Source organism: Burkholderia sp. 8Y (assembly GCF_902506145.1).
GTDB lineage: Bacteria > Pseudomonadota > Gammaproteobacteria > Burkholderiales > Burkholderiaceae > Caballeronia.
Window position 1 is genome coordinate 978885 of record NZ_LR733519.1, and the last position, 55511, is coordinate 1034395.

Here is a 55511-nt window from a genome sequence, read left to right on the forward strand (position 1 = left end):
GCGATGCGCTGCGCGAACGCTTCGGCATCTTCACCGTGACGCGGCCCGGTCCCGACGCAGGCGATGTGGTGCGCGCGACGCCCGCGCTCTTCTCGCGGATGTCGGATGTCGGGCGGCTGGGCGAGGCGCTCGGCGTGTTGTCGCGGGAAAGGAAGTAGGCGGCTGGGGTCTAGCTGCCGATCGATGGAGCGTCCAGCCGTGCCGTCAGGACGTCCGGCGCATTGAAGGCTGGCGCCCCGACCTCCACCGCGAGCAACAAGCTAGGCCGACTCACCTTCGCTCCCCCCACACCGCGCATCCAGCCGCGCGACCAACTCCCCCAGCGCCTCCGAGCAAGGCGCTTCCACCTTTAGCGCGAGCAGCGAATCGGCGCGCGTCTTGCCGATGTTAATCGCCGCGATCGGCTTGCCGCTTTTCGCGGCCCACTCGCAGAAGCGGTAGCCGGAATACACCATCAGCGAGGAGCCGATCACGAGCATCGCGTCCGCGCCGTCGAGCGCGCTTGCCGCATCCTGCACGAGCTCGCGCGGCACGCCCTCGCCGAAGAACACCACGTCCGGCTTGAGCAGCCCGCCGCAATGCGTGCAGCCTGGCACCTCGAACGCGCCGAAATCCAGGTCTTCGATCAGCGCGTCGCCGTCCGGCACCGCAGGCGCGGTGTAATCGACAAATTCGGGATTGGCGGCTTCCAGCAAGCGTTGCACGTCGGCCCGCTCGTGCCGCGCGCCGCAGTCCATGCAGCGCACGCGGCCGATGTTCCCGTGCAATTCGATCACGTCCGCGTTGCCGGCGCGCGTGTGCAGTCCATCGACGTTCTGCGTTACCAGCCGATGCACGCGCGAGCGCGCAGCCAGCGCCCGCACCGCGTGATGCGCCGCGTTGGGCCGCGCGCCCGCCACCACGGGCCAGCCGATCAGACTGCGCGCCCAGTAGCGCCGCCGCGCGTAGTCGGAGCCGAGAAAGTCCTTCAGCAGAATGGGCGCGCGGCCGGTGCGCTGGCCCTCGCGATCGCGATAACAGGGAATGCCCGACTCGGTGCTGATACCCGCGCCGGAAAGTACGAAGAGCCGCGGATGCCGCTCGACAAAGTCATGAAGTGAAAGCACGTGCCGTCCTCGGGCGCCTGACGCGCGGTGGTTGCCGGTGCGATATCTTCGAAATATAAGGCGAAACGCCGGCCGATGCACCGGCCTTACCACTTCGCTGTTTTTGGAATTGGCTTGACCAAAAGGCGGCGCGCCGATAGATTGACATGCTGCCCGATTTCACCTCATTCGAACGAGAGACACGATGCTGACCGTCATCTGCGAGACACCCGGAACCCTCAAGGCCGAAGAACGCGCCAAGCCGCAGCGCGCCGAGAACGAAGTGCTGCTGCGCGTGAAGCGCGTCGGCGTGTGCGGCACGGATTTGCACATCTTCACCGGGAATCAGCCGTATCTGTCGTATCCGCGCGTGATGGGCCACGAGTTGTCCGGCGTGATCGAGGAAGCCGACGCAGCCAGCGGTCTCAAATCCGGCGATACGGTCTACGTGATGCCGTACCTGTCGTGCGGCAAGTGCATTGCGTGCCGTCAGGGCAAGACCAACTGCTGCGTGAACATTCAGGTGCTGGGCGTGCATCGCGACGGCGCGTTCACGGAATATCTGAACCTGCCCGCGCAATTCGTCCATAAGGCCGAAGGCGTCACGCTCGATCAGGCGGCGATGGTCGAATTCCTCGCGATCGGCGCGCACGCCGTGCGTCGCGCGGACGTCCAGCCGGGCCAGCGCGTGCTGGTGGTCGGCACCGGGCCGATTGGCATGGCGGCGCTCACGTTTGCGCGGCTGCGCGGCGCGAAAGTCACGGCGCTCGATACGCGCGAAGACCGCCTCGCCTTCTGCAAGCGCGAACTGAAAGTGGATGCGACCGTGCAGATCGGCGAGCGCGACAAGGAAGAACTGTCGCAACTGACGGACGGCGAGTTCTTCGACGTGGTGTTCGACGCGACCGGCAATTCGCGTGCGATGGAGCGCGGCTTCGAGTTCATCGCGCATGGCGGCAAGTACGTGCTCGTGTCGATCGTGCCGGATCGCATCTCGTTTGCCGACCCCGAGTTTCACAAGCGCGAAGCGACGCTGCTCGCGAGCCGCAACGCGACGCCCGAAGACTTCGAGACGGTGTTGGCCGCGATGCGCCGCGGCGACGTGCCGACCGACGCGCTCAACACGCATCGCATGGCGCTCAACGACGTGCCCGCGCGGTTTTCGTCGCTGTTGGATCCGAAGGCGGGCGTCGTGAAGGCGATCGTGGAGTGCTGAGGCGCTGCTGACGCACTACTGAGGCACTACTGACGCACTACTGCGGCCGGCTGCGCACGTAACGCGGCCGGCCCTGATCGTCGTGCCACGGCTCGGCGGTCCTGCACCAGATTTCATAGGCGGGCGGATACAGCCCGATCTCGTCGAAGATGCCGGTCGGCACTTCGATTTCCGCGACGCCATCGAACGCGAGATAGACCGGCGAACCGCACGCCGGACAGTGATGACGGCGGCCCGTCGGCGAGCTTTGCCACGCGATGGTGTCGCCCGAAACGTCCACTGCATCGCGCTCGAAAATCGCGTACACGCCGAACGGCGCGCCGTGGATGCGGCGGCATGTCATGCAGTGGCAGAGATTCACGTCCTTCGGCTCGGCGAAGACACGCACGCGAACTGCGCCGCAGGCGCAGTGGCCTTCGTGGATGGCATCGCGGTTCATGTGTCGCTCCCGGTTTTTGGCGGCTTGTCGCGTTCAACGTACGACGTATCCGCGATTCTGCATGCACTCGCTGTAGGCGCGACAGTAGCGGACCATCGGCGGCGTAAGCCCGGGCGCTGACAAGCTCGACGTACGAAGTATCCGCAATTCCGCATGCCTTCGCTGTAGGCCCGCCAGCAGCGGACCATCGGCGGCGTAAGCCCGGGCGCACTCATGCACTCAGACGCTCAACGCACGAAGTATCCGCGGTTCTGCATGCACTCGCTGTATGCGCGCCAGTAGCGGGCCATCGGCGGCTCGGGCGGCGGAAGCGGCGGCATCTTCATGTCGCCGCCATAGAGCGCGTCGGATGCGCCGCTCGCCATTCCGGGCATGGCCGGCATGCCCGCCATCCCACCCATTCCGCCCGCGCCGGACGCCGGCATCGCCGCCGACGCGCCGCGCGGCGCCGACGCGCCCGCGACCCTCGCCGCCGATGCCCCCGACGCGGCAACAGCGCCCGACGCGCCCGAAGCCGGCGACGCAGCCGATGCCGCCAGCGCGCCCGATGCGGTCGGCGGCAGCGGCGGCTCGACGGGACGCGGCGGGCTCATCGTGCGCGTGTCGGCCGTGCTCTGCTTCGGCGCGCTCTGCGACTCGCGCGCCATGTTGACCTTCGTCGTCTGATTGGCGTACGCATAGCAGGCGGCGTTATCGACGGCCTGTTGTCCGGCGCTCTGGCTGCGGCCGGGCAAGCTCAGCGGTTGCTGCGCGAGCGCGGCGCAGGAGCCGGCGAGCAAGGCGATTCCCGCGAGATGTGAAGGTTTCATTGACGTGCGTTCCCCGATGCGGTGTTTTTAGTCGTTGCAGTTCGCGCGCCGCCGCACGTCGCCGCGCGAATGGCCGCGAGTCTGCGCCGGGCCTGCTGTCAAGGATACCGTCATCCCGAACCGCGCCACGCCAGAAGCACCGGCATCTTCCGCCAAAATCCGCGCGGGCAAAGCCGCCGCCGCGTCAGGACCCGCGGTGCGATGCCGATCGCGCGCAGCCGCGCGAGCACGTCATCGGCGTAGATCCTGTCATCGTTGCGTTGTCCGCGAGCGCCACACCCGCGAAGGAAGCTGGGCTCGCTCGCTAGCAGCATCGCGGCAAGTCTCGATTCTCGCTTTCCCCGTTGAAAGCCCGATTGTTCCGGCGCGCGGCGCGCATACGTGTGACCGTGGACGACGCGACACCTTGCGCATCGACAGCAAAAGCGCGGGCAGGTCCGCTGCTTGCTTTGAAGAACGCAAAGCACAGAACATTGGGAGAACGAGATGAGACCCACTATTGGGGCAGCGGCACGACTGGCGGCGATGCTGGCCGGTGCCACGTTTGCGTTGGCGGCAAGCGCGCAGAATCCGACGGCGAAACCGGAAGGACACCCGAACGGTCAGCAGAACGTTCAGCCCAACCAGACAAAACCCAGCAGGCTCGACAACGACAGCACGCCTGCCTATCAGGAACAGAACGCCACGGCGCCGGCGGTTGCAGCCGCGCAGGCAAGCGGCGCGCTGCGGACCACTCCGGGCAAGACATCGTCAGGTAAAGGGCCTGCGCCTAAGCGCCCGAACGGCCTCGGCTTCGACAGCGACGCGGGCAGCATGGGCAAGAAGCCCTGATCGTTTGAACGATGCAAGCGGCGTGACGCCGCTTGCATGCCCCGTTCACTTCGACTTGTCCGGCCACGGCCAGGTCATGTAGCGCGACGGCTTTTGCTTCTCGCCCGTTTCTTCGCTCTTCTCCGCCCCCGGCGCGTCCTCGCGTGCAGCATGCGCGGGCGCCGCGCTTTCGGCAACGTCAGGCAAGTCTTCGCCGAACCACGGAACTTCGCCGCGCCGCTCCTCCACGTACGCGCGCCAGCCCGCCAGATTATCTTCGAAGAGATCGTGCTTCACGGTGTTCGCGAGCATCGGATGATTCAGCGACGCGTCGAGCAGCGCCTTCGGCCATACGAAGAACGCCCCCGATGCGCGCCGAATGAAATCGCGCGGCGACATGTCCGCATCGACGAAACCGAGCAGCGTGAAGCCCGCGAGTGCGTCGTTGCCGCGCACCGCGTCGCCGATGCTCGCGTACTCGTCGGCGCATTGGCTCAGGCAAAACACCGTCTCCAGCACATCGCCGAGATGCAGCAGCAAGGCGCGTCGTTCGTAGGGGTCTGGTATCGAAGGCGCTTGATTCGTCATTCGCTCGTTCCTTCCGGTAGAAGATGAAATGCGGGCGGCGCGCGTCGTCTGACGCACACCGCGTTCATCCCGATTCTAGCGAACCTCGCGTCCGAATCCGACCCGTGCGTGCGTCGGCGTTAGCGGCACATGCGGTACGGGCCCATGTCGACGTGAAAGTGCGTCTTGTGAAGCGCGTTGTAGTCCGGGCCGAGCGTGGCGTCGAACGAACGGCACGCGCCGTCGTGGACGCGGCGCAGGAACGCGGCATCCGGCGAGCCGGCGTCGTCCCAGCGCGCAAGCGTGATGCGTCGTCCGTTCGCGAGCACGAAGCCCGTCAGGTCGATGGCGTTCGCGCTCGCATGCTGACTCAACGCCGCGTCCTTTTGGTGATTCACGTTGCGGCACGCGTAGCTGCCGACGTGCTCGATGCGCGTCACGGGTTCGCCGAATATGTCGAGAGCGGCGGGCTGAAGATACTGATGCTCGAAGAGCGCCATGCCGAGCGCGAGCGGACACGTGGCGAGAAACGGCGCGCTGAAGCGCACGTCGCCGGATTGCGTGACGCGCACGACGTCCTTCAGTTCGCAGCCGCCCGGCCCGGACGTATCCGCGATCGGTCGATACTTAAGGCCCGACTGGGCGAGCGCGGCATCGCAGAGTTGCGGGTCGCGTGTCGTGCGCCAAAGCTTGAATGCGGTCAGCGGGCCGGGCGGCGCGCGCACGTCGAGCGGGGCGAAGGGATCGTAGCGTTCCGGCACGGCGATGCGCCGCGTGTACACGCCGTAGCCGAAAACGAGCGCCGCGATGAACGCGAGCAGCATCAGCCATCGGATGAGTCGCCCGATCACCCCGCTCTCCGCACGTCTGCGCGCTGCACGTCAACCGGCGGGATGCGAGGCGTCCGTCGCGCTCGCCTGCACGCGCTCTGCGAGCTTCGCGTCGTAGCTCGAATGGATGTGCGTGCGCTTCTTGTCCGGATACGCGTATGCATACGCCTTACGCAACGCGAGCGACGCTTCGTGAAAGCCCGAGAGAATCAGCTTCTGCTTGTTCGGATAGTTCGCGATATCGCCGACCGCGAAGATGCCGAGCCGCGACGATTCGTAGTTCGACGTATCGACTTCGATGCGCCCGCCGCGAACGTCCAGATTCCAGCCGGCGATCGGCCCGAGATCCGCGACGAGCCCATACAGGACGACAAGCTTGTCCGCTGCGATATCCGTCGTGCCTTCGACGTGCTTAATACGGACCGCGCGCAATGCGCCATCGGGCGCGTCGAGCGAATCGATCATGCCGACGACGAAGTTCATCTCGCCCGCCTCGACCTTCGCCTTCATCGCCGCGACGGACGCCGCCGCCGCCGAAAAGCCATTGCGCCGATGCACGAGCGTCAGCTTGCGCGCGACGCCGGCGAGTGCGTTGGCCCAATCCAGCGCCGAATCGCCGCCACCCGCAATCACGACGTCGCGGTCCTGAAAATCCGCGATGCGCGCGACGCTATAGAGCACGTCGCGCCCTTCGAGCGACACCGCTTCCGGCACGAGCAGACGCTGCGGCACGAACGCGCCGTTGCCCGCCGCGATCAGGATGGCGGCGACATCGAAGGTCATGCCTTGTTCGGTACGCACCGTCCAGCGGTGATCGTCGCGCTGCTCGACGGACTGCACGCGCTGGTCTAGATGGATCGGCACGTCGAACGGGCGAATCTGCGTGAGCAGCCGGTCCACCAGTTCTCGCGCGGTGCATGACGGAATGGCGGGAATGTCGTAGATCGGCTTGTCCGGATACAGCTCGATGCATTGCCCGCCGATGCGCCCGAGCGCATCCACGATACGGCACGAGAGCCCGAGGACGCCGGCCTCGAACGCGGCGAAGAGGCCCACGGGGCCCGCGCCTATGATCAATACGTCGGTTTGAATGGTGCTGCTCGATGCGTTCATGTAATCGCCTTCCGTTGTGCCAACCAACATGCGCTGCCAGCATTCAACAGTCCACGATACAGAAAGCGTCTGGGCGCGGCAACGAAGTCCCTGCGCCCAGGGCGGCGATTTGGAGCCGCGTTTTACGGCTTGTTCAGCTCCCGTGCGTAGTAGGCGGAGGCCGCATCGATTTCTTCGGGCGTCATGTTGCGCGCGACGTTGCGCATGACTTCGTTGATATCGTTCGTGCGCGTGCCTTGGGCGAACGCGATGAGTTGCGCCTTCGTGTACGACGCCGGCAGGCCGTCGATCCACGGACTGCCCGCCTTGTTGTCGATCCCGCCGTGACACGCCGCGCACGGCGCGATGTTGCGCATCGGCGCGCCGTGCGAGACGATGCCCGGCGCGAGCGCGTCGCTCACCTTGCGCTGCGCCGGCGGCCTCGGCAGGCTCGCGTAGTAGGCGGCGAGATCGCGCATGTCCTGATCGCTCAGATTCGCGGCCATCGGCGACATCACGGCGTTGGTGCGCGCGCCCGCCTGAAAATCCATCAACTGCTTGTAGATGACCGACGCATACTGCCCCGCGAGATTCGGCGAATTCGCTTCGCTCATGCCGCGTTCGCCGTGACACATCGTGCACCGCAAGGCGAGCGTCGCGCCGCGCCCGATGGCGTTCGCGCTCGGGTGGACGAGCAATTGCGGCGTGACTTCGACGGCGGACAGCGTGATCTTCGGCACGACGGCCGTATCCCCGCTGTACCACGTGCGCGGCACGCCCGCCGCGCTGCAGATGGCGTTCCACACGCCCGTGAACGAGGCATCGCGCTGCGCGGACGGCAGCCACACGAAGCCGATCAGCGCCGAGACTGCCGCGATGCCGACCGTGCCCAATACGCTCGTCGCGAACCAGCGGTTGCGGAAGGTGAAGAGGCGTTCTTCGCTCATCGCTGCGCTCCGATGGGAACCGCCGGCACCGAGGTATCGGAGCGCGCCACGAGTTGCGCAATCGGATAGCCGTAGTTGACGAGCGTGAGGCCGATCATCAGCGCGAGCCACAGCCCGAAGCTGTTCAGCGCGACGGGAATCGTGCGCGGTTCGTGGACCGCGCGGCTAAAGCGGAACTCTTCGACGCTCACGCGCGGCGCGCCGTGTGCGCGTATCAGCACGACGAAGAACAGAATCGCGGACACGACCAGAATGAAGCCGCCGATGGTCGAGATCACCACGGAGGCCGCCTGCGCCGCGATCTGCGGATCGCTGTAATCGTAGAACGCCATGCGCCGCGGCATGCCGAGAATGCCGACGTAATGCCACGGGAACGTCAGCACGATCATGCCGACGAACCACAGCCACAACTGCCAGCGCATCATCTTGATGTCACGCAGCGCGCGCCCCGTGAGATGCGGCCACAGGTCATAGGCAATCGCGAAATACATGATGACGATGGCGCCCGCGAAAATCAGATGGAAATGGCCCGTGACCCATTGCGTGTTGTGGACGGTCGAATCGAGCTGATAACTCATGTTGATGATGCCGCCCGCCCCGCCGAAGCCGAGCATCACGAAGGAGAACGCGACGGCGAGCATCATCGGATTGTCCCACGGCAGCGCGCGAATCCAGCCGAGCGCGCCGCGACCGCCGCGCAGCCGCGCCGCGATTTCCACGGACGCGCAGATGGTGAACACGGTCAAAAGCGTCGGCACGGCGACGAGCGCGGTGAACACCGAATGCAGGAACTTGAAGCCCGAGCCGACTTGCGGATCGGCGAACAGGTGGTGAATGCCGATCGGCATCGACACGACGAGGAACAGAATGAACGAGATGCGCGCCATGGCGTCGCTGTAGAGACGCCCGCCGATGGCGCGCGGGATGATCGTGTAATACGCGATATACGCGGGCATCAGCCAGAAATAGACGATGGCGTGCAGCGTCCACGAGAAGAACACGCGGGCGAGACCGGCGTCGATGGTGCTCTTCCAGCCGATCGCCACCGGCAAGATCATGAACAGCACTTCGATGGCCGCGCCCACCGCCGTCCAGCCCCAGAGATACGCGCCCGCGACCGTCGCGAACATGGGCAGCGGCACCGTCTTGCCGGGATTCGTGCGCTTCCAGGCGTGCAGATTCACCGACATCAGCGCGACCCAGATCCACGATCCGACCACGACCAGCACGACGCCGAGGTAGTAGAACGCGTTGCCGATCATCGGCGGATAGAACGTGTAGAGCACGGAGGCCAGGCCCATCGCGACCGGGATCATCGCCATGACGGAGCCGACCGCGACGAGCCAGAAGCCGAGCCACGCCCAGCGCAGGCCGACGAGTGCGCGCTTGAGCGCAAGCTCCGTCACCGCATAGCCGAAGCCCATCGCGATGAGCGTCGGGAACACGTAGCCCATCGCGGAGCCGTGAGCCGTCACCGAACGGTAGTAGATCTCGGGATTCTGCAACCCGATGAACAACGGGCTGCGCGCGAACATCTGCCAGGCGCCGAGCAACAGCGCGACGCCGAAGGCCACGAACGCGAGCCAGAAGTGCGCGAGAATGAGGCGCTTGCTATTTAACACAGGACAGTCTCCGCGAATTGGCCGGCAGCTTGTCGGCCATCTGCATGAATTCGGCGCGATCGATCACCTTCACGTGCGCCCACATGCCGTGATGCCCGACGCCGCAGAACTCGTGGCACGGCATCAGATGGTCGCCGGGTTCGTCGAACGTGGTCTTGAACGTCGAGACATAGCCCGGCTCCAGCATCGAATTGATGTTGGTCTTGGTGATGAGAAAGCCATGCACGACATCCGAACTCGTCGCGCGGAACGTGACCGGCACGCCCGCCGGCACGAGCAGGCATTGCGGCGTGAACGAATACTGCTGCGCGACGACGCGCACCGTCACGGAGCCGTCGCTTTCGGGCGCGGTGCCGAGATTGCTCTCGACGAATTCGCCCGACACGTGCAGCGTTTCGGGCCGCACGGTCTCGACGCGCGAGGGCGGCATCATCGCCCAGTGCAGGCCGGTGTAGACCACCATCGCGACGAGCACGACGACGATGGCGAGCACGAGCATCGCCCAGCGTTTTTCGACGCGTTCCGCGACTTCGTGTGAACCTGAATTGATGGCCATATCTATGCTGCCTGGTTGAATCGATGAATCACTGCATCACTGGATCACGCCGCGCGGCAGAAACACGGCGAAGTAAAAGACAAACCAGATGCCGATGACGATGGCCGTCGCGATCCCCGCCAGCGCAAGCGCGCCGCCCGGCCCGCTGCGCACGATTTCGTCGATTTTGGCGTCTTCGTTCGGATCGTCGTTCATGGCTGTGTCGAGGCTAGTAAAGAGGCGCGGAGCGCAATTCGTTGACTTCCTTCACGGACACCGGCGCGCCGTGATTGCCCCACGTCGTGCGGATATACGTGACCACGGCCGCCACTTCCACGTCTGACAGCGACTGCGCGAACGGCGGCATGCCGTAGGGCTTCGGATTCTTGAACGTGCCGGGCGGATAGCCGCCGTTGAGCACCATGCGGATCGGGTTGACCGCCGAACTCATCACGATCGACTGATTGTTGGCGAGCGGCGGAAAATCGGGCGGCTTGCCCTGACCCTGCGCGGCGTGACACACGGCGCATTGCGCGTCGTAGATCTTTTTGCCGAGCGGCGAAAGACTCGTGCGCTGTTCGACCACGGCCTGGCTCGGCGGCTCGGGCTTGCCACCGCTGCGCGCGGGCAGCGCCTTCAGGTAGACGGCCATCGCGCGCACGTCGTCTTCATTCAGATATTGCAGGCTGTCGTAGACGACTTCGGCCATCGGGCCGTACACCGCGCCACGATCGGACACGCCCGCATGGAGCAAGCCGACGATGTCGTCCATGCCCCAGTCGCCCAGGCCCGCTTCCTTGTTCGACGTGAGCGACGGCGCGTACCAGTTCTGTATCGGAATCAGGCCGCCCTCGAACGCCTTGGAACTGACGTTGCCACCGAGCGCGTTGATCGCCGTATGGCACATGGAGCAATGTCCGAGACCTTCGACGAGATACGCGCCGCGATTCCATTCGACGGACTGCTTCGGATCGGGCTGATACTCGCCCTGCCGGAAGAAAAGCGAGCGCCAGCCGATCAGCAGTTCGCGCCGGTTGAACGGGAAACGCAGCTCATGCTGACGGTTCGGCTGATGCACCGGCGGCGTGGACATCAGGAATGCGTAGATGGCATCGGAGTCGGCGCGCGTGACTTTCGTATAGGACGCGAAGGGCATCGCCGGATAGAGCAGCGAGCCATCGCGCGAACGGCCGGTGTGCATCATGTTGTAGAAGTCGTCGGCGGTCCAGACGCCGAGTCCGGTCTCCTTGTCCGACGAGATATTGGGCGTGTAGAGCGTGCCGAAAGGCGTCTCCATCGGGCGGCCGCCGCCGAAGGTCTTGCCCGCGGGCAACGTGTGACACGCGATGCAGTCGCCCGCGCGCGCCAGATACTCGCCGCGCTTGACGGTGGCGTCATCGAAGGTCTTCGCCTGCGCGACGGCGTAGCCGGCCGGCACGGCGCACGCCGCGAAGAAGACCGCCACGGCAAGCGCCCCAAGTTGTCTGAAACGAAGCACGTCGGCCCTCTCTAGTGTTGGACGCTGCCGCACGCGAGCGGCATCTTCAGTGAGCCGGCGGCGACAGGCGTCGGATTGGCCGGCGCGGGCAGCGAAGCCAGATAGGCGGAAATCGCGGTGATGTCCCGCTCGCTCAGAAGCTGGGCGACCTGGCGCATGCAGTCCGGCGCGACGGTCGAGCGCGTGCCGTAGCGCCATGCGCCCAGTTGCGCGCTGATGTAGTCCGCATGCAGGCCGAGGAGGCCGGGAATCGCGGGCTCCATGCCGGTCATCGACGCGCCGTGGCAACTGACGCAAGCGGGCACCTTGCCGGAGGCATCGCCCTTGGTGACGAGCGTCTTGCCGAGATCGAGCGTCTTCGCATCGACGGTGGCGGCGGACGGCGGCGGGAACGGCGGGCGCTCGGCGGCGAAGTAATCGGCGATCTGCTTCAGGTACGCGTCCGGCAGGTACGCGAGCAGGTAGTTCATCGGCGGGTACTTGCGCCGGCCGTCGCGAAACGCGAGCAGTTGGTTGTACAGATAGCCGGCGGGCTTGCCCGAGAGGCGCGGGAAGTAGTCGTTGTCGGTGCCCTCGCCGTGCGCGCCGTGGCACGCGGCGCAGCCCATGACGCGCGCCTGCATCGTGTCGGGCGCGCGTTCGAGAGGCGCATCCGCGGCGCATGCCTCGATGCCGCACAACGTGAAGAGCGCCGAAATGAGGAACAAGGCGCTGCGCTGAGCCACGTTTCCCACGTATCCCCCGTTTCAGGTTGTCATTTTGGTTTCGACGCGCGGCCTTGATGCAACGGGCACGCCGACGCTGTTCTTCGAAGCTGCAAGTCTTGCCGGTGGCGGGTTCCGCTTGGCTTTTTTCAGATGGTAGGAGACGCGCTTCGTTTTCTCCAGCCCCGAGATTGTCTCAATACATGCGATCGCTGCGCGTGACAAGACGACACAAAACTTTGCGTTTGGACAAAGAAAGCATTATTTCGAGATGCTCAACTGAGCAGTTGACCGTCTCGGTCCTGCTTACGAATTGGCTTTGCGGGAGATCGCCGCGTATTTCGAGACACGGACGACGTGGCGCGCGGTCTATTTGAGCCCGAGGCGTCGCGCGAGCCGGTTTAGGTTCGCCCGGTCGATGCCCAACTCACGCGCCGTCGACGCCCAGTTCTGCTGATTGCGCGCGAGGGCATCGAGAACCAGCGTGCGCTCGTATGCCGTGACGGCTTCGCGCAGGCCGACGGCGGGCGCATCGACGGCGGGCGCGCTTGGCGGTGCGATGCTGGCCGTATCGCCGATACCGAAGTCGGCGGCGGTCAGCGTCAGAATGCGCGGCCGTTCGCGATGCGCCGAGAGAGCCTTCAACGCGCTTCGCCCGATCAGATGCTCCAGTTCGCGCACGTTGCCCGGCCAGCGATAGGCAAGAAGCGCGGCCTGCGCATCAGCGGAAAGACGCAGGCTCAACAGACCCAGCCGCGAGCGGTTCTCTTCGAGAAAGTAGCCGGCAAGCAGCAAAACATCGCGGCCGCGCTCGCGCAGCGGCGGAACGACGAGCGGATACACCGACAAGCGGTGATACAGGTCCGCGCGAAACCGTCCAGCGCGCACTTCCTCGGCCAGATCGCGGTTCGTCGCGGCGATCAGCCGCACATCCACGCGATGCTCGCTATCCGAACCGATGCGCTGCAATTGGCCGTTCTGCAAGACGCGCAGCAGCTTGGCCTGCACGGCAAGCGGCAGTTCGCCGACTTCATCGAGGAACAGCGTGCCGCCGTCCGCCAGCTCGAACTTGCCGCGCCGATCCGCCGACGCGCCCGAGAACGCCCCGCGCACGTGCCCGAAAAGCTCGCTTTCGACCAGCGTATCGGGCAGCGCCGCGCAGTTGAGGCTCACGAGCGGCTTGTCGGCGCGCGGCGAACGCGCGTGAATCTCCGACGCGACGAGTTCCTTCCCGACGCCCGTCTCGCCGGTGATCAGCACGGTCAGATCGCTCGACGCGACCGTGCCTATCTCTTCGAGCAGATGCTTGTGCTGCGCGCTGCTGCCGATCATCTCGCGGCGGCGCGGGCCGCTTGCCTGCCGGAACACTTCGGCGCGTTGCCGTTCGGCCTCGCTGCTGCGCGCGAGCCGCTCGATGCGTTCGGCGACGCTCACGGTCGCCGCGGTCAGACTCAGGAACGCCTGCAGCGAAGCCATGTCGAGGCCGTCGAAGCGCGCGGGATCGAGCGCATCGAGCGTCAGCACGCCCCAGGGCCGGCCGCCGATGAAAAGCGGGCTGCCGAGGCAATCGTGGACTTCGAGATGCGCGCCCGCGTGCGTGACGAGGCCGTCGTACGGATCGGGAAGACTCGAATGGGCGGGAAAGCGCGTCGGCTCCGGGCGCGCGAGGATGCGAGCGAAGCGCGGATGATCGCGCACGAGAAAGCGCCGGCCGAGCGTATCGCTCGACAAGCCGTCGATGGCGAGCGGCACCAGCGTGTCACCGTCGAGCCGCAGGAGCGCGGCGGCATCGCTCGGGAAGAGCGCGCGCAGCGTGCTCAGCAGCCGGCGGTAACGCTCGGCCTCAGGCATCTCCTGCGACAGGTCTTCGATGAGCGGCACCAAGGCGTCGAGCACGACGCGCGAAGTCATTGCGACCACATTGGCAGTCTTTTGGACTAGGGTCGAATCGACCATGATCTTTCGTAAATGGTTGAATATACGTGTATTCTATACTGGCACGGAATCTGTATATCTGCAGCACATAAACCGCTTGCGGAGCACGTCTGCTCCGCCCTTGTCACGAGGACTACACCATGCTGTCAGCAGAACACCGTGCCATCATCAAAGCCACCGTCCCGCTTCTGGAAAGCGGCGGCGAGGCGCTCACGCGCCACTTCTACGCCACGATGCTGAACGAACACCCCGAAGTGCGTCCGATGTTCAACCAGGCGCATCAGGCGAGCGGCGCCCAGCAGCGCGCGCTCGCCCACGGCGTGCTGATGTACGCGCGTCATATTGACGAACTCGAGAAGCTCGGCGGACTCGTCGGTCAGATCATCAACAAGCACGTCGCGCTGAACATACAGCCGGAGCATTATCCGATCGTCGGAAGCTGCCTGCTCAGGTCGATCCGCGAAGTGCTCGGCGCGGAAATCGCCACCGATGCCGTGATCGAAGCGTGGGCCGCTGCCTATGGTCAGCTTGCCGATCTGCTGATCGGGCTGGAAGAAGGCATCTACAGCGAGCGCGAGCACGCGCCGGGCGGATGGCGTGGCACGCGGCGCTTCGTCGTTGCCCGCAAGGTCGCGGAAAGCGATGAGATCACGTCCTTCTATCTCGTGCCGGAAGACGGCGGCAGCCTGCTCGATTTCCATCCGGGCCAGTACATCGGGCTGCGCCTGTTCATCGACGGCGAGGAACTGCGTCGCAATTATTCGCTGTCGGCGGCGCCCAACGGCCGCGACTATCGCATCAGCGTGAAGCGCGAGAAAGAAGGCAAAGTGTCGAGCTTCCTGCACGACCAGGTTCAGGAACATGACACGCTCGATCTTTATCCGCCCGCGGGCGACTTCAAGCTCGAGCACGGCGATAAGCCGCTCGTTCTGATCAGCGGCGGCGTGGGCATCACGCCGACGCTCGCCATGCTGCACGCCGCGCTCGCCGCGACCAAGCGTCCGATCCACTTCATCCACGCAGCGCGGCACGGCGGCGCGCACGCGTTCCGCGAGACCATCGATGAACTGGCCGCGCGTCATCCGCAACTGAAGCGCTTCTATTGCTACGAGCATCGGCGCGACGGCGATAACGAGGCGCACGGTTTCGGCTTCGTCAATGAGACGCTGCTCAATGCGTGGCTGCCGAAGAACCGCGATGTCGACGCGTATTTTCTCGGACCGAAATCGTTCATGCGGGCGGTGAAGAAGCATCTGAAGGCGCTGGGCGTGCCCGAGGCGCAGAGCCGCTACGAATTCTTCGGGCCGGCTGCGGCGCTCGACTGATTGCTGTTCCGCGTCAAGAAAACGGACCCGCGCTGGCTAACGGCGGGTCCGTTTTCACGTTCCCCGAACCGGTTAAGGCGGAGCGCAGTGGTCACCCAAAATTTCCGAAAAACGGTCATTTGATATCGCCACCCGTACGCCTATTCTGTGTCTGTCGCGCCGCTACTGGCGCACTCTTCAACCGATCAAGGACACCATCATGGAACAGCGTCTCGATTTCTACAAAGCCAGCCCCGCCGCCGTCAAGGCGCTCCTCGGCGTCGAGGAACGCATCGGCAAATCGTCGATTGAAAAGTCGCTGGCCGAACTCGTGCGGCTGCGCGCTTCGCAGATCAACGGCTGCGCGTTCTGCGTCGACATGCACACGTCGGACGCCCGCAAGGGTGGCGAAACGGAACGCCGGCTGGCGACGGTGGTCGTGTGGCGCGAGACGCCGTTCTTCACGGACCGAGAACGCGCCGCGCTGGAATGGACGGAAGCGGTGACGCTCGTCTCGCACGATCACGTTCCCGATGCAGTGTGGAAAGCGGTGAGGCCGCATTTCAGCGATGAAGAGCTTGTCGACCTGACGTTGCTTGTCTCGGCGATCAATAGCTGGAACCGCCTCGCGATCGCGTTTCGCAAAATGCCTGCCTGAGGAGCGCATCGTGACGATACGCCGAATAGCGTGGCTGACGGCGATGGTGCTTTGCAGTGCGAGCGCCTTCGCGCATGACGGCGAGTCCGAAACGGTCACGCCGGTCATGAAACAGGCGGTGCCGGAGGCCGCGGGCAAGAACGTGCTGCTTGCCACCGTCGCATACAAGCCGGGACAGGCTTCGGAGCCGCATCGGCATCCGGGATCGATCTTCGCCTATGTGCTCGAGGGACACGTCGTCTCGCAGCTGGAAGGATCGGCTGCGAAAACGTACGGGCCGGGCGAGTCGTGGTATGAGCCGCCGGGCGCGCGTCATATCGTGTCGAAGAACGCGAGCGACACCGAGCCGGCGAAGCTGCTTGTGTTCGCGATTGCCGGTGAAGGACAGGCGGTTAAGTTGCCGATTGGACACTAAGGGCCACGGCGGGGACGTTGCGGGGGATGCGACGCCTCATTCGGCCGGCGCGCGGACGTTGCCAACGCGGCGCGAAGCATCCGCCGCCACGGTGCTGACTTTCAGACAAACGCACTGTTCCTCGCCCATTGCAGCGTGTAACTATCTCCCCGACTTCGTATCGGGGAGCACGCACAATTGCCTAGCAGGATAAGAGCCGACAAGTGGTCGCTCACGTTGTATCTAAGACGCGACAGACACTTCGTCAACGCGGACGAGAGACTGCGCGCCGCCGAAGGCAGGCGAAGGTTTCTGGCCGATGCGGCCGACTGGATGCACGATCCGGCGTTCATGGCGAAGCTGCAAGCGGTATTAGGCATCGACGACGCCGACGTTTCCAACGCGCGATGGAAGGTTCGGCGCGCCATCGAATCGGGTGAGTTGGTCACGATAGCGGATAGGCCGGGAAGCGGTCTCTGCGGCAGCCACGGCGGCGACATGCCGACGCCGCGTTCGGTGACGTTCACGCCGTCGCAGCTTTTCAGGGGCGCGCCGCGCATAGCGAGCGTTCCCTCGTACGAGCGCCCTGCTCCCATTCGGCTTTTCGCTGACGACTGCATGGCGGCGTGGCTTGCGAAGCCGGGGGATCGGCTGCCGGATGGCAGGATTGCGCGGGCTATCGGCAGCCTACGTGATGAAAGCCGCGGCGATTTAGTGCGAGAGAGCTTCGGTGACGCTGACAATGGCATTTTTGCCGACGCAACGCCGTTCGACTATCAGCCGGGCGATGCCAGCGATGCTATGCAGACGGCTTGGTTACCGAGCACTGGTGGCCCACCGAATAGTTGGCTCGAGAATCCATCAGGGAAAAAGCAATGGCGCTACTACGACGAAAACGGGAATGCGGCGGTGGACATCGACTTCGCCCATGATCACGGATTCGGCGCACCGCATTCGCACAACTGGGATGACGGCGCGCGTGATGCAGGAAATCCCGTATCAATTTTATGAGCCGTTATGGACATTCTGAACAAGTACGTATGCTTTCACGATTGGCAGATCAACTCACTTTCATGTCGCGAAGGCAGTAGGCTCGTCCTGGGCCTGTCTTTCGACGCAAAGCGGGCCGAACTCGCGTTTGTTGGAACTAGCCGGTGTGTAGTCGAGCACTTTGCCATCTTGAATATCGTGTACGAGATTGAAGTGCTTCCGGCAGAGGGGGCCGAATATCAGTCGGCTTTGACGCTGTTAGCCAAGTCCGACCAATTCGGCAAAACGCGCGGAAGCCTGATCGCCCGAGTCTACGCGGCTGCTGGGGCCGAAATGACCGTCGAATGTGAATCGCTGGAAGTGACGGACATGACGGCAACGCATCAACTACGGAACTAGCGCGCGACGAACAGAGCCATCTGCAAGCGGCAGGCTGCGACCCAACGTACCGAATCGGCGAGGCAAAGCCCGGCAGTAACGTACCTGCCGGGCGATGGGCGTGGCGCTTAGGGGAATCCGCTACACGCATTCACGTGACGTCAAACGCTCCACGCCGATCAGACCGCGCCCCGAGCCACCCACATCACTCGTCAAAACACATTAACCGGCACATTCACCATCAGCCGATAAACGTCGCTCGAAGCATCCGAGTAATACGCGCTTCCCACATGGTGCATGTAATAGAACTTCACCGACGTATTCTTGAACTTGCCATCCGGCACCGTGTAACTCGGAATAATGCCGAATTCATGATGCGTGCCGTGCACCGGCTCGCCATTCACGATATAGCTGCTCGCGTTCACGGTGCCGCTATTGGCCATGGCGCTGCCGTCGGCGCCCCAGCCGTACGCGACCCATGTCGTCACCTTGACGCCGGGCACGCCATAGTCTTTCAGGTTCAGTGAATACGACAGGCTCACGGATTTTTCGTGCGGCTGATTATAGTCGACATCCAGCGAATTGGACAGATAATCGCCGCCCGACTCGTGCATGTAATCGAACATCTGGTCGCCGAGAATTTGCTGGAAGGCGAATTGCAGCGTATGCGCGCCGTGCGTGCCGGCGAGCGCCAGGCTATACGCGTTATTGTTGATCGGGCCTTGACGCTTGTCGCCGATCGCGCCCGTGTAGTAATAGTTGAGCGCGCCCGTCCAGCGCACCGACTTCGCGTCGCCAATGCTCTGCGTCGCCGAAAGATAGTACTGCTGCCACACGTTGTTCGCGACGCTGCCGTAGAGCGTGACGGCGGTATCGTCACCGCGCGTCCAGTCGCCGCCAAAGTACGTGAACTGCGATACGTGCTTGCCGCCATATTCAGTCGACAGCCCCGTCACGGTCGTCATGCCGCGCGAGATCACGCCGTCCACCGTGCCGGCCTTCAGCGTGAGATTCTTGAACTCGTCGCTCGCGAGCGAGAAGCCGCGATAAGTCGGCGGCAGCGCGCGGTTGTCGTGCGGCACGAGGAACGGGTTATCGAAGAGTTGCTGGCCATACTTGAGCACCGTATTCGACACGCGCGCCTTCACGTCCCACACGCCGGGATAGGCCCACGCGAGCTGGTTCGCGCCGCCGCCGTCCGTGCCGACGTGAACGCGCGTGCCCGCGCCCTTGCCGCCGTTCAGCTTGAACGCGCCGAACAGAGAGACATCGCCGCCGAGCCCGATCAAGCCGCGCGTGAAGCCGGATTCGAACGCCGCCTGCGCGCCGAGCACCCAAGCGTCCTTCTTTTCTGCGCCCTTCGGTTCGAAATGCTCCGTGAAAGACCGGCCCAGCACGTTGAAATGCGAATCTTCGATAAAGCCCTTCGATTTGGCCTGATTGCTCACCGGCGCATCCGCTTCCGTATTGGGCGGCGAACTTGGGACAGCTTCGGTATGGCGTGAAAGCGGCTCCGTGTCGGCGCCCGCACTGGCTTCCTGACCATACGCGGCCACATTCGCGGCCATGACGCCGCTAAAAAGCAAAATCGAAAGTGCGACTGAAAGTTTTTCTTTTTTCATGATAAGTATCTCCAAACAACTGACTCAACCTGCGGACTGCACAATCCAACAAACAAAATCGACGGCTGCAACGAGCCGCGCCCGGCGACCGAACAGGTCGGGGCAAACGCAACGCGGTTGCGGTCCAAAAAACTAGCGACGCGCGCTTAAGGTTCCTTCGCCCCCGCATGACCTGATAGAGCGCGGGCGTCAGGCGAAGAAGCACGCGGCCGACGCGCCCTCACCCAGCGCGCGCAGCGCGGGCGTTTCCTGCGAGCAGCGCGCCTGTGCCGTCGGGCAACGCGTATGGAACACGCAGCCTGAAGGCGGATCGATGGGGCTCGGAATATCGCCCGACAGAATCTGCACCGTCTTGCCGCGCTCGATGGCCGGATCGGGCACCGGCACCGCCGACAGCAGCGCGCGCGTGTACGGATGACGCGGCGTGTCGTAGAGCGCGTGCTTGTCGGCGAGCTCCATCACGCGGCCGAGGTACATCACCATGACGCGGTCCGAGATATGGCGCACCACCGCCAGATCGTGCGCGATGAAGATCAGCGAGAGCTTCATCTCCGCCTGCAGCGACTTCAGCAGATTGACGATCTGCGCCTGAATGGAGACGTCGAGCGCGGAAACGGGTTCGTCGCAGATGACGAGCTTCGGTTCGACGATCAGCGCCCGCGCAATCCCAATACGCTGACACTGCCCGCCCGAGAACTCGTGCGGATAGCGGTTGATCATCTGTTCGCGCAGGCCCACTTTCGTCATCATCGCGCGCACGCGGGCATCGCTTTCCGGCTTGCCGATGCCCGGCCGATGCTCCGTCAACGGCTCCGCGATGATCTGCCCGACCGTCATGCGCGGATCGAGCGACGCGAGCGGATCCTGAAAGATCATCTGCGCGTCGGCGCGCAACGCATGCCATGCGCGCTGTGACGCGCGCGTGAGGTCCGCGCCCATCCACACGATTTCACCGCTCGTCGCGGGAATCAGGTTCAGGATGGCGCGCGAAAGCGTCGACTTGCCGCAGCCCGATTCGCCGACCACGCCGAGCGTTTCGCCCGCGCGAAGCTCGAAGCTCACGCCGTCGACGGCCTTCAGCGTGCGCGAGGCCGCCCACGGCAGACGGCTCTTGGCCTTCACCTGGAAATGCACGCGCATGTCGCGCACCGAAAGAATGGTCGATGCCGTCACGTCAGACATGGCTTGTCTCCCGATAGCGCGTCTTCAACGCATCGACGGGCCGATGGCACGCGCGCAGCCAGTGCGCGCCGTCCACGGCGGTAAGCGCGGGCGCGCGCTCGGCGCACTCGGCGGCGGCATCGGCGCAACGCTCGTGGAACGGACAGCCCGCCGGCGGATGCGCCATGTTCGGCGGATTGCCCGGAATCCCCGTGAGTTCGCCGCCCTGCTGATCCAGCCGCGGCAACGCGCGCAGCAAGCCGATGGTGTACGGATGCGAGGGCTTCGCGAACAGCGTGGCCGCGTCGCACTGTTCCATCACGCGGCCGCCGTACATGACCATGACCTTCTCGCACAGGCCCGCAACGACGCCGAGATCGTGCGTGATCAGCACGATGGACGTGCCGAAGTCGCGCTGCAAATCACGCAGCAGTTGCAGCACCTGCGCCTGCACGGTGACGTCGAGCGCGGTGGTCGGCTCGTCGGCGAACAGCACTTCGGGCTCGCAGAGCAGCGCCATCGCGATCATCACGCGCTGCCGCATGCCGCCCGACAACTCGTGCGGATACTGTCCGATGCGATGCGCCGCCTCGGGAATACGCACGGCCTCGAGCATGGCGATCGCCCGCTTCTTCGCCTCGCGGCGCGTCATGTTCTTGTGCAGTTCGAGCACTTCGGTCATTTGCCGCTCGATCGTCAGGTACGGATTGAGCGAGCTCATCGGGTCCTGAAAGATCATCGAGAGGCGGTTGCCGCGCAGGCGGTTCAGCGCCTTGGCGGACAGGCCGAGCAGGTTCTCGCCGCGATACAGCGCGCGCCCGCTGGCGCGCCCGTTCGACGCCAGCAGCCCGAGCATCGCGAGCACGGTCTGACTTTTGCCCGACCCCGATTCGCCGACGATGCCGAGCGTTTCGCCCTCTTCCAGCGTGAAGCTCACGCCGTTGACCGCGCGCACGGCGGCGTCATGCGTCGCGAATTCCACTCGCAGATCGTTGATTTCGACTAGCGGCATGGCTCACCTGTCCTTCGGATCGAGCGCATCGCGCAGCCCGTCGCCGACAAAATTGATGCAATAGAGCGTGACCGACAGCAGCGCGGCCGGAAACAGCAAAATCCACGGCGACGCTTCCATCACGCCGACGCCGTCCTGAATCAGCACGCCCCAGCTCGTCATGGGCTCCTGCACGCCGAGGCCGAGGAACGACAGCACCGACTCCGTGAGAATCACGCCGGGCACGGTGACGGTCGTGTAGATGGCGACGATGCCGAGCAGATTCGGCACGACATGCCGCGCGATGATGCGCCGCGTCGGCACGCCGATGGCGCGCGCCGCCTCGACGTACTCCTTCGATCGGATCGCGAGCGTCTGGCCGCGCACCACGCGCGCCATGTCCATCCAAGAGAACACGGTGATGGTCAGCACGACGAGATAGAACGCGCGGCCGAGCAGCGTCACCATCAGAATGGCGATGAGCAGATACGGAATGGCGTACATCATGTCGACGAAGCGCATCATCGCGTTGTCGACGCGTCCGCCGATGAAGCCGGCAATCGCGCCCCAGACGATGCCGAGCGTCACGGACGTGAGCGTGGCGAGCGCGCCGATCACGAGCGAGACGCGGCCGCCCACGAGACAGCGCACGAGCAGGTCGCGCCCGGTTTCGTCGGTGCCGAAAAGATGCCAGTGATCGAAGGTGGGCGGCACGCTCATCGCGTTCCAGTCGGCGGAATCGAACGCGTTCGGCAATACCCACGGCCCGACGATGCACGCGAGCGTGATGGCGACGAGCAGAGCGAGGCTCACGACCGCCGCCTTGTTGCGCAGAAAACGCGCACGCGCGTCCTGCCACGGACTGCGGCCTGCGACCGCCTGTTCGAGCATCGGCGCCAGAGAAGCAGATTTCATCGTGCGCCCTCTCAGTAACGGATCTTCGGATCGAGCCACGCGTAGGCGAGATCGACCAGCAGGTTGAGCAGCACGGCCACGACCGTGACGAGCACGACGAGTCCGAGCACGAGCGTGTAGTCGCGATTGGCCGCGCCGTTCACGATCAGCTTGCCGATGCCCGGCAGCGAGAACACGGATTCAGTGACGACCGCCGCCGTGATCGACGCGATCGCGAGCGGCCCGATCACGGAGACGACGGGAATCAGCGTCGGCTTGAGCGCATGGCGCAGCACGATGGTCCGCATCGGCAGGCCCTTCGCGCGAGCGGTGCGAATGTACGGCGTGTTCATCACTTCGATCAGGCTTGCGCGCGTGACGCGGCCGACCGTCGCGACGTTGATCATCACGAGCAGCGCCACCGGCAAGACCATGTAGCGCACGTCCGACCCGTTCCAGCCGCCCGCCGGCAGCCATTTCAGGCCGATGGCGAACACGAGAATCAGCACCGGCCCGATGACGAACGACGGAAACGCGTTGCCCGCGTTGCTGACGAGCATGAGCGCGTAATCCGCGATGCTGTTACGCCGCAGCGCCGCGCCCGCGCCCAGCAGCACGCCGATGACGATGGCGAGCGCCATCGACACGCCGCCGATCGCCAGCGACACCGGCAGCGCGCGCAGCACGAGTTCGTTCACGCTCCAGTCGGCGTAGCGGAACGACGCGCCGAGATCGCCGTGCAAGAGACCGTCGAGGTACAGCAGATACTGCTTCCACAATGGCTCGCCGAGGTGATATTTCGCCTGCAGGTTCGCAAGCACTTCGGCGGAAACCTTGCGCTCGCCGTCGAACGGACCGCCGGGCGTGGCGTGCAGCAGCAGATAACAGACCGTCACGACGATCAGGAGCGTCGGCAGCGTGAGCAGCACGCGACGCAGGGCATATGACCACATGAGAGCGCGTCCTTGTCGTCAATGCTTGACGATGTAGAGGTCCTTGCTGCTGTAGTGATCCATCGGATTCTTCAGCGAATAGCCGCCGACATAGCTACGGACCAGGCGCGGCAAGCCGTATTGCAGGAGCGGCAGCATCGGATAGTCGTCCATCACGAGCTTCGCTGCTTCGGTCAGCAGTTGCTTGCGCTTGACCGCGTCCGTGGTCTCGCTCGCCTGTTTGACGAGCGCGTCGGCCCTCGGATTGCAGTTGAAGTTGTCGTTCTGCTCCGACTTGCACTGCACGAGCGTGAGGAAGGTGGTCGCGTCGTTGTAGTCCGCTACCCAGCCGTTGCGCGCAATCTGGTAATCGCCGTCATGGCGCTTTTTCAGCAGCACCTTGAATTCCATCGATTCGATATCGGTGACGAGGCCCAGCTTCGTCTTCCATTCGGATGCCGCGAAGATCGCTATTTTCTTGTTGTAGTCGCTCGTGTTCATCGCGAAGCGCAGCGTCGTGCCGGGCTTCACGCCCGCCTGTTCGAGCAGCTTCTTCGCTTCCGCGACGCGCTTTTCCATGGGCCAGCTCGCCCATTCGTAGGCCGACACGTCCGCGCCGCTCACGCCCTTCGGCAGCAGGCCGTAGCTCGGCGTCTGGCCGTCGGCGGTCACGCGCTGCGCGAGCAGATCGCGGTCGATCACCATGGAAAGCGCCTTGCGCACGCGCACGTCCTTCAAGAGCGGATCGCGGTTATTGAAGCTGTAATAGCGCGTGCCGAGAATCAGCGAATTGCGGATGTCGTTCGGGAACTGCTGGCGGTACTTCGCGTATGTGCCGGTGGGCAGTTGATACGTCATGTCGTTCTCGCCGGACTGGAAGAGCTTGACGTCCGTGTTCTCGTCCTCCACCGGCAAGTACGTGACCTTCGTCAACTGAACGTGGTCCTTGTCCCAGTAGTTCGGATTCCTGGTGAGCACGAGCTTGCTGTTGACCTGCCAGTCCTTTAACTGGAAAGGACCGTTGCTCACGAGATTGCCCGGCTTCGTCCACTCCTTGCCAAACTTCTCCAAGGTCGCGCGATGCACCGGCCCGAGATTCGCGTTCGACATCAGTTCGGGCAGAAACGGCACCGGACCTGAAGTCTTGACTTCGAGCGTCGTCGCGTCGATGGCGCGCACGCCGAGCGCGCTCGCCGGCTTCTTGCCCGCGACGATATCCGCGCCGTTCAGCAGAAACGGCCCGAAGACGCTCGCGTACGACGACGCCGTTTTCGGGTCGATGAAACGCTGGCAGCCGTAGACGAAGTCGCTGGCGGCCACGGTGTCGCCGTTGGACCAGCGCGCGTTCTTGCGCAAATGGAAAAGCCACGTCGTCGCGTCCTTCTGCTCCCACTTTTCCGCGACGCCGGGAACGACCGCGCCGTCGCCGTTGGTCGCGGTCAGCCCTTCGAAGAGATCGCGCGCCAGATTCGCCGCGCCGACCGATTCGACGAGCGCCGGATCGAGCGTCTCCACTTCCGAGCCGTTGTTGCGCACCAGTTCCTGCTTTGCGGCAAGCGTCACGCCCGGCGGCACGATGGCCGCGGAAGCGGGTATCGCGGCAAGCAGGCAAGCGGTGCTGGCGGCGGCGACTGCCGCGCGATGGAAGGCGTTGAAAGCGGCGAATGACTTCATCGAACTCCTCTTTGTCTCGTTGTATTGCTTGTTTTTGATGCAGCGCGCGCTCTCACGTTTAGCGTCTTTTGCCTAAACGAATGCGCGAGCGTGCTTAGTACGTCTAATGAGCGACAAGCCGTGCGCCGCGTCCGGAATATTTCCGAGCGGCGCTCGATATGCTTGATGACTGGCGGCGAGTATTTCGCATCGGTCAGGCGGATGCCACCCGCAACAGCACCTGATGACGAAATTTTTCGAAATATCGCTCGGACGAGCGATTGGAATCGGTGTCAGGAAGCGGGGGTCGTTGGCTAGATCGCGCGTCGACCCCCGCTCTGGCGAATCAGGCCCCGCCGAAGAGACGTTCCGCGCGCAAGCGCAACTCCTCGGGCGATACGTCTTCCTTGTGCGTCGCGATCCACCAGACATGACCGAACGGATCGCGCACCTTGCCGCCGCGGTCGCCATAGAACTGGTCTTCGACCGGGCGCAGAATGGTCGCGCCCTCGCCGACGGCGCGCTGCACCACGGCATCGACGTCTTCCACGTACAGATGCAGCATCACCGGCGTGCCACCGACCGCGAGCGGGCCTCTCACGTCCATTTCCGGGAATTCGTCGCTGAGATAGAACGGATTGCCGCCGATCAGCAATTCCGCATGGCCGATGCGCCCGCCCGGCTCCTGCATGCTGAAGACTTCGGTCGCGCCGAACGCCTTCTTGTAGAAGTCGATGGCCGCGACGCCGCCCGCCACCGCGATATACGGAATCACGCCGTGACGGCCCTCGGGGATGGGATCGACTGATGCACTCATGAATGCCTCCTGAAATCCGCAAAAGTTGGCCATTGCCGCGTGTGCCGGATAGGCCGCACGCGGCGCACGTTCCATGGTGCCGCTTTTGGCGGACGCCGCAAAGCGTCCGGCCTCTCGCGCCGCTCATGCTTAACAACTTTTCACTATTCGCTTCATACTCTCGGTCGAAGCACGTTCCACTTTCCTCATCAAACGGAGCAGTCATGCACGATCTGAAAGGCAAGTCGATTCTGATCACCGGCGCCAGCACGGGCATCGGCGCGGCAGCGGCCCGCGCGTTCGGGCGTTACGGCGCGAATGTCGCCGTGCACTACAACAGTTCGAAGGAGAAGGCCGAGGAAGTCGCGAAAGACGTGCGCGCGCTCGGCGTGAGCGCGATCACCGTCGGCGCGGACGTGCGCGATTCAAAGGCGATCGACGCCGCCGTCGCGCAAACGGTCGATGCGTTCGGCAAGATCGACGTGCTCATCAACAACGCGGGCAGCCTCGTCAAGCGCGAGCCGCTCGAAAGCGTCACCGACGAACTCTTCGACGAGATCATGCATATCAACGCGCGCTCGGTCGTCGCGTTCACGCGGGCGGCGCTGCCGTCGCTGCGCTCGGGCGGCGGCGGCTCGATCATCAACGTGACGTCGGTGGCGGCGCGCAACGGCGGCGGGCCGGGCGCGCTGCTCTACGCGGCGTCGAAGGGCTTCGTCAGCACGATCACGAAGGGCATGGCGAAGGAATTCACCGCCGACCGCATTCGCGTGAACGCCGTCGCGCCGGGCGTCATCGGCACGCCGTTCCATGACCGCTTCACGACGCCCGAGCAACTCGACGCCTTCCGCAAGTCGATCCCGATGGGCTTCATCGGCGAGCCGGACGATTGCAGCGGCGCGTTCCTCTATCTCGCTTCGGAGGCGCTGTCGCGCTACGTGACGGGTCAGATCATCGACGTCAACGGCGGCCAGTTGATGCCGTGAAGCTCGCCGACCGTGTTATAAGGCGCTAGGTCATACCAAAAAAGGAGAATGCAGGAGATGCCTTTGAAACAGCCATATCGCTTTCGGTCCCTCGCGCTGACCGCCGCTGCCGCCGCCGCGTTCAGCGTCGCGGGCTTCGTCGAAACGTCGCCCGCCTATGCGAAAACAGCGGACACACAGCAGCGCGTTCTGACGAGCTCGGCCGTCGCCGTCGCGGACAAGTACGCCGCCGACACCGCCGAACAAATCTTCAAGCAAGGCGGCAATGCGGTCGATGCCGCAGTCGCCATCGCGTTCTCGCTCGCGGTCACGTATCCCGAGGCGGGCAACATCGGCGGCGGCGGGTTCATGACGCTCTACGTGGACCATCGGCCGTATTTCCTCGACTATCGCGAGCGCGCGCCCATTTCCGCGACGCGCAACATGTATCTCGACGACAAGGGCGAAGTCATCAAGGGCATGAGCCTGTACGGACCGCGCGCGGTCGGCGTGCCCGGCACAGTCGAAGGCATGTGGGAAGCCCAGAAGCGTTTCGGCAAGCTGAAGTGGAAGCAGGTGCTAGCGCCCGCGATCAAGTACGCGCAGGACGGTTTCGTCGTCGGCGATCAGCTGATCGAGCGGCGCGACCGCGCGTCGAAGGAATTCGCCGGCAAGACCAACTTCGACCTTTATTTCGGCGGCATGAAGGCGGGCGAAGTCTTCAAGCAGCCGGATCTGGCGCAGACGCTGCAGCGCATTTCCGACAAGGGCGCGAAAGGCTTCTATCAGGGCAAGACCGCTGAACTGATCGCCACGTCCATGACGGGGCACGGGCTCATCACCGCACGCGATCTGAAGGAGTACAAGGCGGTTTGGCGGCAGCCCGTGGTGGCGAGCTGGAACGGCTATCGCGTCATCACCGCGCCGCCGCCGAGTTCGGGCGGCGTCGGCCTCGTGCAGTTGCTGAAGATGAAGGCCGATCTGAAGGACAAGTTCGAAGGCGTGCCGCTCGACTCCGCGCAGTACATTCACCTCGTCGCGGAGATCGAGAAGCGCGTGTTCGCCGACCGCGCGCAGTATCTCGGCGATCCCGACTTCTACAAGGTGCCGGTCGCGCAATTGATCGACGACGACTACATTCTCAAGCGCGCGCAGGAAGTCAATCCCGACACGCCGTCCGACACGAAGAGCGTCCAGCCGGGCCTCGGCACGTCGATGCCCGAGAAGGCCGAGACGACGCACTTTTCGGTCGTCGACAAATGGGGCAACGCAGTGTCGAACACGTACACGATCAACGGCTATTTCGGCGCGGGCGTGGTCGCGGAAGGCACGGGCGTCGTGCTGAACGACGAGATGGACGACTTCTCGGCCAAGCCGGGCGTGGCGAACATGTTCGGCGTCGTGGGTAGCGATGCGAACGCCATCGCGCCGCGCAAACGGCCGCTTTCGTCGATGACGCCGACCATTCTCACCAAGGACGATCAGGTCGCGATGGTGATCGGCACGCCGGGCGGATCGCGCATTTTCACGTCGATCTTCCAGGTGTTGTCGAACGTCTACGATTTCCAGATGCCGCTCGCGGAAGCGGTCGGCGCGACGCGCTTCCATCATCAACTGCTGCCGCCGAACACGATCTATCAGGAGCCGTTCCATCAGCTCGATCCGGAGGTCGTGAAGCAACTGGAGGCGAAGGGCTACAACTTTGCGATGCAGGGCTTCAACGGCGACATTCAGGCGATCCGCATCAACGGCGAAACGCCCGAGCCGATGTCAGACCCGCGTGGGCGCGGCGTGTCGCGGGTAATTCAGTAAGGTCCGCGGCGGCGCTTTCAGACTGAAAGCGCCGCGTCCATTCCGGACTAGGCGTTTGCCCTAGTCCGGAGTGTCGTCCTTCCCGCTGTGAAGCCCGTCCCAGGCGGGATTCTTAGAAATATAAGAATGCTGGCATGAGCGGCATGTTTCGCGCGGGATTGGACCGCGCGTTTCGTTCCCCTAGTCTCTGTCCTGACCGAGTGCACCATGCGCCGCTGTGCGCGACGCACCCGGCGCATCCAGAACTACATACGAGACGACCCTGACGACAGACTCGCAGTGCGCAGCGACACGCGCACGGGCACCTGTTTCAGCGTGCTGATAAAGGAGCAGCTCATGTTGGAATCCCCCGCCCAGCAGCTTGGCGATATCGCGCCCGTCAACCGGGAACAGGACCTTCACACAGCCAGCGGCGGCGTGCTCGACCGCTACTTCGGCATCTCTCAATCCGGCAGCACGCCGAAACGCGAAGTCGTGGCCGGCGTCACGACCTTTCTCGCGATGGTCTACTCCGTGTTCGTCGTGCCGGGCATGCTCGGCAAGGCGGGCTTCGATACGAGCGCGGTGTTCGTCGCCGTGTGCCTGACGACCGCGTTCGGCTCGCTGCTGATGGGCGTGTGGGCGCGGCTGCCCATCGCCATCGGCTGCGCCATTTCGCTGACCGCGTTCACCGCGTTCGGGCTCGTACTCGGCAAGGGCCTTTCGCCCGCCATCGCGCTCGGCGCGGTGTTCCTGATGGGCGTCGTGTTCACGGCCATTTCGGTGACCGGCGTGCGCTCGTGGATTCTGCGCAATCTGCCGACAGGCGTCGCGCATGGCACGGGCATCGGCATCGGGCTGTTTCTGCTCCTGATCGCATCGAACGATGTCGGCCTCATCGTGAAGAATCCCGCGCCCGGCATGCCGGTCTCGCTCGGTCACATCACGGCGCTGCCCGTGCTGATGTCCGTGGCCGGACTCGCGGCCATCTTTGGTCTGGAGCGGCGGCGCGTGCCGGGCGGCATCCTGCTCGTGGTGGTCGGGCTCTCGGCGATCGGCCTCGTGATCGACCCGTCGGTGCGCTTTCACGGCGTGTTCGCGTTGCCGTCGCTCTCGGCGCCCGGCCACGCGTCGCTGATCGGCGCGATGGACATCAAAGGCGCGCTGTCGATGGCCGTGCTGCCGAGCGTGCTCGCACTCGTGATGACCGCCGTGTTCGACGCCACCGGCACGATCCGCGCGGTCGCCGGCCAGGCGGGTCAGATCGACGAAAACGGGCGCATCGTGAACGGCGGCCGCGCGCTGACGGCGGATTCCATCAGCTCGATCTTCTCCGCGTGTTTCGGCGGAGCCCCGGCTGCGGCGTATATCGAATCGTCGGTGGGCGTGGCGGCGGGCGCGAAGACCGGCCTCGCGGCGAGCGTCGTCGGCGCGCTCTTTCTCGCGGTGATGTTCCTGTCGCCGCTCGCGAGCCTCGTGCCCTCCTACGCGACCGCGCCGGCGCTGATGTACGTCGGCTTGCTGATGCTCGGCAACGTCGCCAAGCTGCACATGGACGACACGGTGGACACGATGTCCGGTCTCGTCTGCGCGGTGTTCATCGTGCTGACGGCGAATATCGTGACGGGCATCATGCTCGGCTTTTGCACGCTCGTGATCGGGCGGCTCGTGGCGGGCGAAATCCGCAAGCTCAACGTGGGAACGGTGGCGATTGCACTTGCGCTCGCCGTGTTCTATCTCGGCGGCTGGGCAATCTGAGCGCGACGGCGCGTTCCCTTCGATGAAATGACAAAGCCCCCGGAAGCGTTCGCTTTCGGGGGCTTTGTCCAATGCTGATGCGCTTTGACCGGGCGTCAGGCCGACGCAGACTTACTTGCGGCGATACGATTCAACGAGGATTTCGCAGTTTTGCAGATGCAATTGCAGGGCGCGATCCCACTCGCGACGCACCGCAGCCTTCGCCGCGCGCATCCACGAACCGAACGAAACGAGCAAAGATTGTTGAGCGGTGGTTTTCATGAGCGTCTCTCGGGGTAAGTAGCTAGGGGATAACCCTAACTATACCCTTTTCATGCTGCACTGCAACCATTTCTCAAAAAAGATACACCGTCCCGCGTCGCGCGCCCGGTCGGATTTTCCGATTCATCACTTCGCCAGCAGTTGGCCGTGGCGCGCAGGTCCGTGGCCCGCGATCCGCGCGACGAGCATTCCCGCCGTCGCGAAACGCGTCCAGTGGCGCGCGTACAGGACGCCCTCCGTTTGCGCGACAAGCGGAATCAGCCGATCCTCCAGCGGATCGAGAATGTCGGCAATCGTCGCGCCGCCGCGCACGCGCTCACCCACCTCACGCCGATGCAGGATCACACCGGACACCGGCGCGTGGATGTACTCGCACCCGGCAAGCGGCGTCGGGCAATGATGAAGCGGCGGCGGCTCGGGTGCATCGCCCGAGATGAAGCCCGCGTGCGTCAGATAATCGACGATTGCCTGCGCGTCGTGCGCCGCCGTTTCGTGCGACACATCGCGCACGCCGCGCAGTTCGAGCGTGACCGGCGTGACGCCCATCGGGATCGGGAAACGCGCGCCGAACGCATCGCGCAGGTAGCGCCACGCCGACGTGCACGCTTCGTCGAACGGCTCGCCGCCCGACACGTCGGCCAGCAATTGCGCCTCGCTGCCGAGATAGCGCGCGAGCGGCTCGATGGCGGGCCACGCAGCGGGCGTCGTGTACAGGTGCGCGACGGCTTCCCAGTCGCAGTGCAGGTCGATGACCAGATTCGCGTCGCACGCGAGACGCATCAGCGCGATGCGTTGCGATTCCAGCTCCGTCGCGCCTTCGCTTGCCGCGAAATGGCGGCGCAGCGCGGCGCGGACGAGTCCGGCGTTGCGCGCGGCGTCGTCGGTGAAGCGGCCGTCGAGTTGCGTCGCGAGCGCAGGACCGGGATCGGGAAAGCGCCGGTTGTAGTCGTGTCCCGACTGCATGTCGAAGCGGCCCATGTGCGTGCCGAACCAGTGCTGATTCAACCCGGCAGGATTCGCGACGGGCACGAGCACGATGCGCGCGTTGAGCCCGCCCGCCGCCTCAAGCGCGGCGAAGCGCCGCTTCAGCATCCACGCGACGACCATGCCGGGCAACTCGTCCGCGTGCAGCGACGCCTGGATATAGACCTTCGGCGCGGTCTCGCCGCCGGGTCCGAACGAATAGCTCGTGATCGCGCGCCGGGTGCCGAGCGCGGCGCCGACGAGCGAGTGATCGTGAATCTGCATCGCATCTGACCTTCGAAACTGCCGCGTAAAAAAGCGAAAGGCACCGCGAACGATGCCTTCCGACGCATGAACGACGCTCGCGCGATTACTGGATCGAGACGTCCGTCGCGAAGTATTTCGCCATGATGCGCTTGAACCTGCCGTCCTTCTTGATCGCGTCGAACGCCTGATTCAGGCCCTTCTGGAGATCGGCGTCGCCTTTGCGCAGGCCGATGGCCGTGCCCGGACCGATAATCGCCTTGTCCTCGACGATCGGCCCGACAAGCGCGAACGGCTTGCCCTGCGGCTTCTTCAGAAAGCCGATGGCCGCCTGCGCCGCGTCCGTGAACATGGCGTCGATGCGGCCCGCGACGAGGTCGCCCTCGACCTGTTCCTGATCGGCGTACGCGACGATCGTCACGCCCTGCGGTTCCCACTTCGCCTTCGCGTAGCGTTCCTGCACCGTGCCCTGCTCGACGCCCACGCGCTTGCCCTTGAGCGCCTGCGGCGTCGGCAGAATGCCCGAGCCGGCGCGCGCGACGAGTTGCGCGTGCGTGTCGTAGAGCGGCTCGGTGAAGTCGATCTGCTTCAGGCGCTCATCGGTGATGCCCATGTCGGAGAGCACGGCGTCGAATTTGCGTGCCTTCAGGCCGGGAATCATGCCGTCGAAATTGTTCTCGACCCAGACGCACTTGACCTTCATCTGCGCGCACAGGGCATTGCCGAGGTCGATATCGAAGCCGACGAGTTTGCCGTCAGGCTGCTTCGACTCGAACGGCGGATACGACGGATCGACGGCGAAGCGGATTTGCGTGATGTCCTTCGCGTGCGCGGACAACGAGGTGATGGCGAGTGCGGCGAGCATCGCGCGCAGAGCGAACGATGCGGACTTGCTGACGAACTTCTTCTGCGACATTCCAATCCTTCGAGACTAGCGGTGATGGCTGACGCGCTTGCGTTGGCGTGCTGCACGAATGCGGACGCGGCGCGCGTTGATCCCTTGCGGGAAAACCCGGAATGTTAGCAAACTGCGAGAGTCACGGCACGACGGAAAGGAACAGAAACGCAGCGAAAATGACGAGATGCACGACGCCTTGCAGCACCGTCGAGCGGCCCGTGCCGAGCGTGATGACGGAGACGATCAGCGTCAGCGCGAGCATCGTGATCTCCTTCGGCGCGAGGCCGAGCGAGATCGGCTGGCCCATGCCGATCGACACGATGGCCACCGCCGGAATTGTTAATCCGATGCTCGCGAGCGCCGAGCCGAGCGCCAGATTCAGGCTTGTCTGCAAGCGGTCGAGCCGCGCCGCGCGCAGCGCCGCGAACCCTTCGGGAAGCAGCACGAGCGCGGCAATGACCACGCCGACGACCGCTTCCGGCGCGCCCGCCGCCGCCACACCGGCCTCGACGGCGGGCGACAGCAGCTTGGCTAGCCCGACCACCGCGACGAGCGACACCATCAGAAACACGAGCGCGATCCACGCTTCGGCGTTGCTCGGCGGCGGCGCGTGCGGACCGTCATCGGCGTCGGCGGATGTCGCCTTCGGCACCAACGGCAGGAAATAATCGCGATGCCGAATGGTCTGCACGAACACGAACACGATGTACAACACGAGCGACACCACGCCGACGAAGACCAGTTGCGACGTGGAGAGCGCGGGGCCCGCGACCGTGCTCGTGAAGTTGGGCAGCACGAGTGTCAGCACGGACAGCGCGCAAAGAATGGCGAGCGCGGCGCTTGCGCCTTGCAGCTGGAAGTCCTGCACGTGATGCCGCAGACCGCCCATCAGCAGACAAAGCCCGACGATGCCGTTGCCGCAGATCATGATCGCGGCGAAGACGGTATCGCGGGGCAGCGCCGCCTTCTCGGGGCCGCCAGAGAGCATCACGGAGACGATCAGCGCCACTTCGATGATCGTCACCGCCACCGCCAGCACCAGCGTGCCGAACGGCTCCCCGACGCGATGCGCGACCACTTCGGCGTGATGCACCGCCGCGAAAACCGCGCAGGCCAGCGCGATCGCCGCCAGCGCCGTCAGCACGGCGCTGTGCATGAGCGCGGCCGCGCCGAGCACGATGAGCGCGAGAATCGGCGCAACGAGGGTCCAGTCGAGCTTGAGTTTCATCGGCGCTCCGGGCGGAGTGAGGTGAATGGGGTCGTCGGCAAGGGTGGGATGCAACCGCCCCGGCCAACGACGACGCCATCGGCATGATAGCGGGCGCAAACACCGCCGACGATGACACGCAATACCACGACACAAAAGAAAACGGACGGCCTGAGCCGTCCGCGACGCGCCGTTCAGCGAGGCGTTACGACACGAGTTCGGCGTTCAGCGTGATCTTGGCGTTGCCGGCGAAGAGCTTCGACACCGGGCAGCCCTCCTTCGCCGCCTGCGCGGCCTTGTCGAACGCGGCCTTGTCCGCGCCGGGGATTTTCGCCTTCAGATCGAGCTGGCAAGACGTGATGGTGAAGCCTTCGCCGTCTTTCTCCAGCGTGACCGTGGACTTCGTTTCGAGGCTTTCCGCCTTCATGCCCGCCTGTTCGAGCTGCAGCGAAAGCGCCATCGTGAAACAGCCGGCGTGAGCCGCGCCGATCAATTCCTCGGGGTTCGTGCCCGGACCTTCCTCGAAGCGCGACTTGAATCCGTACGGCGCTTCGTTGAGCACGCCGGTTTGCGTCGAGATGAAACCCTTGCCGTCCTTGATGCCGCCGCTCCATTTAGCCGATGCCGTCTTTTGCACGAGAGTTCTCCATGAAAATGGTTGCCATTGCGTTCGACCGGGCGCGTTCGCCTGGACGCCGATGACTGCGCGCGCCACGCCCGGTCCCGATGACGCGTGGTCGATGGACACGTCGCGCCGAAGGGACTGCGCGAAGCATCGCGTTCATCGTAGCGGATCGGGGCTCGCGGCGCAGCGAGCGCGCTGGCGCACGACTTTTGTTCGATGGCGAAGCCTCGCCGATTCCCTTAGCATGCTTGCCTCGTCCACTTCATCGGCTCACGCACAGCATGAATGCACTCGCACGACACGCCGCCACTTCAAGCGCCGCTTAGCATGGGACCGCCTACCGAACGCATCGCGGAAGACCGTGTGCTGCCCCAACGCGTCGATGTGGTCGTCGTGGGCGGCGGCGTGATCGGGATCAGCACGGCGCGGTTTCTCGCGGAGAAAGGGCTTTCGGTGGCCGTCTGCGAGAAGGGCCATGTCGCGGGCGAGCAGTCGAGCCGCAACTGGGGCTGGTGCCGCGCCACGCACCGCGACTTGCGGGAACTGGAACTCAGCCTCGAAAGCCTGAAACTGTGGCGTCGCATGGATGCGGAACTGGGCATCGACAGCGGCTATCGCGAATGCGGCATTTTGTATGCCGCCGACGACGCCCACGCCCTCGCCGATCATGAAGCGTGGCTCACGCGCGCCATCGCGAAAGTCGGGCGCGGCGCGCTGGATTCACGCATCGTGTCGCCGGATGAAACCGCCGCGCTCATGCCCGGCGCGGTGCGGCGCTTCGCAGGCGGCATCTACACGCCGAGCGACGGCCGCGCCGAACCGCAGCGCGCCGTGCCCGCGATGGCGGCCGCCTTGCGCGAGCGCGGCGTCAAGATCGCGATGCCATGCGCCGTGCGCGGCGTGGAGACGAGCGGCGGCGCGGTCAGCGGCGTCGTGACGGAACACGGGCGAATTCGCTGCGACAGCGTGGTGATCGCAGGCGGCGCGTGGACGCGGCTTTTCTCGGGCAATCTCGGCGTGGACGTGCCGCAGTTGATGGTGCGTTCATCCGTCATACGCACCGCGCCGCTGCCGGACGGCCCGGAAGTGAGCGCATGCAATCAGTCGGTCGGCTATCGCAAGCGGTTGGACGGCGGCTATTCGATTGCGAATGCATTTCGCAGCTACAGCGATATCACGCCCGACAGCTTTCGCCTCTTCGGCAAGTTCCTGCCCGCGCTCAAGAGCCAAGTCGGTTCCATCAAGCTCGGCTTCAACGCGCACTTTTTCGAGGCGTTGCGCCGCCCGCGGCGCTGGCCGCTCGACCGCCCGACGGTTTTCGAACGCGTGCGCACGCTCGATCCCGCGCCTGTCGACGCGTTCAACGAAACCGCGCTAGCCGAGTTCCGCGCGATCTTTCCGTCGCTCGCGCGTCTGACGGTGGAACAGTCGTGGGCCGGTTATATCGACGTCACGCCGGATGCCGTGCCGGTCATCTCGGGCGTCGAGCGCATGCCGGGGCTGTTTATCGGCACGGGATTCTCCGGCCACGGCTTCGGCATCGGTCCCGGCGCGGGCAAGTTGATGGCGGATATCGTCGCGAACGATGCCCCGCTTGTCGATCCGCACGCGTTTCGGCTGTCGCGCTTTTTCGACGGAAGCAAGATCGAGATCGACGGCGGCTTCTGACGAGCGCCGGGCTGGCGCGGCGCGCTGCGGCACGCGCTAACATAGCGGATTCGCGGTCGACGCCGCTCTACAGCACGCGAACACCGCCGCACTTCATTCGTTCCGAGGCTTTCATGGCATCCACGCCCCTTCTGTTCATCGACGTCTGGTCGGACTTCGTCTGTCCGTTCTGCTACCTGGAAACGCCGGTGCTCGACCAGTTGCGCAACGCTTACGGGGACGCGGTCGAGATTCGCTGGCACGCGTTCGAGTTGCGTCCCGAGCCGGCCCCGCTGCTCGATCCGAACAGCGAGCACATCGCCGAAGCGTGGGAGAAGTCGGTGCGCCCGCTCGCCGACGAGCGCGCGCTGCCCATGCGTATGCCGCCCGTCGCGCCGCGCAGCCGCAAGGCGTTCGAAACGGCGCTCTTCGCGCGTGAGTCGGGCCGCTACGACGTCGTGCATCGCGCGATTTTCAAGGCGTACTTCGAGGAAGGCATCGATATTGGCGATACCGACGCGCTGCTGGACATTGCGGCCACGTGCGGCGTCGATCCAGAACTGCTGGAAGAGGCGCTCGATGAAGGCACTTACACCGATCTCGTCATCGAAGACGAAGAATTCGCGAAGACAATCGGCGTGACCGGCGTTCCGTTCGCCGTGCTGTCGCGCGAACCCGCGCCGGGAAAAGAGCCGCCGCCGCCCATCGCGCTGCGCGGCGCCGCGCCGGTGCAGCATTTTGAAGCCGCCATTGAGCGGCTCTTTCCGGACGGCTTCCCGGGAAGCTGAGCCGGTGCGCGCTGGAAGTCCGCTAGCAGTGATAGAGCACGGAGCTGGCGGCACTTTCGGTCATTAGTTGCCGCCGCGCGATGTTATGCGCATAAATCTCGGACGCAGCTCCGGCTCCGCTCAGCGAACGAAGGATGCGGCGCGTCTGGAGCAATGCGCACGTCGTGCGTCCCTCGTCCTTGCCCGAACGAAGCTCGGACGAGAGATCGCCGCCTTCGGCATGTTCAGAAGCGCCCTCGCCCGCGCGAACGACGAGGCTATCGTCCAGTCGCAGCCGCTCTACGCAGCGACGAATTGCATTTAGCGGCAGTACCTCAATGAAGCGACGCCCCCGGCGCACCTTACGCCCTACAACCCCTGCGCCGAAAACGTATCGCACTGCCTTACATCGCCGGTCGACATGCCCCGCCGCAGCCACCGCTGCCGCTGCGCACTCGTCCCATGCGTGAACGCTTCGGGCACCACCCGGCCTTGCGTTTCCTGCTGCAAACGGTCGTCCCCGATCGCGCCGGCCGCATTCAAGCCTTGCTCGAAGTCCCCCGGTTCGATCAGCTTCGCATTGTCGCGTTGCGCGACTGCTGCCCACACGCCGGCGAAGCAATCCGCCTGCAACTCCACGCGAACGGATAACGCATTCGCCTGCTCAGGCGACATCCGCGCACGCGCACGGTCCACCTTGTCCGAAATGCCGAGCACGTTCTGCACGTGATGCCCCACTTCGTGCGCGATCACGTAAGCCTGAGCAAAGTCGCCGCCTGCGCCGAAACGGTCGCGCAGTTCGCGGTAGAACGACAGATCGATATACACCTTGCGATCAGCCGGACAGTAGAACGGTCCCATTGCCGCCTGGCCCATGCCGCACGCGGTCTGCGTGCCGCCCGAAAACAGCACGAGCTTGGGCGCCGGATAGTCCTGATTGAATTGCGTGCGAAAGATGTGCTCCCACGTCCGTTCCGTATTGCCGAGGACGCGGCGCACGAAGACCGCGCCCGGATCGTTGGCGGGCGGCGCGTCGCTCGGGGCGGCCTGGCGTTGCGGCGCGTTGCCGTGCAGAACTTGCGCGCCGTTGATGATCGTCATCGGATTGATGCCGAAGAAATACGACGCCGCCAGCGCGACGATGATCGTCCCGATCCCGATCGACCCGCCGCCAATGCTGAATCCGCCCGACCCGCGCCGGTCTTCGACGTTCTGACTTTCCGCTTCATCATCGAGGCGCATGCTGATTTCTCCGTTATGTTCGCGCGTCGCGCGCGGCTCACCAAAGCGATTATCGTACCCGCGCTTCCGCCCTCCCCGGCGCAGCCGGTCCGTCAAAGTTCGTCAGCTCACTTCGATGCGAGCGCATTGCCGAATGTACGCCCATGCGCGTGATGCAGTGCGGTCGATTGTCGCGACAAATCGCGGACGCGTCGCTCGGACCATGCGCCGACGCCATCTCGAAATCCGCGCCGTATCAAGCTGATAGGCGCGCTAACGCGTTGAAACTGCGGCATTTCCGCGCAAGCGTCGATAGCTGACGCAGCGCAACATGCACAGGGGATCCGCGCTAAGCTCCGCTCCATCATCACACGCAATCTTGAAAACAAAGGCGCCCCCAGACCACGCAGCGCGAGCGCGCGAATTTCACGGCACATGTCATCATGCAATCGACTCCTGAAGCACTCGATCTGGCGCGGATACAGTTCGCGTTCACCGTATCGTTTCACATCATTTTTCCGGCGCTATCAATCGGGCTCGCGAGCTTCATCGCCGTGCTCGAAGGCGCGTGGCTCAAAACCGGCAAGCCGGTCTACAAGGAATTGTGTCTTTTTTGGTCGAAGGTGTTCGCGGTCGCGTTCGGCATGGGGGTGGTGTCGGGTGTCGTCATGGCGTACGAATTCGGCACTAACTGGGGCGGCTTCTCGACCTTCGCCGGTCCCGTCACCGGGCCGCTTCTGACCTACGAGGTGATGACCGCGTTCTTTCTCGAAGCCGGCTTCCTCGGCATCATGCTGTTCGGCTGGAACAAGGTCGGCCCGAAGGCGCACTTCGGCGCGACGCTGATGGTCGCCATCGGCACGCTCATCTCGACGTTCTGGATTCTCGCTTCCAATAGCTGGATGCAGACGCCGCAAGGCTTTCGCATCGAGGGCGATCACGTCGTGCCGGTCGACTGGTTCGCGATCATCTTCAACCCGTCGTTCCCGTACCGGCTCGCGCATATGGCGATTGCCGCGTTCATCGTCGCGGCGCTCGTCGTCGCGGCAACGGGCGCATGGCATCTGCTGAAGGGCCGCCGCGATCCGGCGATCAAGAAAACGTTCTCGATGGCGCTCTGGCTGCTGCTCGCGCTGACGCCCATTCAGGCGCTCGTCGGCGACGCGCACGGTCTCAACACGCGCGAATATCAGCCGGCGAAGATCGCGGCGATCGAAGGCATCTGGGACACGGAGAAAGGCGGCACCGCGCTGAACGTGTTCGGCATTCCCGACATGCAGGCGGAGACGACGAAATACGCAGTGCGGATTCCTCATCTCGGCAGCCTGATCCTCACGCATAGCTGGGACGGCGAAATCCGTGGGCTCAAGTCTTTTCCGAAGGACCAGCGCCCCAATTCGACGCTCGTGTTCTGGAGTTTTCGCGTGATGGCGGGCCTCGGCGTGCTGATGATCCTGATGTCGATCGCGGGATGGCTGCTGCATCGCAGGCGCAGGCTGTTCGACGCGCGCTGGTTTCATCGCTTCGCGCTCGTCATGGGGCCGACCGGCTTCATCACGCTGCTCGCGGGCTGGGTCACGACCGAAGCGGGCCGCCAGCCGTGGGTGGTCTACGGCGTGATGCGTACGGCCGATGCCGTCTCGCCCGTCACCGCGCAGCAGGTCGGCGTGTCGCTGCTCGCGTTCGTGGTCGTCTACACGATCGTCTTCGGCACGGGCATCTATTACTTGTTGAAGCTGCTGCGCCACGGCCCCGCGCTGCCGGGCGAGACGCCGCACGCGCCGCTTGGGTCGGCGGGCACCGCGCGCCGGCCGCTTTCCTTGCCCAATCAGTCCATCGAAGGAGCATGAATATGGACCTCACACTCGCCTGGGCCGCGATCATCGCGCTCGGTCTCCTGATGTACGTGGTGCTCGACGGCTTCGACCTCGGCATCGGCATTCTCTTTCCGTTCTTCCCCGACCCGCACGACCGCGACGTGATGATGAACACCGTCGCGCCCGTCTGGGACGGCAACGAAACGTGGCTCGTGCTCGGCGGCGCGGGGCTGTTCGCCGCGTTCCCGATGGTCTATTCCACCGTGCTGTCGGCGCTTTATCTGCCGCTCGTGCTGATGCTCGTGTGCCTGATCTTCCGCGGCGTGTCGTTTGAGATTCGCGCCAAGGCGTCGCGCACCAAGCCGATGTGGGACCTCGCGTTCATCGGCGGCTCGGCCGGCGCGACCTTCTTTCAGGGCGTGGCGCTCGGCGCGTTTCTCGACGGCATTCCGGTCGCCGACGGCCGTTTTTCCGGCGATGGCTTCGGCTGGTTCACGCCGTTTTCGATGTTCACGGGCGGCGCGCTCGTCGTCACGTATGCGCTACTCGGCGCGTGCTGGCTGATCGCGAAAACCGAAGGCGACTTGCAGCGGCGCATGTATCGCGTGGTCTGGCCGCTGACGCTTCTGCAACTCGCGACGATTGCCGTCGTCAGCGTATGGACGCCATTGCTCGATGCGGGCATCGCGTCGCGGTGGTTCGATTCGCCGCTGTTTTATCGCATGCTGCCGGTGCCGGTGCTCGTCGTCGCGTGCGCGTGGGCGATGCGGCGGTCGATTGCATCGCGGCATGAAAAGCGGCCGTTCGCCGTCGCGCTCGGGTTCGTGGTGCTCGGTTACGCGGGACTGGTCGCGAGCATTTCGCCGCACGACATTTTTCCCGGCGTGTCGATCTGGGATGCGGCGGCGCCGCGTTCTAGTCAGCTATTTACGATCGTCGGGGCGGCGGTCATTCTGCCCGTGATCGTCGCTTATACGACGTTGGGTTATTGGGTATTCAGAGGGAAGGTGCGGCATGGCGAACATCACTACCATTGAGCGCGGCGGTGTGGGTGCTAAGAAGCTGTTTTGGTTTGTTGCGCTTTGGGTGGCGGGCGTTGGTGGGGCTATGTTGTTGGCGCTGCCGTTCAAGTTGTTGATTTGGTGGGGGGCGGGGGTGCGCTTTTGATTTTCTTTCTTCGCCGGCGTTTCGCGGTAACGCGCGGTTCTTGCAGTAGCCGCCTCCACGGCGGAGGGGTCACTTTCTTTGCTGCTGTATAGACTGGAGACATGGGTAACACTTCGGACGAACTGTTTCGTCCGGCCTTCTGCGCGATCGAACGAGTAAGCCTGGTCCGTACCGTCGCCGTCGTCCGAATCATCGTCAACGCCGCCGAGCAAAAGCGCCCGCCGCCAATTGCACAGCGTTGAGTAGTCGAACCCATCGTCCGCCGCGGCGGGCGCGCCTGTATTTGGCACCGATCAAGCGTCGCACCCGAAACGTCGCCAGCGACGAATCGATCTCGGGAAGTGCTAACCCTTCTTTGAGGCTCAGTCGTCTGACTGGGTGACTTTCATATACTGCTTAAGTTCTGGGTTTGATAGCGCAAGTAAGTTGAGCGTGGCCCCCCCAAATCGCCTAGCGAATTCATCGTCGAATGTCTCGTTGTAGTCGGCGGCGGGAAGTTCAAGAGGAAATAGGCGCGAAGTAATTGCGAGCACTTTCTCTACATCAAGCGTGTAGGAAACAAGAGCCCTTTTTTCTTCAGACCACATTACAACGACACAACGTTTTTCGGTATGGTTTGCCATTAATACCCTCGACATTGCTGATAGTCTGAGAACGCTCGTTGCGAGCATGCATCCATGAACCGCTGCCCGCCCATTGCGCTTCGATAAGCGGAGCATTCGTCCATATCACGCTCATACTGAGCGTAACGTTCACCCTCGTCTGCCTCGCTAACACCACGCGCGGCAACGATGATCACATCGTCACTGCTTGAGTCGTCGCCATATTTGAACGGTTGCGCATCGTAAAGCGATGTAGAGCCGCCACTGCTGTCATCGCCTTCTGCGCCATCGAACAAGTTCGTTCCGTCGCCGTCGCCGTCGTCCGAATCATCGTCACCGCCGCCAAGCAAAGCGCCCGCCGCAGATTCCGCTGCGCCCAGCAAGTCAAACTCATCGTCCGCCGTGGCGGGAGCACTAAGATGCGGCAACGGATTGAGCGTAGCACCCGCAACGCCGCCAAAGAGTGCATTCGTCTCTGGAAGTTCGCCGTTTGCCCGCTTGAGCGCGAAGAATGCAGCGCCGCTCAAGACCTCGGCCGGGTACGCATAGCCACCGCTGCCTGTCGCGCACCAGTACTGCGGTGCCGGGTTGGACGGCGCCATGCGCGGCACTCCCCTATATGCGCGGTTCACTACAGGTACAAGGCGGCCCGACGTCACTGCATCCCGTAGCAGCTTCCGCACCGCAGAGTTGTCGGTTGGCAGATTCCAGTGCGCCACTTTTAGCCGGTCGCGGACAAATGCCTGAATGTCGCGCAGCGCCTTCGCGCCAGCAATAAAGCGCAAATCCCAATTCGGCCGGAAGTGTCGAGCGAAAGCCGCTCGGTCGTCGGCGAGTCGCCTGAGCCGGTCTTTCTCCCATAACTCGCTCTTGTCCACTTCGCTCAGGGGCCGCACATTCCACAGGCGGAGTTGTCCCGACCGGAGTTCGGGTATAGCGCGCGGGCCGACATATCACTATATCCGCGCCCCCAACGCGTCAAGTCCCAGTATTGAGACCCTGGAATCAGCGTACATTGCCACCCGTTTTGGAGTGGCACATATAGCATGTTGCACCGCATAAGTAAGTCGTCCTCTGTTTCGGGACTCTCAGCGTACTGGGTATCTACGGGCGCGTTTGCAAAATATGGTCAGAATCTGAATGGCTCTTGACGCACGTGTCGACGCTCAGGCATAGGGCGGATTTGATGAGAGTCAACACGCGGACCGCGCGACGGCCGCATCCCGCGCCTCAGCCACCTAAAACACCCAGCCCGCGACCGCCCCCGCTATCACGCCGAACACCACCACCGCCCCCGCCACGAACGCCAGCACGCGCGGCGGGAACGACCGCGCAAGCATCGCCATCGACGGCACGCTGACAGGCGGCAGCGTCATCAACAGCGCGCCCGCCGGTCCGGCCGCCATGCCGAGCGACAGCATCGCCTGAATGATCGGCACTTCGCCCGCCGTCGGAATCACGAACAGCGTGCCCGCCACCGCGAACGCGACAATCCACAGCACGCCGTTATCGATATCCGGCCCGATGTGCGGAAAGAGCCACGCACGCGCCGCGCCCAGCAGCAGCACCAGCAGGATGTACTCCGGCACAAGCCGCAGCGTCATGCGGCCCAGTATCTTGATCCAGCGGGAAAACGCCGTGCCCGGCTCGTCTTCTTCGATCAGCTTCGCGAGCGCCTCGCGCGATGCCGCCGCCTGCGCAGGCGTCACCATCCGGTTCACCGCGTAGCCGAGGCCGAACACCATCAGCACGCCCAGCACCAGACGCAAGCCCGTCCACTGCCAGCCCAGCACGAAGCCCATGAACACCAGCGCCGCTGGATTGAGCACCGTGTTGCCGAGCCAGAAGGCGATCGCCGCGCCCGGCGCCGCCTGACGCGCGCGCAATCCCGCGACGACCGGCGCCGCGCAGCAGGTGCACATCATGCCGGGCAAGGACATCAGGCCGCCGTTTATCACGCTGCCGAAGCCATGCCGGCCAAGCGCGCGCGCCACCCACTGCGGCGGAATCAGCGCCTGCACCGCAGAGCCGAGCAACAGGCCGAGCACCATCGCCTGCCAGATGGCCTTGCCATAGGCCATCGCGTAGTCGAGCGCCGCCTGCCACGACGGCTGCGGCGCGCTCGCAGAGGCGCCCATCAGAATGGACTTGCCGATGGAATGCTGGCTCGCCGCCACGAACGCGCGGTTGTAGTACGGGAACCATTTGACGTAGAAAAGGCCCGCGACGGCGATCAGCAGGAACACCAGCCAGCCGAACGCGACGCGAGGTTGTCGAAGCGTGGTCATATTCTTGGTCGAATCAGATAAATGAAAATCAGCCGAGCGCGGGCGTTGTCTCGGATAACTGCGCGAGCAGCGCCTTCGCCTGATCGACGCTATCGGCATCGTTCGGGCGAAACAGCATATGCGCCGCGTGCGGCAACTGCGTGTACAGCGCGCGGCTGCTGCGGCCGTACGCCGGATCGTAATGGCGGTCGATCAGTTCGGCGAAAAGCGCAGCGCGCTCGCCTTCATCGATCAGCCGATGCCAATGCTCCACGCGCTCACGGCTATGCAGCGCGACGAGCTTCGACAATTGCGCCTTGAAGAACGCGGGATTGTCGAAAAGGTGGGCGTAGTCCTGCAACAGGAACGCGATGCGGTCCTCGCGGCGCGCTTGCACTTCCACGCAGGCGGCCGCGTGCAGACTGTCGAGCAGCGCGTCCGGCGTGGAAAGCGCGCCGATGCGCCGCCCTTCCGCCTCGATGAAAACCGGCTTGGCCCGATCGAAGCCGCGCAGCGCGTGAACGAGCGCGGAGTCGAACGCCTTCTGCGACGGCTGCGGCTGCCCCGGCAACGCGCCGAGCAGCGAGCCGCGATGCGCGGCGAGCCCTTCGAGATCCAGCACTTGCGCGCCCGCCTGCGCGAGCGCGTTCAGAAGGCGCGTCTTGCCGCTGCCCGTATGGCCGATCAGCGCGATAAAGCGAAACTGCGCCGGCAAGGCCGTGAGCCGGTCGAGCACGTCGCGCCGGTAGCTTTTATAGCCGCCATCGAGTTGCCGCGCCTGCCAGCCCATCATGTTGAACCACGTCGTCATGGAGCCGGAACGCTTGCCGCCGCGCCAGCAATAGATCAGCGGGCGCCAGTTGCGCGGGCGATCCGCGAAGATCGTGTCGAGATGACGGGCGATGTTGCGCGCGACCATGGCCGCACCGACGCGCGTGGCCTCGAACGGCGACACCTGCTTGTACATGGTCCCGACGATCACGCGCTCTTCGTTGTCGAGCACCGGCGCGTTGATCGCGCCGGGAATGTGATCCTCGGCGAATTCGAGCGGCGTGCGGACATCGACGATTTCGTCGAAATCCTGAAGACGGTCGATCTGAGCGAGAAGGTTTTTCACGAAAATTGAGCGCGATTCGGCGGGGCGAAGCCCGAAATTATCGCACGGGCGGCGAATTCGGTTTTGCGGCGCATTTTTGCGCGCGCACGCGATGCGGTTACAGTAAGGGCATCGCGAATCCGGTCATGCGGGCGGGAGAATCGATGACTTATCAAGCAAGCATCGGCGTGCGCCGCTACCGCTTCGACGACCTGAAGACGCTGCTCGGCCGCGCGAGCCCGCAGCGTTCCGGCGACGAACTCGCGGGCGTCGCCGCGGCCACGGAGGAAGAGCGCGTCGCCGCCAAAATGGCGCTTGCCGGCGTGCCGTTGCGCGCGTTCCTCGACGAGCCGCTCATTCCCTACGAAGCCGACGAAGTCACGCGGCTGATCGTCGATACGCACGACGCCGCCGCCTTCGCGCCCATCGCGCATCTGACGGTCGGCGAATTGCGCGAATGGCTGCTTTCGGATGCGACGGACACCGCCGCGCTCGAAGCCGTCCAGATGGGCCTGACGCCCGAAATGGTCGCCGCCGTATCCAAGCTCATGCGCAACCAGGATCTGATTCTCGCCGCGAGAAAGCGCCCAGTCGTCACGGGCTTTCGCACGACGATCGGCTTGGCCGGACGGCTCTCGGTGCGGCTACAGCCGAATCATCCGACCGACGATCCGAAGGGCATCGCCGCATCCATGCTCGACGGCCTCTTCTACGGCTGCGGCGATGCCGTCATCGGCGTGAATCCGGCCTCGGATTCGCCGGCGGACATTGCCGCGCTGCTCGCGATGATGGACGACTTCCGCCAGCGTTACGACGTGCCGATGCAGTCGTGCGTCCTCACGCACGTCACCAACACGCTCGCGGCGATCGAACACGGCGCGCCGGTCGATCTCGTCTTCCAGTCGATTGCGGGCACCGAGCGCGCCAACGCCAGTTTCGGCGTGTCGCTCGCGCTCCTGCAGGAAGCGCACGACGCGGCGCAATCGCTCGCGCGCGGAACCGTCGGGGACAACGTCATGTACTTCGAGACCGGCCAGGGCAGCGCACTCTCGGCGAACGCGCATCATGGCGTCGATCAGCAGACGTGCGAGGCGCGCGCCTACGCGGTGGCGCGCCGCTTCCGCCCGCTGCTGACGAATACCGTGGTCGGATTCATCGGGCCGGAGTATCTGTATGACGGGGGGCAGATCATTCGTGCGGGACTGGAGGATCACTTTTGCGGCAAGCTGCTCGGCGTGCCGATGGGCTGCGACATCTGCTACACGAACCACGCGCAGGCCGATCAGGACGATATGGACACGCTTCTGACGCTGCTCGGCGTCGCGAACGTCAACTTCATCATGGGCGTGCCCGGCGCCGACGACGTGATGCTCAACTATCAGAGCACCTCGTTCCACGACGCGTTGTACGTGCGCCGCGTGCTGAACCTGAAGCGCGCGCCGGAATTCGAGGCGTGGCTCGCGAGAATGCGCGTCACGGACGGACACGGCGCGCTGCTTTCGCATTTCTCGGGCGCGGCGGGGCGACCGCTGCTCGACTGGATCGACCCATGACGGACGACACCACGCGCAGCACGGTCGAAGCCGATCCTTGGGACGCGCTCAGGCGTTTCACGAACGCGCGTATCGCGCCCGGCCGCGCGGGCTGCAGTCTGCCGACCGCGCCGCTCCTCGCGTTCCAGCTCGCGCACGCGCAGGCGCGCGACGCGGTGCATCAGCCGCTCGACACGGCGTCGCTCGCCGAAAGCTTGCACGCAGCCGGTTTCACCACGCTCGACGTCGCGAGCGCCGCGCCGGATCGCGAACACTACCTGCGTCGTCCCGATCTGGGCCGCACACTCGACGACGCCAGCGCCGCGCGCCTCGCCGATCACGCGAGCAAAGACAACGTAGCGCCCGATGTGGTGTTCGTCGCCGCCGATGGCCTCTCGGCGTTCGCCGGGCAGCGTCACGCCGCGCCGCTTCTGTCGAAGATGCGCGCGATGCTCGACGGCTGGACCATCGGCCCGGTCGTCATCGCGACGCAGGCGCGCGTCGCGCTGGGCGATCGCATCGGTGAGCTTTTACGGGGGCGGATCGTCGTCGTGATGATCGGTGAGCGGCCCGGCCTGAGTTCGCCCGACAGTCTCGGGCTGTACGTCACGTATGAGCCGCGCGCCGGACGCACCGATGCCGAACGCAACTGCATCTCGAACGTGCGCCCCGCAGGGCTCGGCTACGATGCCGCCGCGTTCAAGCTGCACTGGCTGCTCAACGAAGCGCGGCGGGTGAAGCTGACGGGCGTCGGCCTGAAAGATCATAGCGGCACCTTGCCGCCGCCAGCGGACGCCGGGCAGATCGAAGGTCGCAGGTAGGACGGCGCTTCGCCGCGTGCGATGCGTCGAGCGCGCGCTGTGGAGTGCGAGCGCCTTCGCTCGCCAGGAAAGGCACGCACGAGCACTTCTTCCCGCGCTGCGATCCGCAGAACAGAACCGGGCAGATCCGGGATTGGGAATCGGAGTAGGCAACAGCTTGCGGACGCACTCAACGACATCGCGCATTGTCGAATCGTTGGTTCATAGGCAAAGCACGCATGCCGATAAGCGTGCCCACTCAGGCGACAGCCTCCCTTCACGAACTCGGCGTCCCCGGCGCGGCGGTGGAGACGAGAGAGTCAACGCGTCAAAACGCGAGCGAATCCCGCCGACCTCGCGCTACGGGAGACAACCATCTTCTTGCGCGAATCAGACGCCCTCCCGACGTAGCGGTTCACGGCACCGAGTCAACTGTCGGAGCGCGAGCCGGCCTGGCGGAATCGTTCGCCGGCGCCGACCCTCTTCTTACGAATCAACGCCCCGGGGCACGGCCGCGATGGACGCCACAACTCAGCGCGTCAGAGCATGAGGTCACCGCCGAGTCCGCGCCGGCAGAGACAACTTCTCCTCCAACGAATCAGCCACCCTCCGCCACAGCCGTCGACGTGACAGATTCCAGATGCCAGAGCGCGAGCCACCCGCCGAACTCGCGCTGCCCTCAACGACCATCCCGTTCACATATTGGGACGCCTCGGACGAGGCGGTCCACACAGGTCAACGGGTCAAAGCACGAGCGACCCCGCCGAAATCGCGACGACCAGGAAGATCACGAACAGGACGAGGAAGATAAAGAAGCAAATCTTCGCGATGCCCGCCGCGCCCGAGGAGACACGGCCAAAGCCGAAGAAGCCTGCGATGACGGAAATGACCGCGAAGAGAATGGCGAGCTTAAGCATGGCGAACCCTTTTTTGTTGTCGATGAGGGCTCCTGCCTGCAAGTGTCGTGCCTCGACGATTTGCCTTATTCCATGTCGCTTGAGAAAAAGACCGTTAGTTGCGCAAACGGCGGGTAGAAAAGCACCGCCTTCCGGAAGTGCTTCGCAAGACATCAACGCACGCCGCGCGCCGAACCCTCCGCCGCAGCCACCGCCGCTGCCGCTGGAACGCGCGGCCCCATGCCGAGCCAATTCGCCACCGGCTGCCGCACGCGCGGCACCGAAAGCAGCGCCAGTATCGCGGCAGCGTCCGCCGCGAGACCGGCCGGAACGTTCACGAGGCCGTCCGTCAGCGTGAACAGGATCGAATCGACCACGAGCGATATAGCTGCTCCCGCGATGAAGCACGTCATGCCGTCGCGCCCGACCGCGCCAATCCACGGCAAGCGGCTCGCGACTGCCTTCACCACGCCGTATCGCGCGAGATTGGTCGCGATCCATGCAATCGCGAGAAAATTGACGACGCGCGCGCCCGCCAGGTCGCGCTTGAACGCGCTGTCCAGCACGGGCGGCAGCACGAGCAGCTTGTAGTACGCCATGCCGACGATCAACCCCAGCGCGGCGGCGCTGACGGCCCAGCCGAAGCGATGCGACGCCACGCGCTGATAGACCGGCTGGCAGCGCGCGAGCACGCCGAGCGTGAACATGAGCTGCCACGCTGCGGGATTGAAGTCCCAGAGATTGTCGTCGACGGACGGCATGTACTCGCCGATGCCGGGCGCGAACGACCACAGCGCGAGACTCAGTCCGAGCAACAGCCACGGCTTGGTGCGCGCAAGCGGCAACACGAACGGCACCGACAGCGCGAAAAGGGCGTACATCGGCAAGACGGCGGCCAGATACGGCTGGCGCTCGAAGGTCAAAATCTGGGCAATCGACGTCACAGGCGCAGCGGTGAGCGTGTCCAGGTCGCGCAGCACGAGGTTCGGCGCGTGACCATAGAACGGTCGCAACAGGAACGTCGCGATGAGCATGAGCGCGGCGGTAATCAGAAACGCGCGGTAGATTTCGAACGCGCGCCGGACGAAGCGCAGCCGCGCGGCGCGCTCGGAGCGGCGTTCGGCGAGGGACACGTACGCGGTCGCAGTAGCGAACCCGCCGAGGAACACGAACACTTCGGCGGCGTCGTTCAGCGCGAACGCGTGCAGCGTGAAATGCGACAGCATGCTGCCGCCGATGTGATCGACGACAATGATCAACAGAACGAGCCCCCGGAAGAAGTCGAGCTCGACGAGGCGTTGTGATTTTCCGGACATGCGGCGTAACCGTGAGTCCTGCGGAGCGCAGAAAGTGGACGAGGCGCGGCGTGAGAGCGGCCGCATCGAAGCATTGGAGTTTACCCGCATTCGTTGCGGTGCATCATCGGAACAGGAGTACTTTTCCGTTTTAGATCCGGTGTTTGCCCGCTTTTGGCGTCGAAACTACCGTTCCGACCGCTCTTGAAGGAACCCGCCACGCCTAAAGTTTTCAAAAACCTTTCACGATACCCGTTCATCCGGCTAATATCACGCTCCTGCCTTCCACGGAAACGCTTCGCATGGACTACATTGCCGCCCTCCTCACCGATCCCGCCGCATGGGCCGCCCTCGCGACGCTCGTCGTGATGGAAGTCGTGCTCGGCATCGACAATCTGATTTTCATCTCGATCCTGACCAACAAGCTCCCGGCCGCGCACCGGGCGCGCACGCAGCGCATCGGCATCGGGCTCGCGCTGGTGATGCGGCTCGGCCTGCTCGGCACCGTCGCGCTGATCGTGCGGCTCACCGCACCGATCTTCGAGGCGTTCGGTCACGGCTTTTCATGGCGCGATCTGATCCTGATAGCCGGCGGCGTCTTCCTCGTATGGAAGGCCACGACGGAAATCCGCCATCACGTCACGCACGACGCCGAGGATCACGCCGGCGCCACGTCCGGCGCGCGTCTCACGCCGCTGTCCGCGATCGGCCAGATTCTGGTGCTCGACCTCGTTTTTTCCATCGACAGCATCGTGACTGCGGTCGGCATGACGGAGCACATTCCGATCATGTTCGTCGCGGTCATCGCGGCGGTCTCCGTCATGCTGTTCGCGGCGGGACCGCTCTCGCGCTTCATCGAGCGCAATCCGACCATCGTGATGCTCGCGCTCGGCTTTCTGCTGGTGATCGGCATGACGCTGATCGCGGAAGGATTCGGCACCCACGTGCCGAAGGGCTATATCTATGCGGCGATGGCGTTGTCCGCGCTGGTCGAAGGGCTGAACATGCTGGCGCGCAGGGCAAGCAGCAAGCGCCGCCTTTCCGTGTCGGGCGAGCAGAAGCCGCACTGAGCCTCAGAACGGCAACTCGCGCTGCGGGTTGTCTTTCGTTTCAGCGGCAGGCGGCATCGGTTGGGCGCGCAGCCATCGCTCGATGGCTGCGACGACATGCTGGCGCTCTGCGTCGTCGAGCACTTTTCCCGCCGCGATGCCGTGCCACTTCGCGAGACACGTCCGGCAGCACGTTGCCGTCGCATGCTGCGCGATGAACACCGGATGCCCGCGAAACGGCGTCTGCTTGCCATCGTTCAACGGCGCTTGCGGCGCGAGCCGTCTCGCGATCAATTCATGCGCCTGCGCGACGACCGTCTCCATGCCGCGCTCGCGCAGATAGCGCCCTTCGCGCACGCCGAGCGCAAACCGCCGGCGAAACGCGGAATTCGCGAGGGCATCGAACACGGCATCGAGATCGCGCATGAACGCTCAGTCCTTCGCGTAGAGCGTGGAATCGGCGAAACCGTGGGCGTCGAGCACGCGGCCCACGAGGATCAGCGCCGTGCGCTCCATGCCCGCCGCGCGCACTTTCTGCGCGATGTCGGCAAGCGTGCCCTGCACGCGTTCCTCGTCCGGCCAGCTTGCGCGGAAGATCACGGCGACCGGACAGTCTTCTCCATAATGGGGCAGCAAGTCCGCGACGATGCGCTCGATGTGCCGCACGCCAAGGTGAATCGCCAGCGTGGCGCGATGACGCGCGAGGTCCGCGAGGGCTTCGCCGGGCGGCATCGACGTTTTCGCCGCATAGCGCGTGAGAATCACCGTCTGCGAGATGCCGGGCAGCGTCAACTCGCGGCCGAGCGCCGCCGCTGATGCCGCCGTCGCGGTCACGCCGGGCACGACTTCGTAAGGAATCCTTAATAGTGCGATTCGCCGGATCTGCTCGCCAATTGCGCCGTACAGCGACGGATCGCCCGAATGCACGCGCGCGACGTCCTCGCCATTCGCGTGGGCGTGCTGCAACAACGCGACGATGGCATCGAGATTGAGCTCCGCGGTATTCACCACGCGATGCGCCCGATGCCCTACGAGCACGCCTTCCGGCACGAGCGATCCTGCGTACAGGATCACCGGACACGAGCGAATCAGCCTTTGCCCTTTGACGGTGATGAGTTCGGGATCGCCCGGTCCCGCGCCGATGAAATAGACGGTCATGTCAGTGAGAGTCGAAAGCGAGCAGCGCATCGAGCGCGCTCGCGGGGTCGTCGAATTGGCGATCGGCTTCGGGCAGCGCCGGCCGCGCGAGCATCACGACAGGCAAGCGTCTTTCGCGCGCCACTGCGAGCTTGGCTTCGGTCGCCCTGCCGCCGCTGTTCTTGCTGATGACGACATCGATTCGCGCGGCGTCGAATAACGCGCGCTCGCCGGCGATATCGAATGGGCCCCGCGCATCGATGATGCTCGCACGCGCGTTGCCTTCGTGCGTACCGAGACAGCGAATGGCCCAGTGCTGCGACGCGGGAATCTCGTCGAGATGCATCAGCGGTTCGCGACCGAGCGTGAAAAGCGGCCGGTGAAACGGTCCAATACGTTCGACGATGCCGCGCCAGTCCGCCGCATCGCGCCAGTCGTCGCCGGACTGGGGCTGCCATGCGGCACGGCGCACGGCCCAGAGCGGCACATCGGCGAGCGTGCAGGCTTCGCGTGCATGGCGGCTCATCTGCGCAGCATATGGATGCGTCGCGTCGATGACGAGCCCGATCCGTTCCGCACGCAGATACTCGACAAGTCCGGCCACCCCGCCGAAACCGCCGACGCGCACCGCGCACGCAAGATCGGTCGGCACGCGAGCGAGGCCCGCGAGACTGTAGACATGCGGCGCGCGCAGGTGTCGCGCGATGGCGAGGGCATCGCCCGTTCCGCCGAGCAACAGCGCGCGCTTCATGCGGCGCTCCCGACGATGACGCCTTGCCTGTCGATCGCGAACGTCTCGACGATGATGCCCTGCGGCACGGTATCGAGCGCCACGTCGCGGGCGCGCGCGCACACGAGATCGCCCAGCGCAATGCCTTGCGCGCGTGCCAGCTTCAGCGCCTCCTGGCTGGTGTTCGCCGCGCGTATCGCCGACTGAAGCGCCGCGCTCGCGCCAGCATCGGCGGCCCAGCACGCGAGCAACGGCAAGTCGATGCTCGATGTCCGGCTATGCAAATCCATATGCCCCGCCGCGAGCTTGCTGAGTTTGCCGAAGCCGCCGCATAGACTGAGCTTTTCGACCGGCGCGCGGCGCAAATGCTTCAGCACCGCGCCCGCGAAGTCGCCCATCTCGATCAACGCGATATCCGGCAGGCCGTAGCGCGCGCGCATCGCGTCTTCGCTCTGATTGCCGGTGCAAGCTGCGATATGCCGCACGCCATTCGCGCGCGCCACGTCGATGCCCTGATGAATCGACGCGATATACGCCGAGCACGAGAACGGCCTGACGATGCCCGTCGTCCCCAGTATCGACAAGCCGCCGACGATGCCGAGCCGCGGGTTCATCGTCTTCAGCGCGAGCGATTCGCCATGTTCGACGCCTATCGTCACGTCGAAGCCGCCCGCGTAGTCGGCAAGCGGCGCGAGCGCGAGGAGATGCTCAGTCATCATCTTGCGCGGGACGGGGTTGATGGCCGGCTCGCCGATGGCAAGCGCAAGCCCTGCCCGCGTCACCGTGCCGACGCCCGGCCCCGCGTGAAAGCGCACGCCCGCATCCGCCGACAGACGCACGCGCGCAAACACCAACGCGCCATGCGTGACATCGGGATCGTCGCCGGCATCCTTGATGACGCCCGCTTCCGCGGCATCGCGCGTACCGTCGATGAGGCGGCAGAATTCCAGCTTCATCGTGACGCACTGGCCCTTCGGCAACACGATCTCCGCGCGGTCGCTCGTCTGCCCGGTCAGCAAGAGGCGCGCGGCTGCGAGACTCGTCGCCGTCGCGCAGCTTCCGGTCGTATAGCCGCTTCTGAGCGGCGCGGGTTGCTCGGGCGTCTCGTCACGCATGATGAAGGGCGTGGAACGTGCTCACGGCTTGCTCGCGCACAGCAAGGTGATCGGCAACGCTTGCCGCCACGTATCGAAGCTGCCGAGCGGCTCCGCATACGCGACCCCGATGCGCGCGAGTTCACCGCCATGACGCGCGCGCCAGTCGACGAGCACAGCCTCGCTTTGCAGCGTGACCGCATTCACGACCAGCCGCCCGCCCTGACGCAGCCGCGCCCAGCACGTATCGAGCACGCCGGGCGCGGTCACGCCGCCGCCGATGAACACCGCATCGGGCGCGGGGAGGCCATCGAGCGAGGCCGGCGCTTCGCCCTTTACGAGCTTGAGCGCGGGCACGCCGAGCGCATCGCGGTTATGTTCGATCAGACGCTGCCGGCCCTCGTTCGCTTCGATGGCGATCGCGCGGCACCGGACATGCGCGCGCATCCATTCGATGCCGACGGAACCGCAGCCCGCGCCGACATCCCACAGCAATTCGCCCGGCTGCGGCGCAAGGCGCGCAAGCGTGATCGCGCGGACATCGCGCTTGGTGAGCTGGCCGTCGTGCCGATAGGCGTCATCGGGCAACCCCGGCGTGAGGGGCGGACCGGCGTGGCCTGCGTGCGTGCGGCATTCGATGGCAACGAGGTTCAGCGGCGCCACGAACGGCTCACGCCAGTCGTCCGCGCGCTCGTCGATGCGCCGTTCGTTTGCGCCGCCGAGATGCTCGAAAACCGTCATGCGGCTCGGGCCGAATCCATGCGCCGTCAGCAAGGACGCGATGGCCGCGGGCGTCGCGCCGTCCGCGCTCAGCACGAGCAGACGCTCGCCGCGAAACACGTGCGCCAGCAGCGAAGCGGCCGGACGTCCGACGAGCGACACGCATTGCGCATCCTGCAACGCCCAATGCAGCCGCGCGGCCGCGAGCGAGAGCGACGAAGGCGCGGGAATCACGCGCATCTCGTCGGCGGAAAGCTCGCGCGCGAGCGTCGCGCCGACGCCGAAGAACATCGGATCGCCGCTCGCGAGCACGCATACAGGTGCGCCGCGCCTGCGCTCGGCGAGCACGGCATCAAGAGAAAAGGGACTCGGCCACGGCACGCGCCGCGCTGCGATGCGCGCGGGCAAGAGCGCGAGATGACGCTCGCCGCCGTGTATCGCGCCGGCCTCAAGTAGCGCACGGCGCGCCGCGCGGCTCAACGCATGCCAGCCGTCCTCGCCGATGCCTACCACCGTCAGCCAGCTCGACATGGGCCGTCTCCTCCTTGCGCTTCGCGACGCGCTTCATGCGACGATACCCTGCACGAAGCGTTCTGATGAGCGATAAAAGCGGGCATAATACATCGGTACGTCGGTGCCCAACGGTTCAACCCGAGGGCCTAACAGGGAACACAGCAAAACTGTGGCTGCCCCCGCAATTGTACGCAGCGAGTCCGCGCTCCACTGCCACTGGTTTTTACCGGGAAGGCCGGCGCGGGCGCAGACCTGCCAGCCAAGAGACCTGCCGACTCACGCTTTCCACGCATTGTTCGCGCGACGCCGGCCGGGCGGGGTGTACCGGTCTCATCGCCCGAAGCGAGAATCGCACCGGTCACGCTTTTGAACGCTTCTTTTCCGACACCGCGGCCCTCGGCTTGCCCCGGCCTCATGCGTATCGTGCAGGCGCGCGACGGCGGCCTCGCGCGCCTGCGCATTTTTGGCGGCAAGCTCGACGCGCACGCGGCGCATGCCGTCGCGCGCGCGGCGGTGCGCTGCGGCTCGGGCGTCATCGAACTCACGAACCGCGCGAACCTGCAACTG

General features: G+C 64.8%; 58 protein-coding genes and 1 riboswitch (2 of these 59 cut by a window edge). Of the genes, 21 read left to right on the forward strand and 37 right to left on the reverse strand.

All coding sequences use genetic code 11. The features are described from left to right. Window positions 1-158, forward strand: partial view of an aminotransferase class V-fold PLP-dependent enzyme gene (locus GV035_RS04235; RefSeq protein ID WP_159833686.1) — the 3' portion only. Its footprint begins 1102 nt before the window's first position; only the last 158 of its 1260 coding nucleotides appear in the window; its start codon lies off the left edge, out of view; it ends in the stop codon at window positions 156-158. Between the two features lie 102 nt (window positions 159-260). Here the strand turns inward: GV035_RS04235 and GV035_RS04240 are convergent, their stop codons facing one another. Next, on the reverse strand, window positions 261-1106 hold the full coding sequence (locus GV035_RS04240) for an NAD-dependent protein deacetylase (RefSeq protein ID WP_159833688.1): 846 nt from the start codon (window positions 1104-1106) through the stop codon (window positions 261-263). A 184-nt stretch (window positions 1107-1290) separates the two neighbouring features. Here GV035_RS04240 and GV035_RS04245 point away from each other — a divergent pair, with 184 nt between their 5' ends. After that, a complete protein-coding gene (locus tag GV035_RS04245; RefSeq protein ID WP_159833690.1) occupies window positions 1291-2301 on the forward strand; it encodes a zinc-binding alcohol dehydrogenase family protein in 1011 nt (336 codons plus the stop codon). A 37-nt stretch (window positions 2302-2338) separates the two neighbouring features. On the opposite strand, the gene GV035_RS04250 is transcribed toward GV035_RS04245, so the two are convergent. Continuing rightward, window positions 2339-2740 (reverse strand): GFA family protein, encoded by a 402-nt coding sequence (locus tag GV035_RS04250; RefSeq protein WP_159833692.1) that lies wholly within the window; start codon window positions 2738-2740, stop codon window positions 2339-2341. Window positions 2741-2967: 227 nt separating this feature from the next. Then, the gene (locus GV035_RS04255; RefSeq protein WP_159833694.1) at window positions 2968-3549 is read right to left on the reverse strand and encodes a hypothetical protein; all 582 of its coding nucleotides are present in this window, start codon (window positions 3547-3549) and stop codon (window positions 2968-2970) included. Between the two features lie 486 nt (window positions 3550-4035). On the opposite strand from GV035_RS04255, the gene GV035_RS04260 reads away from it, so the two are divergent. Continuing rightward, window positions 4036-4380, forward strand: coding sequence for a hypothetical protein (locus GV035_RS04260; protein ID WP_159833696.1), 345 nt, complete (start codon window positions 4036-4038; stop codon window positions 4378-4380). Window positions 4381-4425: 45 nt separating this feature from the next. Here GV035_RS04260 and GV035_RS04265 read toward each other — a convergent pair whose 3' ends face one another. From GV035_RS04265 to norR, 10 genes are all read right to left on the reverse strand, one after another. After that, entirely contained in the window at window positions 4426-4947 is a 522-nt protein-coding gene (locus tag GV035_RS04265; protein WP_159833698.1) for a hypothetical protein, read from the reverse strand. Between the two features lie 119 nt (window positions 4948-5066). Further along, a complete protein-coding gene (locus GV035_RS04270) occupies window positions 5067-5777 on the reverse strand; it encodes an extensin-like domain-containing protein (RefSeq protein WP_236572425.1) in 711 nt (236 codons plus the stop codon). Window positions 5778-5807: 30 nt separating this feature from the next. Next, window positions 5808-6869: an NAD(P)/FAD-dependent oxidoreductase gene (locus GV035_RS04275; RefSeq protein WP_159833700.1), complete on the reverse strand. Its 1062-nt coding sequence runs from the start codon at window positions 6867-6869 to the stop codon at window positions 5808-5810. 122 nt (window positions 6870-6991) lie between these two features. Beyond that, complete coding sequence (locus GV035_RS04280; protein ID WP_159833702.1) at window positions 6992-7795, reverse strand: c-type cytochrome; 804 nt, start codon at window positions 7793-7795, stop codon at window positions 6992-6994. Next, the gene (locus GV035_RS04285; RefSeq protein WP_159833704.1) at window positions 7792-9417 is read right to left on the reverse strand and encodes a b(o/a)3-type cytochrome-c oxidase subunit 1; all 1626 of its coding nucleotides are present in this window, start codon (window positions 9415-9417) and stop codon (window positions 7792-7794) included. The genes GV035_RS04280 and GV035_RS04285 overlap by 4 nt, the downstream gene beginning before the upstream one ends. Beyond that, complete coding sequence (locus GV035_RS04290; RefSeq protein ID WP_159833706.1) at window positions 9407-9973, reverse strand: cytochrome C oxidase subunit II; 567 nt, start codon at window positions 9971-9973, stop codon at window positions 9407-9409. The genes GV035_RS04285 and GV035_RS04290 overlap by 11 nt, the downstream gene beginning before the upstream one ends. A gap of 36 nt (window positions 9974-10009) precedes the next feature. After that, window positions 10010-10168, reverse strand: a complete 159-nt coding sequence (locus tag GV035_RS04295) for a hypothetical protein (protein WP_159833708.1) — start codon at window positions 10166-10168, stop codon at window positions 10010-10012. Between the two features lie 13 nt (window positions 10169-10181). After that, complete coding sequence (locus GV035_RS04300; protein ID WP_236572539.1) at window positions 10182-11390, reverse strand: c-type cytochrome; 1209 nt, start codon at window positions 11388-11390, stop codon at window positions 10182-10184. 71 nt (window positions 11391-11461) lie between these two features. Next, the gene (locus tag GV035_RS04305; protein WP_159834949.1) at window positions 11462-12073 is read right to left on the reverse strand and encodes a c-type cytochrome; all 612 of its coding nucleotides are present in this window, start codon (window positions 12071-12073) and stop codon (window positions 11462-11464) included. 450 nt (window positions 12074-12523) lie between these two features. Next, window positions 12524-14110, reverse strand: coding sequence for a nitric oxide reductase transcriptional regulator NorR (norR, locus tag GV035_RS04310; RefSeq protein ID WP_159833712.1), 1587 nt, complete (start codon window positions 14108-14110; stop codon window positions 12524-12526). A 119-nt stretch (window positions 14111-14229) separates the two neighbouring features. On the opposite strand from norR, the gene hmpA reads away from it, so the two are divergent. The 5 genes from hmpA (at window position 14230) to GV035_RS04335 (ending at window position 17834) form a co-directional block, all read left to right on the forward strand. Continuing rightward, on the forward strand, window positions 14230-15414 hold the full coding sequence (gene hmpA / locus GV035_RS04315) for an NO-inducible flavohemoprotein (protein ID WP_159833714.1): 1185 nt from the start codon (window positions 14230-14232) through the stop codon (window positions 15412-15414). A gap of 199 nt (window positions 15415-15613) precedes the next feature. Further along, window positions 15614-16051, forward strand: coding sequence for a carboxymuconolactone decarboxylase family protein (locus GV035_RS04320; RefSeq protein WP_159833716.1), 438 nt, complete (start codon window positions 15614-15616; stop codon window positions 16049-16051). A 43-nt stretch (window positions 16052-16094) separates the two neighbouring features. Continuing rightward, window positions 16095-16466 carry a cupin domain-containing protein gene (locus GV035_RS04325; protein ID WP_159834950.1) on the forward strand — a complete coding sequence of 124 codons (372 nt, stop codon included), beginning with the start codon at window positions 16095-16097 and terminating at the stop codon, window positions 16464-16466. Window positions 16467-16643: 177 nt separating this feature from the next. After that, the gene (locus GV035_RS04330) at window positions 16644-17456 is read left to right on the forward strand and encodes a hypothetical protein (RefSeq protein WP_159833718.1); all 813 of its coding nucleotides are present in this window, start codon (window positions 16644-16646) and stop codon (window positions 17454-17456) included. Between the two features lie 6 nt (window positions 17457-17462). Next, the gene (locus GV035_RS04335) at window positions 17463-17834 is read left to right on the forward strand and encodes a hypothetical protein (RefSeq protein ID WP_159833720.1); all 372 of its coding nucleotides are present in this window, start codon (window positions 17463-17465) and stop codon (window positions 17832-17834) included. Window positions 17835-18025: 191 nt separating this feature from the next. Here the strand turns inward: GV035_RS04335 and GV035_RS04340 are convergent, their stop codons facing one another. The 7 genes from GV035_RS04340 to GV035_RS04370 form a co-directional block, all read right to left on the reverse strand. Then, the gene (locus tag GV035_RS04340) at window positions 18026-19435 is read right to left on the reverse strand and encodes an OprD family outer membrane porin (protein WP_159833722.1); all 1410 of its coding nucleotides are present in this window, start codon (window positions 19433-19435) and stop codon (window positions 18026-18028) included. Between the two features lie 189 nt (window positions 19436-19624). Then, a complete protein-coding gene (oppF, locus tag GV035_RS04345) occupies window positions 19625-20617 on the reverse strand; it encodes a murein tripeptide/oligopeptide ABC transporter ATP binding protein OppF (RefSeq protein ID WP_159833724.1) in 993 nt (330 codons plus the stop codon). Continuing rightward, the gene (locus tag GV035_RS04350; RefSeq protein WP_159833726.1) at window positions 20610-21608 is read right to left on the reverse strand and encodes an ABC transporter ATP-binding protein; all 999 of its coding nucleotides are present in this window, start codon (window positions 21606-21608) and stop codon (window positions 20610-20612) included. Before GV035_RS04350 ends, oppF begins: the two co-directional genes overlap by 8 nt. Window positions 21609-21611: 3 nt before the next feature. Beyond that, a complete protein-coding gene (locus GV035_RS04355; RefSeq protein WP_442859517.1) occupies window positions 21612-22502 on the reverse strand; it encodes an ABC transporter permease in 891 nt (296 codons plus the stop codon). An 11-nt stretch (window positions 22503-22513) separates the two neighbouring features. Beyond that, window positions 22514-23434, reverse strand: a complete 921-nt coding sequence (locus tag GV035_RS04360) for an ABC transporter permease subunit (protein WP_159833728.1) — start codon at window positions 23432-23434, stop codon at window positions 22514-22516. Between the two features lie 18 nt (window positions 23435-23452). Next, on the reverse strand, window positions 23453-25087 hold the full coding sequence (locus GV035_RS04365) for a peptide ABC transporter substrate-binding protein (protein ID WP_159833729.1): 1635 nt from the start codon (window positions 25085-25087) through the stop codon (window positions 23453-23455). A 325-nt stretch (window positions 25088-25412) separates the two neighbouring features. Then, window positions 25413-25883, reverse strand: coding sequence for a VOC family protein (locus GV035_RS04370; protein ID WP_159833731.1), 471 nt, complete (start codon window positions 25881-25883; stop codon window positions 25413-25415). A gap of 203 nt (window positions 25884-26086) precedes the next feature. Between GV035_RS04370 and GV035_RS04375 the strand changes: the two genes are divergently transcribed. The 3 genes from GV035_RS04375 (at window position 26087) to GV035_RS04385 (ending at window position 30376) form a co-directional block, all read left to right on the forward strand. Beyond that, window positions 26087-26848 carry an SDR family NAD(P)-dependent oxidoreductase gene (locus GV035_RS04375; protein WP_159833733.1) on the forward strand — a complete coding sequence of 254 codons (762 nt, stop codon included), beginning with the start codon at window positions 26087-26089 and terminating at the stop codon, window positions 26846-26848. Window positions 26849-26905: 57 nt separating this feature from the next. After that, complete coding sequence (ggt, locus tag GV035_RS04380) at window positions 26906-28639, forward strand: gamma-glutamyltransferase (RefSeq protein WP_159833735.1); 1734 nt, start codon at window positions 26906-26908, stop codon at window positions 28637-28639. Window positions 28640-28975: 336 nt separating this feature from the next. Beyond that, a complete protein-coding gene (locus tag GV035_RS04385; protein WP_159833737.1) occupies window positions 28976-30376 on the forward strand; it encodes an NCS2 family permease in 1401 nt (466 codons plus the stop codon). Window positions 30377-30487: 111 nt separating this feature from the next. Here GV035_RS04385 and GV035_RS04390 read toward each other — a convergent pair whose 3' ends face one another. From GV035_RS04390 to GV035_RS04410, 5 genes are all read right to left on the reverse strand, one after another. Beyond that, window positions 30488-30637 (reverse strand): hypothetical protein, encoded by a 150-nt coding sequence (locus GV035_RS04390; RefSeq protein ID WP_159833739.1) that lies wholly within the window; start codon window positions 30635-30637, stop codon window positions 30488-30490. A 126-nt stretch (window positions 30638-30763) separates the two neighbouring features. Next, the gene (locus tag GV035_RS04395; RefSeq protein ID WP_159833741.1) at window positions 30764-31885 is read right to left on the reverse strand and encodes a succinylglutamate desuccinylase/aspartoacylase family protein; all 1122 of its coding nucleotides are present in this window, start codon (window positions 31883-31885) and stop codon (window positions 30764-30766) included. 85 nt (window positions 31886-31970) lie between these two features. After that, the gene (locus GV035_RS04400) at window positions 31971-32780 is read right to left on the reverse strand and encodes an ABC transporter substrate-binding protein (protein WP_159833743.1); all 810 of its coding nucleotides are present in this window, start codon (window positions 32778-32780) and stop codon (window positions 31971-31973) included. Window positions 32781-32901: 121 nt separating this feature from the next. Next, window positions 32902-33990: a calcium:proton antiporter gene (locus tag GV035_RS04405; protein WP_159833745.1), complete on the reverse strand. Its 1089-nt coding sequence runs from the start codon at window positions 33988-33990 to the stop codon at window positions 32902-32904. Between the two features lie 184 nt (window positions 33991-34174). Beyond that, window positions 34175-34606 carry an OsmC family protein gene (locus GV035_RS04410; protein ID WP_159833747.1) on the reverse strand — a complete coding sequence of 144 codons (432 nt, stop codon included), beginning with the start codon at window positions 34604-34606 and terminating at the stop codon, window positions 34175-34177. 315 nt (window positions 34607-34921) lie between these two features. Between GV035_RS04410 and GV035_RS04415 the strand changes: the two genes are divergently transcribed. Both GV035_RS04415 and GV035_RS04420 read left to right on the forward strand, forming a co-directional pair. Beyond that, complete coding sequence (locus tag GV035_RS04415) at window positions 34922-36262, forward strand: NAD(P)/FAD-dependent oxidoreductase (RefSeq protein WP_159833749.1); 1341 nt, start codon at window positions 34922-34924, stop codon at window positions 36260-36262. A gap of 113 nt (window positions 36263-36375) precedes the next feature. Next, entirely contained in the window at window positions 36376-37029 is a 654-nt protein-coding gene (locus tag GV035_RS04420) for a DsbA family oxidoreductase (protein WP_159833751.1), read from the forward strand. A 348-nt stretch (window positions 37030-37377) separates the two neighbouring features. Here the strand turns inward: GV035_RS04420 and ypfJ are convergent, their stop codons facing one another. After that, entirely contained in the window at window positions 37378-38250 is an 873-nt protein-coding gene (gene ypfJ / locus GV035_RS04425) for a KPN_02809 family neutral zinc metallopeptidase (protein WP_159833753.1), read from the reverse strand. Between the two features lie 422 nt (window positions 38251-38672). Between ypfJ and GV035_RS04430 the strand changes: the two genes are divergently transcribed. The 4 genes from GV035_RS04430 (at window position 38673) to GV035_RS04440 (ending at window position 41455) form a co-directional block, all read left to right on the forward strand. Beyond that, window positions 38673-40079: a cytochrome ubiquinol oxidase subunit I gene (locus tag GV035_RS04430; protein ID WP_159833755.1), complete on the forward strand. Its 1407-nt coding sequence runs from the start codon at window positions 38673-38675 to the stop codon at window positions 40077-40079. Window positions 40080-40081: 2 nt separating this feature from the next. Further along, window positions 40082-41083: a cytochrome d ubiquinol oxidase subunit II gene (cydB, locus tag GV035_RS04435; RefSeq protein ID WP_159833757.1), complete on the forward strand. Its 1002-nt coding sequence runs from the start codon at window positions 40082-40084 to the stop codon at window positions 41081-41083. Continuing rightward, window positions 41061-41213, forward strand: coding sequence for a hypothetical protein (locus GV035_RS29030; protein ID WP_201303902.1), 153 nt, complete (start codon window positions 41061-41063; stop codon window positions 41211-41213). The genes cydB and GV035_RS29030 overlap by 23 nt, the downstream gene beginning before the upstream one ends. Window positions 41214-41314: 101 nt before the next feature. Further along, the gene (locus GV035_RS04440) at window positions 41315-41455 is read left to right on the forward strand and encodes a hypothetical protein (protein ID WP_159833759.1); all 141 of its coding nucleotides are present in this window, start codon (window positions 41315-41317) and stop codon (window positions 41453-41455) included. A 120-nt stretch (window positions 41456-41575) separates the two neighbouring features. On the opposite strand, the gene GV035_RS04445 is transcribed toward GV035_RS04440, so the two are convergent. The 4 genes from GV035_RS04445 to mnmH all read right to left on the reverse strand — a co-directional run bounded on the left by GV035_RS04445 (window position 41576) and on the right by mnmH (window position 45199). Then, window positions 41576-41836: a hypothetical protein gene (locus tag GV035_RS04445; RefSeq protein WP_159833761.1), complete on the reverse strand. Its 261-nt coding sequence runs from the start codon at window positions 41834-41836 to the stop codon at window positions 41576-41578. Next, window positions 41836-42693 carry a hypothetical protein gene (locus GV035_RS04450; RefSeq protein ID WP_159833763.1) on the reverse strand — a complete coding sequence of 286 codons (858 nt, stop codon included), beginning with the start codon at window positions 42691-42693 and terminating at the stop codon, window positions 41836-41838. Before GV035_RS04450 ends, GV035_RS04445 begins: the two co-directional genes overlap by 1 nt. Window positions 42694-43053: 360 nt before the next feature. Beyond that, window positions 43054-44103: a permease gene (locus GV035_RS04455; protein WP_159833765.1), complete on the reverse strand. Its 1050-nt coding sequence runs from the start codon at window positions 44101-44103 to the stop codon at window positions 43054-43056. A gap of 28 nt (window positions 44104-44131) precedes the next feature. Next, window positions 44132-45199: a tRNA 2-selenouridine(34) synthase MnmH gene (mnmH, locus tag GV035_RS04460; RefSeq protein WP_159833767.1), complete on the reverse strand. Its 1068-nt coding sequence runs from the start codon at window positions 45197-45199 to the stop codon at window positions 44132-44134. A gap of 143 nt (window positions 45200-45342) precedes the next feature. Here mnmH and GV035_RS04465 point away from each other — a divergent pair, with 143 nt between their 5' ends. Then, a complete protein-coding gene (locus tag GV035_RS04465; RefSeq protein ID WP_159833769.1) occupies window positions 45343-46731 on the forward strand; it encodes an ethanolamine ammonia-lyase subunit EutB in 1389 nt (462 codons plus the stop codon). After that, on the forward strand, window positions 46728-47531 hold the full coding sequence (gene eutC / locus GV035_RS04470; RefSeq protein ID WP_159833771.1) for an ethanolamine ammonia-lyase subunit EutC: 804 nt from the start codon (window positions 46728-46730) through the stop codon (window positions 47529-47531). The genes GV035_RS04465 and eutC overlap by 4 nt, the downstream gene beginning before the upstream one ends. A gap of 722 nt (window positions 47532-48253) precedes the next feature. Here the strand turns inward: eutC and GV035_RS04475 are convergent. Together GV035_RS04475 and opgC are read right to left on the reverse strand one after the other, a co-directional pair. Beyond that, window positions 48254-48427 carry a DUF1328 domain-containing protein gene (locus GV035_RS04475; RefSeq protein WP_159833772.1) on the reverse strand — a complete coding sequence of 58 codons (174 nt, stop codon included), beginning with the start codon at window positions 48425-48427 and terminating at the stop codon, window positions 48254-48256. A 152-nt stretch (window positions 48428-48579) separates the two neighbouring features. Further along, window positions 48580-49722: an OpgC domain-containing protein gene (gene opgC / locus GV035_RS04480; protein WP_159833773.1), complete on the reverse strand. Its 1143-nt coding sequence runs from the start codon at window positions 49720-49722 to the stop codon at window positions 48580-48582. Window positions 49723-50003: 281 nt separating this feature from the next. On the opposite strand from opgC, the gene GV035_RS04485 reads away from it, so the two are divergent. Further along, window positions 50004-50771, forward strand: coding sequence for a TerC family protein (locus GV035_RS04485; protein WP_159833774.1), 768 nt, complete (start codon window positions 50004-50006; stop codon window positions 50769-50771). 3 nt (window positions 50772-50774) lie between these two features. Here GV035_RS04485 and GV035_RS04490 read toward each other — a convergent pair whose 3' ends face one another. From GV035_RS04490 to cbiE, 5 genes are read right to left on the reverse strand one after another with little or no spacing between them, the layout of a single operon-like run. Further along, entirely contained in the window at window positions 50775-51176 is a 402-nt protein-coding gene (locus GV035_RS04490; protein WP_159833775.1) for a DUF4186 domain-containing protein, read from the reverse strand. Window positions 51177-51182: 6 nt separating this feature from the next. Continuing rightward, complete coding sequence (gene cobM / locus GV035_RS04495; protein ID WP_159833776.1) at window positions 51183-51908, reverse strand: precorrin-4 C(11)-methyltransferase; 726 nt, start codon at window positions 51906-51908, stop codon at window positions 51183-51185. Between the two features lies 1 nt (window position 51909). Beyond that, a complete protein-coding gene (locus GV035_RS04500; RefSeq protein ID WP_159833777.1) occupies window positions 51910-52638 on the reverse strand; it encodes a cobalt-precorrin-6A reductase in 729 nt (242 codons plus the stop codon). Then, complete coding sequence (locus GV035_RS04505) at window positions 52635-53732, reverse strand: cobalt-precorrin-5B (C(1))-methyltransferase (RefSeq protein WP_159833778.1); 1098 nt, start codon at window positions 53730-53732, stop codon at window positions 52635-52637. The genes GV035_RS04500 and GV035_RS04505 overlap by 4 nt, the downstream gene beginning before the upstream one ends. 21 nt (window positions 53733-53753) lie before the next feature. Further along, on the reverse strand, window positions 53754-54962 hold the full coding sequence (cbiE, locus tag GV035_RS04510) for a precorrin-6y C5,15-methyltransferase (decarboxylating) subunit CbiE (RefSeq protein WP_159833779.1): 1209 nt from the start codon (window positions 54960-54962) through the stop codon (window positions 53754-53756). An 84-nt stretch (window positions 54963-55046) separates the two neighbouring features. Beyond that, window positions 55047-55234: riboswitch (cobalamin riboswitch) on the forward strand. A gap of 124 nt (window positions 55235-55358) precedes the next feature. On the opposite strand from cbiE, the gene cobG reads away from it, so the two are divergent. Then, on the forward strand, window positions 55359-55511 hold the beginning of the coding sequence (gene cobG, locus GV035_RS04515; RefSeq protein WP_159833780.1) for a precorrin-3B synthase. The gene runs 1062 nt beyond the window's last position; only the first 153 of its 1215 coding nucleotides appear in the window; it begins with the start codon at window positions 55359-55361; the stop codon falls past the right edge of the window.

Bases quoted from the DNA above. Each gene is read 5' to 3' on its own strand.
- GV035_RS04245 (WP_159833690.1), top strand. From the start codon at position 1,291: ATGCTGACCGTCATCTGCGAGACACCCGGAACCCTCAAGGCCGAAGAA.
- GV035_RS04250 (WP_159833692.1), bottom strand. From the start codon at position 2,740: ATGAACCGCGATGCCATCCACGAAGGCCACTGCGCCTGCGGCGCAGTT.
- GV035_RS04255 (WP_159833694.1), bottom strand. From the start codon at position 3,549: ATGAAACCTTCACATCTCGCGGGAATCGCCTTGCTCGCCGGCTCCTGC.
- GV035_RS04260 (WP_159833696.1), top strand. From the start codon at position 4,036: ATGAGACCCACTATTGGGGCAGCGGCACGACTGGCGGCGATGCTGGCC.
- GV035_RS04265 (WP_159833698.1), bottom strand. From the start codon at position 4,947: ATGACGAATCAAGCGCCTTCGATACCAGACCCCTACGAACGACGCGCC.
- GV035_RS04275 (WP_159833700.1), bottom strand. From the start codon at position 6,869: ATGAACGCATCGAGCAGCACCATTCAAACCGACGTATTGATCATAGGC.
- GV035_RS04280 (WP_159833702.1), bottom strand. From the start codon at position 7,795: ATGAGCGAAGAACGCCTCTTCACCTTCCGCAACCGCTGGTTCGCGACG.
- GV035_RS04290 (WP_159833706.1), bottom strand. From the start codon at position 9,973: ATGGCCATCAATTCAGGTTCACACGAAGTCGCGGAACGCGTCGAAAAA.
- GV035_RS04295 (WP_159833708.1), bottom strand. From the start codon at position 10,168: ATGAACGACGATCCGAACGAAGACGCCAAAATCGACGAAATCGTGCGC.
- GV035_RS04305 (WP_159834949.1), bottom strand. From the start codon at position 12,073: ATGCAGGCGCGCGTCATGGGCTGCGCCGCGTGCCACGGCGCGCACGGC.
- norR (WP_159833712.1), bottom strand. From the start codon at position 14,110: ATGGTCGATTCGACCCTAGTCCAAAAGACTGCCAATGTGGTCGCAATG.
- hmpA (WP_159833714.1), top strand. From the start codon at position 14,230: ATGCTGTCAGCAGAACACCGTGCCATCATCAAAGCCACCGTCCCGCTT.
- GV035_RS04320 (WP_159833716.1), top strand. From the start codon at position 15,614: ATGGAACAGCGTCTCGATTTCTACAAAGCCAGCCCCGCCGCCGTCAAG.
- GV035_RS04325 (WP_159834950.1), top strand. From the start codon at position 16,095: ATGGTGCTTTGCAGTGCGAGCGCCTTCGCGCATGACGGCGAGTCCGAA.
- GV035_RS04335 (WP_159833720.1), top strand. From the start codon at position 17,463: ATGGACATTCTGAACAAGTACGTATGCTTTCACGATTGGCAGATCAAC.
- GV035_RS04340 (WP_159833722.1), bottom strand. From the start codon at position 19,435: ATGAAAAAAGAAAAACTTTCAGTCGCACTTTCGATTTTGCTTTTTAGC.
- oppF (WP_159833724.1), bottom strand. From the start codon at position 20,617: ATGTCTGACGTGACGGCATCGACCATTCTTTCGGTGCGCGACATGCGC.
- GV035_RS04350 (WP_159833726.1), bottom strand. From the start codon at position 21,608: ATGCCGCTAGTCGAAATCAACGATCTGCGAGTGGAATTCGCGACGCAT.
- GV035_RS04355 (WP_442859517.1), bottom strand. From the start codon at position 22,502: ATGAAATCTGCTTCTCTGGCGCCGATGCTCGAACAGGCGGTCGCAGGC.
- GV035_RS04360 (WP_159833728.1), bottom strand. From the start codon at position 23,434: ATGTGGTCATATGCCCTGCGTCGCGTGCTGCTCACGCTGCCGACGCTC.
- GV035_RS04365 (WP_159833729.1), bottom strand. From the start codon at position 25,087: ATGAAGTCATTCGCCGCTTTCAACGCCTTCCATCGCGCGGCAGTCGCC.
- GV035_RS04370 (WP_159833731.1), bottom strand. From the start codon at position 25,883: ATGAGTGCATCAGTCGATCCCATCCCCGAGGGCCGTCACGGCGTGATT.
- GV035_RS04375 (WP_159833733.1), top strand. From the start codon at position 26,087: ATGCACGATCTGAAAGGCAAGTCGATTCTGATCACCGGCGCCAGCACG.
- ggt (WP_159833735.1), top strand. From the start codon at position 26,906: ATGCCTTTGAAACAGCCATATCGCTTTCGGTCCCTCGCGCTGACCGCC.
- GV035_RS04385 (WP_159833737.1), top strand. From the start codon at position 28,976: ATGTTGGAATCCCCCGCCCAGCAGCTTGGCGATATCGCGCCCGTCAAC.
- GV035_RS04390 (WP_159833739.1), bottom strand. From the start codon at position 30,637: ATGAAAACCACCGCTCAACAATCTTTGCTCGTTTCGTTCGGTTCGTGG.
- GV035_RS04395 (WP_159833741.1), bottom strand. From the start codon at position 31,885: ATGCAGATTCACGATCACTCGCTCGTCGGCGCCGCGCTCGGCACCCGG.
- GV035_RS04400 (WP_159833743.1), bottom strand. From the start codon at position 32,780: ATGTCGCAGAAGAAGTTCGTCAGCAAGTCCGCATCGTTCGCTCTGCGC.
- GV035_RS04405 (WP_159833745.1), bottom strand. From the start codon at position 33,990: ATGAAACTCAAGCTCGACTGGACCCTCGTTGCGCCGATTCTCGCGCTC.
- GV035_RS04415 (WP_159833749.1), top strand. From the start codon at position 34,922: ATGGGACCGCCTACCGAACGCATCGCGGAAGACCGTGTGCTGCCCCAA.
- GV035_RS04420 (WP_159833751.1), top strand. From the start codon at position 36,376: ATGGCATCCACGCCCCTTCTGTTCATCGACGTCTGGTCGGACTTCGTC.
- ypfJ (WP_159833753.1), bottom strand. From the start codon at position 38,250: ATGCGCCTCGATGATGAAGCGGAAAGTCAGAACGTCGAAGACCGGCGC.
- GV035_RS04430 (WP_159833755.1), top strand. From the start codon at position 38,673: ATGCAATCGACTCCTGAAGCACTCGATCTGGCGCGGATACAGTTCGCG.
- cydB (WP_159833757.1), top strand. From the start codon at position 40,082: ATGGACCTCACACTCGCCTGGGCCGCGATCATCGCGCTCGGTCTCCTG.
- GV035_RS29030 (WP_201303902.1), top strand. From the start codon at position 41,061: ATGGCGAACATCACTACCATTGAGCGCGGCGGTGTGGGTGCTAAGAAG.
- GV035_RS04440 (WP_159833759.1), top strand. From the start codon at position 41,315: ATGGGTAACACTTCGGACGAACTGTTTCGTCCGGCCTTCTGCGCGATC.
- GV035_RS04445 (WP_159833761.1), bottom strand. From the start codon at position 41,836: ATGGCAAACCATACCGAAAAACGTTGTGTCGTTGTAATGTGGTCTGAA.
- GV035_RS04455 (WP_159833765.1), bottom strand. From the start codon at position 44,103: ATGACCACGCTTCGACAACCTCGCGTCGCGTTCGGCTGGCTGGTGTTC.
- GV035_RS04465 (WP_159833769.1), top strand. From the start codon at position 45,343: ATGACTTATCAAGCAAGCATCGGCGTGCGCCGCTACCGCTTCGACGAC.
- eutC (WP_159833771.1), top strand. From the start codon at position 46,728: ATGACGGACGACACCACGCGCAGCACGGTCGAAGCCGATCCTTGGGAC.
- GV035_RS04475 (WP_159833772.1), bottom strand. From the start codon at position 48,427: ATGCTTAAGCTCGCCATTCTCTTCGCGGTCATTTCCGTCATCGCAGGC.
- opgC (WP_159833773.1), bottom strand. From the start codon at position 49,722: ATGTCCGGAAAATCACAACGCCTCGTCGAGCTCGACTTCTTCCGGGGG.
- GV035_RS04485 (WP_159833774.1), top strand. From the start codon at position 50,004: ATGGACTACATTGCCGCCCTCCTCACCGATCCCGCCGCATGGGCCGCC.
- GV035_RS04490 (WP_159833775.1), bottom strand. From the start codon at position 51,176: ATGCGCGATCTCGATGCCGTGTTCGATGCCCTCGCGAATTCCGCGTTT.
- cobM (WP_159833776.1), bottom strand. From the start codon at position 51,908: ATGACCGTCTATTTCATCGGCGCGGGACCGGGCGATCCCGAACTCATC.
- GV035_RS04500 (WP_159833777.1), bottom strand. From the start codon at position 52,638: ATGAAGCGCGCGCTGTTGCTCGGCGGAACGGGCGATGCCCTCGCCATC.
- GV035_RS04505 (WP_159833778.1), bottom strand. From the start codon at position 53,732: ATGCGTGACGAGACGCCCGAGCAACCCGCGCCGCTCAGAAGCGGCTAT.
- cbiE (WP_159833779.1), bottom strand. From the start codon at position 54,962: ATGTCGAGCTGGCTGACGGTGGTAGGCATCGGCGAGGACGGCTGGCAT.